Genomic DNA, 56,162 nt, shown 5'->3' with positions numbered 1-56,162 from the left:
CAGTAGTCGAGCGTGAGGGGTAGCCCCATGTTCAAGAAGCTTCTGATCCTGGCCGGCATCGTCGGTGTGGCCGCCGTCGTGGCCCGGAAGGTGAAGGCCTCGAACGACGAGCGTGCCCTGTGGCATGAGGCGACCACCGCGCCCGACCTGCGGTAAGTTCCTCCGGCTGCCAGCACCGGGCGGGTCCGCCCGACTCGGGGCCCTAGCTCAACTGGCAGAGCACTGCCTTTGCAAGGCAGGGGTTAGGGGTTCGAGTCCCCTGGGCTCCACCATTACCGCCTCTGACCAGGCGTTTTGCTGCGACAAGATCAAGCGGCCCGGATCGGGCACAACCCAGCATTGATCTTGCGCCATCTCAGCCTCACGGCTTCATCGCAGCGGCTTGCAGGATCGACCCCACCAAGCCGCGTTGACGCTCCCGCTTCGGCCACCAGTGCACGTACGCTCCAGCGTGATCCGCAGCGTCTTGTGCCGGAGCATCCGTTGGACCTCCTGCGGCTCGGCGTGATTGGTGATCAGCGTCGTAGGAAAGAAGTGCCGCAGCGCGTGGAACGTGCCGTGCTTCTTGGGCCAGCCGGCCGAATCTCGCCAGTCCGCCCACTCTCGGGACCAGGTCCGGTCGGTGAACGGGTTACCGCGGCGAGTTGTGAATAGCAGCGGCACCGATCGCCGGACGGGATCACCGGAGGTCAGGTCGACCAGCTCCACCGGCACAGGCGGGAACTCCCGGACATGCTCGGCGAGGACCTGGCCGACGACCGGGTCCATGTCGACCGTGCCGGACGATCCCGCCTTGGGCTCGCTGGTGCCTTCCTCCAAGCGTCGCGTCAGCCACTCCAGCACAGAGGTCAGGTGGATAGCCCGCAGTGGACGATCACCGAAGGCCGGATAGAGATGGCACCGGAGATTCGACTCCACCCGCTTGCGTGTCTCCAAGGCCCACCCGACCTCTCGGGAGAGCCGCCACCGCTCGCCGTACTCCCGCAGCGTCAGGTTGCGTTCCGACTGCTGAACCTTCATCTCTTCAGCTACGCCAGCGCGGGCACGAGCGTCGAAGGCTTCCGCGTCCGACTTCCGCTCGACGAACCGCGTACGAGGATCGCCGGCAGTGAAGGGCTGAAGCCTCGCGCGCCAAACCCAGACCAATCCGTCAAGTCAAAGCGAAGCTCACCCTTGCTCTGCTGATTCAGTAGAGCAAGAAGCATGCCACCTCCGCACCACACCACAGGTGCGTCGGCACGCTCCCCTGCGCCATGCAACCCCGCTCGCTCGCGAATCGTCAGGGGGCTGTGGGAGTGAAGGAGGGCTTATATGAAATCCGAGCGTGACGAGCGGTTCCACAGCTTCGTGCTCAGCCGGCGCGCCGGGCTCGTACGCACGGCGACACTGTTGACCGCGGGCGACGCGCATCTGGCCGAGGATCTGGTCCAGTCCACCCTGACCAAGCTGTACGTCGCCTGGCCGGCGTTTCAGCGGGCGGACAACATCGAGGGCTACCTGCGCCGGACCCTGGTCAACGCGCTCACCGACGAACGCCGTCGGTGGTGGCGCCGCCACGAACTCTCGGTAGCAGAACTTCCAGACCGGCCCCGCGTCGAACCGGACAGCAGCGGCGACCTCGACGACGGCCTGCGCGGGGCCCTGCGCGACCTGCCACCGAAGATGCGCGCTGCAGTGGTGTTCCGCTACTTCTACGACCTTCCCGTAGCCGACACCGCCGACGCCCTCGGTTGCTCCGAGGGAACGGTGAAGAGCCAGACCGCCCGCGCCCTGGACCGGATGCGGGCTGCCCTTGCCGAGTTTCCCCTGACAGGAGCCACCCGATGATGGATCTGCACGACCGGCTCGCTCGCATCGCCGGCCCGGCCGCCGAGCCGTCGGCCGCCGAGGCCGACGCCGACCTGGCCCGGGGCCGCCGAGCGCTGCGCCGCCGCCGGTCCGTCCGCGCGCTCGGTACCTCGGCCTTTGCGGTCGCCGCGCTGGCCGTCGCCGTCACCTACAACAACCAGGCCGGCCCAGCCACCACCCCTCCCGACAAGGCGCTGGCCCAGGTCGTCGCTACCCGTCTCGTGGCCTACGAGGGCAAGCAGCCACAAGGCTTCACGATCGACAAGGTTCCAGCGGGTTGGGAGATCCAGGGCGGCGATGTCGCCAGCCTGACGATTGCTCCCCAGAACGCGGCGGACAAGAACCCGGACGTCTTCGTCGACAAGATCGCCATCACACTGCAGTCGAAGGACGACCACTCCACCCCGACCGGTATGCAGCTTGAGGTCGGCGGCAAGCCCAGCGTGCTCAATGGGATCATGGACGGATGCCCACCCGGGGGTCCCGCAGCGACTCCGCCTGTGACGACGTCCGCGCCGAACACGACGGGGCCGCCTTGTGTTGCCCAGGGCAAGGACCTGTGGGTAAAGCAGTCTGATGGCATCTGGATGCTGGTGCAGATCTGGGACGCCCGCGGCTGGACCCAGCAGGACATTGTCGAGTTCGCCGATGGCATCCACGTCCAGCCGGGCGCCGAACGCATCGTCGGCTGACGGTCCGTACCCCGCCGCGCGCCTCCACACGGGAGCGCGCGGCGGGCTACGCGCGGGGTCCGTCCGCCGGGCTGCTTCGGCGTGCAGCGAGCACGCCGCCCAACCCGAATCGGTGGATGCCTAGAAAGAGGCTTCCTCGATGGTTGCTGCATCGACGGCCGCTGCTGCCGAGCCGAGATCCGACCACCGCAGACCCAGCAGCTCAGCCCGCCGGAGCCCGGTCGCCAGCGCCAGGACGAACAGCGACTCGATCCGGTCGCCAGTCAGCGCCGACAGCAGCCGCCTGGCTTCCTCGGGTGTCAGGGCGCGCCGCTCGCTACGCCCGAGGGCCGGCGGCTTGGCGGCCTTGTGCAACGCTGCACCGCCGCGCCCGACGATCCGTCGGGCGCGACGGTGCCCATCACCTCGATAGCTCCCGCTGACCACCTTGGCCGCAAAGCTGGCAGGCGCTGCGACGGCGTAGGTAGTAGGCGTAAGTCGCGCCGCCGAGGCCGGCGCTCCAAAGCAACCAGAAGATGCTGGGTACCTGCAGCGCCCAACCGTGCCGGACATCCACGGCCCAGAGCATCATCAGCCCAGCCGGGACGAGGACGATGGAGACGATCGAAGCCGGGACGACCGCGAGGGCGAGCGGTACCGGCTGGCCGGCCTTGAACCAGATCCACCGCGGGTAGATTTCGCCCCACCGGCCCACCAGGCCGTGGGTGAAAATGCCACCGACCGTGGATGCGACCGCGCAGCCCAAGCCGACTTCCAGCATGCCCGGCGTGTCCTGCATCATCTTCAGGAAGGCCGGGCTGATCCCGAGGGGGTACCCGAGGTACCAAGCCACCCTGGTGATCTCGTACGGCAGCGGCGCCAGGCAGGCGACCGCCACCGCCCAGCGGCCCCACCGCAGCAGCGTCTGCCGCGACGGGCCTCTCCCCGTCGCACCGAGACGGCCGCAATGCTGACATCTGGCGCGCACCCGGCGCTGGTAAGCCAGTGTGGCCGCCGCCCACAGCAGGCCCCCGACGAACAATATGATCAAGTTGGTGCGGTGCCAGTAGAGGATGTCGCCGATCCCGTCCTGCCCGCCCGGCACGCCGGTGAACGCGAAGACCAGCAGCAGCGGGCCGAACGCTACCAGCGCGATCATCGTGTAGTCCGGGACGAAGAGGGTCAGGCTGGCCGCCGCGATCCAGCCGACGGCGATCATCGCCACCGCACTGCGCCGGGACCCGATGCCGCGAGCCATTGCCAGCGCGATGACCGCTCCCAGCAGTCCGAGCACGGCCATGATCGGAGCGACCACCTCAGCACGGCTGCCCTCTAGCACCGAACCCGACCGGTGAGCCTGGTCGATCGGGGCGAACGGGAATCCACCGCCACCGGCCGTCCAGTACACGCCCAGCGAGCCGTACATCAGCGACCAGCCTGCGGCCGCATACCCCGACCAGCCCGGCCAACGCCGCCACCATCTCGTCCGGCCGGCCATCCGGCGGGCGATGGACGCGGGCCGAACCCGTTCAGCCAGCATGGACGGTGTAGCCGCCGATGAGCACCGGGTAGCGGGGCCGGGTCGGGTACGGCACCTCGAATTCAAAGCAGTCCGTCGGTGGCCGCTCCGGCCCGTTTAGTGCCTGGACGAAGGAAACCTGGTCCGGCTTCGCGCCCCGGTCGGTGATCTTCATGTAGAAGGCGTGGTTCTTCACCATTCCCACGCCCTCCGGCACCACCGCGGTGAACAGCGCGACCTTGCCCGTCACCTGCAGACACGTCACATCGGCCCACCCCTCGCCGCGCAGCGTGCCCTGCGGGCTCAGGTGACGGAACCAGAACCGCCCATTCGACGACCCGTCGGCCGCAGTCGCCGCCACGATCGCGAACCATACGCGGTCACCCAACGCGTCGGACTCGTCGAGCGTCACCTGACCGACACCGGCCACCGCCGAGCCGGACACCGGATGGGCCTGCGCATTGCCCGGCACGGCGAACGCACCCGCGGCCGCGATGGCCAGCAGCGCCGCCACCCGCGTCTTCAGTCGAGACATGTCACCCCTCCTGGAATTCGGCGGCTCACGTCGGCCGCCGCTCCACCAGCCTCGGCCGTCGCGGTGCGCGGAACCATCTGCCGATCTGCCGAGCTACGGCCGACTTCGCCGGCCGTCCTGTGCCGATCGGCACAGGATGTTGAGGGCGGCACCTGCTAAGGCAGAGGCGTGGAGAGGGGTCCCGCCCTGCCAGCTCCGCCAAAGCGTTGCTGGCTTCCAATCGAACGGACGCCTCTGGGTGGTTGAGGTACGGCGTGATGATCGGCCGGGCGGCCGGACCGTGATCGCCAACTTCATCGGCGCCGTCGTTGAACTGTCGCCGCCCTGCCAGGTCAGTGGGCAGCGTCGGCGAGAACCTGGGCCAGGGCGTGTGAGGTCTGGCGGACGATGCCGGGGTTGGTGTCCCAGTAGTACGGCAGGGCGGCCACCGCCTGGAGCAGCGCCCAGCCACGCCCCCGGAGCCAGGCGTCGTCGTCCACGTCCAGTTCGGCGCGGAACCGCTCGCGGCTGCGGCCGGCGAAGACGTTCCACGCCGGTTGCAGGTCGCAGGCCGGGTCTCCGACGTTCAGGCAGCCGAAGTCGATGACGGCGGAGAGGCGGCCGTCGACGACCAGCAGGTTGCCGGGCAGCAGGTCCCCGTGCACCCACACGCCCGGCCGATCCCACACCGCCGCGTCCAGCGACCCCTGCCAGGCGCGCAGCGTCGCGGCGCCGTCGATCCGATCGCCGAGTTCACGAACCGACCGGTGTACGCCGGCGTCGAACTCGGCCAGGTCGCTGCCCCGGCTGCCCGGTGCCCGGGGGTACGCGCCGGTGGTGTCGATCGACCGTAGCGTCGTGATGAACGCGGCCAGGTCGACCGCGGCCCGGTCCAGGTCTTCGAGGGTGCCGTTGGCGTTGTCGCCGGGCAGCCACTCGTACACGGACCAGCGGAAGGGGTAGCCCTCGGCGGGACGGCCCATCGCCAGCGGGATGGGCAGGGCGAGCGGCAGGTGCGGGGCGAGTCGGGGCAACCACTCGGCCTCCCGCGCCGCCTGCCCGGTGGCCCAGCCGATCCGGGGCATCCGGACCGCCAGGTGCTCGCCGAGCCGGTAGATGTCGTGGTCGGTCCCGTACGAGGGGACCAGCCGGACCGGCAGGTCGGCCCAGTGCGGGAACTGCCCGGCGAGCAGTCGCCGGACCAGGTCGATGTCGGTCTCCACCTCGTCGGCGTGCATCTTCACCCGGCCCATGGCGACATCCTCGGCCGAGCCGCCCGCGCGGACAATCGAGTTTCGCTTCGGTCCCGGTGCCACAGCAGCGGCCACCCACCGACCCGCCGACCCGTCGTACCGGCCGGACGGCGGCAGGCTAGCGTCGGGGCGTGAGTTCCGGATCCCCGCGCGTCCTGCCGGCCGGCAGCGGTATCGCCGAGGCGGCTGCCGTGCTGCGTAGCGGCGGGCTGGTCGCCTTCCCCACCGAGACGGTCTACGGGCTGGGCGCGAACGCGCTCGACGCCCGGGCGGCGGCGCGGATCTTCGAGGCGAAGGCGAGGCCCAGCTTCGACCCACTGATCACGCACCTGGCCGACGCAGCCGACCTGCCCGGACTGGTCGGCGCGGTGCCGCCGGCGGTCGCCGCGCTGGTCGAACGGTTCTGGCCCGGGCCGCTCACGTTGATCGTGGACCGGCCGGCGGCGATCCCGCCGATCGTCACCTCCGGCCTGGCGACCATGGCGGTCCGGGTGCCGGACGAGCCGTCCGCCCGGGCACTGATCGCCGCCGCCGGGGTGCCGGTGGCCGCCCCGAGCGCCAACCGGTTCGGCCAGCTCAGCCCGACCCGGGCCGAGCACGTGGTGGCCGGGCTGGGCGACGCGGTGGACGTGGTGCTCGACGGCGGACCGACCCGGTGCGGCATCGAGTCGACCATCGTGGACGCCCGGGGCGAGCGGCCGGTGGTGCTGCGGCTGGGCGCGCTGCCGGTGGAGGCGTTGGTCGAGGCGGTCGGTCCGGTGGACGTACGACCGGGCAGTTCCGGCCAGCCGGTGGCGCCCGGGACGCTGGCCGCGCACTACGCCCCGCGTACCCCATTGCGGTTGGCGGCGGCGGAGCCGGTGCCGGGCGACGGTGACCGCCGCGGGTTTCTGGCGTTCCGGGAACCTCCGGCGGCCGGTGCCTGGGCGGCGGTGGAGGTGCTGTCCCCCGAAGGTGATCTGACCGCGGCGGCGGCGCGGCTGTTCGACGCGTTGCACCGGCTGGACGCGGTCGGGGTGACCGAGATCGTCGTCGAGCCGGTCCCGGAGGTCGGTGTGGGGCGGGCGATCAACGACCGGTTGCGGCGGGCGGCCGCCACCTGGCACTGACCGTCACAGGTCCAGCGCGCCGACCGCTTCGTCGCCAACCCGGTGGGCGGGTCACTCGCCGGGTCCGGCCCCGTCGGGCCCGGCCTCGCCGCGTTTGACGTCCGCGGACCCGGCCTCGCCGCGTCCGGCTTCCTCGGACCGGTGTGGACGTTCGGCCGGTGGATGGTCGGCGGGCGTGCGGACGCCGGGCTGCGGCAGGCGGTCGACGAGCCGAGTGAGCGCGCCGTTGGCGAAGGTGGCGCCGAGCGCGGAGCTGGCGGCGATCGTCCAGCCCACCGGGCCGAGTGGCGTGCACCCGAAGAACTGGCTGAGCCCCGGCGTCTGCACCACCCCGACCAGTACGCCGATCGAGGCGGCGGTGGAGGCGAGCACGGTGGGGCTGGTGCCGCCAGCCAGCACGGTCTGGCCGAGCTGGGTGCCGACCAGTGAGGCGAGCGCCACGGTCCCGGCCCACTGGTGCCGCCCGGTCCACCGGGCCACCGTCCAGCCGGCGGTCGCGCCCAGCGTGGTGGCGCCCGCGCGCAGCGCGATCTCCCGGTCCATCGTCCCGCCGAGCGAGGTGTCGGGGCCCTCCCGCAGCAGGTGGTCGGTCCGGTCGGAGGCGGGCGGACGGACCGCGATGGCCAGCGCCGGGGCCAGGTCGGTGAGCAGGTTGACCAGGAGCAGCTGCCGCCCGGTCAGCGCGGACCGGCCGGTGGCGGCGGCGGTCAGCACGCTGAACGCGATCTCGCCGAGGTTGCCGCCGACCAGGATGCTCAGCGCGTGGCGGACCGACGACCACATCGCCCGTCCCTCGACCAACGTGGCGATGATCGTCTCCAGCCGGTCGTCGGTGACCACCAGGTCGGCGGCGGCGCGGGCCGCCGGGGTGCCGCGCTGGCCGAGCGCGATGCCCACGTCGGCCAGCCGGATCGCCGGGGCGTCGTTGGCGCCGTCACCGGTCATCGCCACGGTGCGGCCCCGATGTTGCAGCGCCTGGATGATGCGGACCTTGTGGGCCGGGGTGCAGCGGGCCACCACGTCGGTCGCCATGAGCCGCTCGGCCAGCGCGTCGTCGTCCAGCCGGTCCAGGTCGGTCGCGGTGACCACCCGCTGATCGCCGTGGTCGGGGCTGATGGTCGCCGCGATGGCCTCGGCGGTGGCCGGGTGATCCCCGGTGATCATGATGGTGTGCACGCCGGCCTGCCGGATCCGGCGTACGGCGGGCGCGGCGCTCTCGCGTACCCCGTCGGCGAGGGCCAGGAAACCGACGAAGACCAGGTCGCTGACCTGTTCGTCGGTCACCGTCTCGTTGTCCACCCGGCGCTCGGCGACGGCGAGGATCCGGTGCCCGGCCCGGGCCCGCTCGGCCAGCATCGCGTGCACCGCCTTCCGGCCCGCCTCGTCGAGCGGTTGGTCGCCGGCGCTGCGCCGGGCCGTGCAGCGGGGCAGCACCGACTCGGGTGCGCCCTTCACGCTGAGCAGCAGCCCGTCGGCGGTCCGCCCGACGGTGGCGTGATAGCCGCGGGAGGGCTCGAAGGGCAGCCCGCCCACCGCCGCCCAGTCCGCCGCGCCGAGCTGCTCCGACACCTCGGCGGTGCCCGCGCCCCGGCGTACCGCCCGGTCGGTCTGCTGGGGCAGCTCGTCCGGGTTGGCCGCCGCCGGGGTCGCGCGCACCGCCGCGGCCAGGGTCAGCCGCAGCGGCTCCTCCAGCCGATCCGGCGGGCCGTACCGGTCGTCGCCGTCGCCGACCCCGGCCAGCAGCAGCTTGCCCTCGGTGAGGGTGCCGGTCTTGTCGAAGCAGAGCACGTCCACCCGGCCCAGCGCCTCGATGGTGCGCGGGTTGCGGACCAGCGCGCCGTGCTCGGCCAGCCGCCGCGCCGCGGCCAACTGCGCGGCGCTGACCAGGAACGGCAGCCCCTCCGGCACCGAGGCGACGGCCAGGTTCGCGGCGGTCGCCGCCGTCTCCACCAGGGGTACGCCCCGGAGCAGGCCCGCCCCGGCCACGGCGATCGCCGAGCTGGCCGCCAGTGGTACGGCGGTGCTGGTCAGCTTCCCGAGCCGCGCCTCCACGCCGCTGGCCGGCGGGGCCTGCCGGGCCATCGCGAGACTCCGTCCCGCCTCGGTTTCCTCGCCGGTCGCCACCACGACGCCGGTGCCGTGGCCGGCGGCGACGGTGGTGCCCTCGTACAGCATGGAGTGCCGTTCGGCGAGGTCCGCCGCCACCACCGGATCGGGGCTCTTGCCGACCGGCAGGGACTCGCCGGTCAGCGACGACTCGTCGGCCTCCAGCCCGTCGGAGGTGAGCAGCCGGCAGTCGGCCGGGATCGCGTCGCCGGGGCCCACCGCGATCACGTCGCCGCGGACCAGTTCCTCGGCGGGCACCACCTGTTCGGCGCCGTCCCGGAGCACCCGGGCGGTCACCGCCGAACGGGACAGCAGCTCGGCCAGGGACCGTTCGGTGTTGCGCTGGTGCACCGCGCCGACCAGTGCCGAACCGCCGACCACCCCGCCGACCAGGGCCGCGTCGACCAGTGAGCCGAACGCGGCGGAGAGCACCGCCCCGGCGGCGAGCACCGGGGTGAGCGGGTTCGCCAGCTCGTCCACGAAGGTCCGCAGCAGACTGGCCGGGCCGGCCCCGTCGCCGGTCGCCGACCGCCGGCGGCGTCCCGCCTCCTCGCCGGTCAGCCCGGCGGGGTCGGAGCCGAGCTGGTCCAGCACGGTCGCCGCCGGCATCAGGTGCCAGGCGGTCACCGCGGGCACCGGCGAGCGGGTGCGGTCCGGCAGCCGGCGGGCCCGCCACACGCCGTGCGCGAAGGCGATCGCGGCGGCGCCGTTCACCGCGGCGAGGGTCCGGCCGGGTAGCTGAACGGGTGGGGAGGTGAACGCGTTCAGTGCCCCCAGGCCACTGCCGGCCATCGCGATCCGGATGTTCTGCCTGGTCATCCGGCGGGCCACCCCGGTGGCGTCGATCAGCAGGGCGGGGATCCGCAGGTCGTCGCCGACCAGCAGGTGTGCGCCCCAGGGCGGGAGGTCGTCCGGGGCGGCGACGCCGATCCCGCAGTCGGCGGCGCCGAGCGCCTCGCGTTCGCCGGAGACGACCATGACGACCGCGCCGTCGCGTTGCAGGGCGCGTACCGAGTCGGCGAGCTGGGGGCCGCCGGGCATGACGAGGTCCGCGAAGCCGTACCGCTCGTCGTCGTCGCCGGCCACCACGAGCCGTAGGCCGGCCTGGCGGGCGGCGGTGGGCAGGAGGTCCACGCCGGGTGCCGGCTCTGGCTCGACCCGGAGCACGGCGGCCAGGGTGCCATTGGACGCGAGGCCGAGCAGCGGGCCACCATTCTCCCGGAGACGGCGGCTGTCCGGGGTGTCCCCGGGGTCTTCGGCGTCGATCCGGTCCAGCGGCCCGAGCCGCCAGCCGTCGGCCGTCCGCACGACGTCGGGAGCAGCCGGGTCGAAGAGGGCGAACGCCTGGGTGGCGACCTGCCCGGTGTCCGCACCGGGCAGGGGCGCCAGGTCGGCCAGCACGCCCCGGTCCGAGCCGAGCACCTTGCTGTCCAGCAGCACCGTGTCGATCCGATCCAGCTGCCGCAGCACGCTGCGGTCCATCGCGATGACGCCGCGCCGGGCCAGCATCCGACCGAGTTGGGCGGCGTAGCCCTCCCGTCCGGCGCCGGGCGCCTTCGGCAGCGAGGAGATCGCCACCGCCGCGGCCCGTTTGCCGCCGGCCACCGGCAACGTCGCCGCCCCGGCCGCCGCCCCGGCGGCGAGCGACCGGGTCACGTACCGCTCGGCCGGGCCGGCGGGCGCCGGGCATGGTCGTTGCCCCTTCGGCACCCGGGCCACCGCGCGGTCCGGTTCCCCGGTCAGCCGCGGCTCCGCCTTGGTCCAGGTGGCGAGCTGGGCCCGCGCCTCGCCCCACTGCACCATCCGCTGCGCGCCGTCCAGGACAATTCCGGCCCAGCCGCCGGCGAGGCCCTGCACGACCGCCTCGGCAAGCGGGAAGAACAGGTCGGCGCGGGGGTCCGCGCGCAGCCCCCGGTCGGCCAGCGCGTGCAGCTTCGGGTGCAGGTCGATCGCGGTGAGGAAGCCGGACACCTCGGCGGGGAGCGGGGCGAACGGCAGGATCCGGGTGGCCGCCGAGATGGTCAGGCCGAGCGCGTCCGAGGCCAGCGCGCCCAAGGTGCGCGGCGTACGGGGGCCCTCCTCGGGCGGGTGCGGCGGCGGGATCTCCGCGTCCGGCTCGTACGGGCACACCCGCTCGACCTGGGCGATCGTGGCGATCAGCTCGCGTACTTTGGGCCTCGGCTCCTGGACCGCCACCACCACCCGGCCGGAGGGCGCGTTGACCCGGGCCCAGGCGACGCCGGGCATCCGTTCCAGCGCCTCCTCGACCTGCCGGGCCAGCCGGTCCCCGCGGTCCTGGCAGACGCCGTGCACCTCGATGTGGTGCCGGCCGTCGAGGGTCCAGACCCGCCGTCGGGTCAGCCCGACGAGCCGGGCCAGCTTGGTCGCCGCCGTACCCACGCTCTCCGCGGCATCGGTGACGGTGCGCGGCACGGCGGCCTGGGCGACGTTCCCCACGACGGTGCCGCCCGCCTTGGCCGCGCCGGGCGCGACGGCGACGACGGTACGCGCGACCCGCGCGACGGTGTTCGGCACGGCCACCGGCGACAGCAGGAGGCTGGCGTACCGGCCCAGCGAGGTCATCGAGGGGTACTGCCGAGCCGCCGGCCCCGCTCCTCGGCGCGCCGGTTGCCGCACCCGCCGTACGTCATCTCGACCTCCCGCGCTCGTCCAAGGGGGGCCGACTTCCCGGCGTCGCGTCCGTTATGCCCCCCAGGTGGGGGAACTTTCCCCGCTGGCCGGGGCATGGACGGGTTCAGCGGTGGAATGCCGACTCGGACATCGATGTGTCGTCGGAACCGGGGAGGCGGAATGAGCACGCTGACGCGAAACCTCAGCGGGGCACACGAGATGGTCAGGGCGTACTGCCGGCGGGTGGAGATCCCGGGGCTGGGCGAGGTGGGGGTGCCCCCGCCGGACAAGCTGGCCTACTACGCGGGGTTGGGTGTGCTGGCCGCGTTCCAGGTGATCGAGTGGCCGCTGGCCCTGGTGATCACCGCCGGGCACCTGCTGGCCGACCAGCACCTTTCCGGGCTGGTCAGGGGCCTGGGTGAGGCGCTGCAGTCGGCCTGAGGAGACAGGGCTCACTCACGGTTGACCTCAATCCGGGTTGAGGTCCCAAGCTTGAGCCCATGTCGACCGCACGTACGCCGGGCCGCCGGTGACCGCCACCGCCGCGCCGGCGGCCCCACCCGCGCGCCTGTACTCGCCGCGCCTGCGGGCGATGACCGTGGGCAGTGTCGCCCTGGTCTCGCTGCTCGCGTTCGAGGCCCTCGCCGTGGGCACCGCGATGCCCACTGTCGCCCGCAGCCTGGACGGGCTGGCCCTGTACGCGCTTGCCTTCGGCGGCTCGTTCGCCGCCGGGGTGGTGGCCATGGTCGTCTCCGGCATCTGGTGCGACGCGCGGGGACCACGCGCGCCGATGTGGCACGGCGTCGCCTGGTTCGTGGCGGGGTTGGCCGTTGCGGGAGCCGCCCCGACGATGGGCGTGCTGGTCGCCGGCCGGGTGGTGCAGGGCTTCGGTTCGGGCCTGCTCTCCGTGGCGCTGTACGTGATCGTCGGGCAGGCGTACCCCGAGGAGTTGCGGCGGCGCGTCTTCGCCGCGTTCGCGGCGGCCTGGGTCGTACCGTCGCTGGCCGGTCCGGCGCTGGCCGGCCTGATCGTCGAGCATCTGGGCTGGCGCTGGGTCTTCCTGGCGGTGCCGGTGGTGGCGGTGCCTGCGGTGCTGTTGATCCTGCCGGGGCTGCGCGCGTTGGGCACGGCGGTCCCGACCCGGCCGCCGGCCGGTGCGCTGGCCCGGATCGGTTGGGCCTGCGGGGCGGGAGCGAGCGCCGCGCTGCTGCACCACGGGGGGCAGCAGCGCGGCGGGCTCGCCGCCGTGCTGGTGGCGGTGGCGGTGGGCGGACTGTTGGTCTGCGCGCCGCGCCTGCTGCCGGCCGGCTTCCTGCGGTCCGCGCGCGGGCTGCCCACGGTGATCGGCCTGCGTGGCCTCGCCTCGGCGGCGTTCGTCGGGGCGGAGGTGGTGCTTCCGCTGATGCTCTCGCGGGAGCGTGGGTTCTCGCCGACGGCGGCCGGTCTGGTGCTGACCGTCGGCGCGCTCTCCTGGTCGGTGGGTTCGTGGATCCAGGGCCGGGTGGCCACGCCGCGTTCCACCGCGACGCTGCCCCGGGCCGGGCTGGGTTGCATCACCCTCGGTACGGCCGGCGTGGCGGTGGCCGTGCTGCCGGGCGTACCGGTGGCGCTGCTGGTGGTCGCCTGGGCCGTGGCAGGCCTCGGCATGGGGTTGCTCTATCCGTCCCTGTCGGTGCTCACCCTGGCCCTCTCCGCACCGGACGAGCAGGGCCGCAACAGCTCGGCACTGCAACTGGGCGACTCGCTGGCCGCCGCCACCGTGCTGGCGCTGACCGGTGCCGTGCTGGCGGCGGGAGGGGCGCCCGGCCCGGCCAGCTACGCCGTCACCCTGGCCGTGGCGGCCGGCTGCGGGCTGCTCGGCCTCCTGCTCGCCGGCCGGGTGGTGGTACGCGCGGCGACCGCCTGAGACGAGATCGTGCTCGATCGTGGATCCAGTGGCATCCCGGTCGCTCCGAGGCCACTACTTCCTGGATCGGGCTCGGCCCGCCGTCACGACCGGCGACGCCGTCTCGTCCTCCTGGCAGGCGTGGGAAGGGACGGTCGATGAGGGTTCTGGTCACCGGGGCGAGTGGGCGGCTCGGGCGGAAGGTGGTGCCGCGTCTTCGGGACGGCGGGTGCACGGTGCGGGCGCTGAGCCGACGCCCCCGGGAGGATTCCACCGTGGAGTGGACGGTGGCCGACCTGGCCACCGGCGAGGGGCTGGCCGCGGCGGTCGACGGGGTGGCGGCGGTGCTCCACCTGGCCTCCTCGTCGGCCCGCCGGACCCACGCGGTCGATGTGCTGGGCACCGGCCGGCTGGTGGCCGCCGCCGACCGCGCCGGGGTGGGACACCTGGTGTACGTCTCGATCGTCGGGGTCGACCGGGTGCCGCTCGGTTACTACCGGCACAAGCTCGCGGCCGAGCAGGTGGTGGCGGCCGGCCCGGTGCCGTGGAGCGTGCTGCGGGCGACCCAGTTCCTGGAGTTCCTGGAGGAGTTGCTGCGTGGCGCCGGCCGGCTCGGACCGGTGATCGGTGACCGGGCCGTGCTGGCCCAGCCGGTCGACTCCGGTGAGGTGGCGGACCGGCTCGTCGCGATGCTGGCCGCCGGCCCGTCGTACGCGGTCGCGGAGTTCGGCGGCCCGCAGGTGCTCCGCTTCGACGAGGCGGTACGGGCGTGGCAGGCCGCCCGTCGGTCCCATCGCCCGCTGCTGCCGGTACCGATCCCGGGGCGGCTCGGTCGGGCGCTGCGGTCCGGTGGACTCACCACCACGGTCACCCCGACCGGCAGCCGGATCTGGGCGGATCACCTCGCGGACACGTATGGGGGATCCGGTCGAAGATGAAAGCTTCGGCGGTTCATGTTCGCCTTACCGTGACCGCATGCTGGTTTTCATCACCACGGTGATCCTTTACGTGTTCGGCTTCGTCTTCCTCTATGGCGTGGTCCGGCTGGGCATCCGGCACGGCATCGAGGACGTCGAGGCGCACCGCGCCCAGATGGCCCGGGCCGAGCAGCTCGCGGTCCACCAGGACCGGACGTTCGCCCGCGAGAACGCCTTCCTCACCGGTAGCTGACGTCTGGCCGCGACGTCGCCGGCGCCCTGACCGGCGCGGTCGGCAGGCTAAGGCCGGGACGCCGGGAGGCCGGTGGGCGGATCCGGGTTCTGGCGGGGACGCCGGGACGCCGGTGGGCGGATTCGGCTGTCGGGTGCGAGGATCGCATCCGTGATGGGGACGTTGAAGACCGAGCCTGCCCGTACCCGCCTGGACCTGCTGGCCCCGCCGGTCGCCGCCGCGATCGAAGGGTGGCCGGTTGGCGCGCCGGTGGACGTCGATGACATGCTGGTCGCCCCGATCGACGCCGAGCTGGCCGACACGGCCGCGTTCTGCGCGGCGTACGAGGTGGGGCTGGAGGAGTCGGCGAACTGTGTGGTGGTGGCCGGCAAGCGGGGTGGGGAGACCCGGTACGCCGCCTGCGTCGTACTCGCCACCACCCGGGCCGACGTGAACGGTGTGGTCCGCCGGATGCTGGACGTGCGCAAGGCGAGCTTCGCGCCGATGGTCGACGCCGTCGAGCTGACCGGGATGGAGTACGGCGGGATCACTCCGGTCGGGCTGCCGGAGGAGTGGTCGATCCTGGTCGACTCGCGGGTGGTGGCCACCCCGCACCTGATCATCGGGTCCGGCGTACGGCACAGCAAGATCGCGCTGCCCGGGCCGGCGCTCGGCGCGCTGCCCGGGGCAACGGTGGTGGAGGACCTGGCCAGGCCGGCCTAGGTAGCCACATTCATCGATCTTGTTTCACGTGAAACAAGATCGACTACGGTCAGTCGACCGACTCGCGTTGCGCGACCTCGCGCAGGGCGGCGAGCAGGGTCTCCGGCTCCTGGGCGCCGGTGACGGCGTACTTCCCGGCCAGCACGAAGGTCGGCACGCTGGAGACGCCGATCTCGCGCGCGGTGGCCAGGGCGGCGGCCACCTCGCGCCGGCCCAGGTTCGACTCCAGGTACTCCCGGGTCTCGGCCTCGTCCAGGCCGACCTCGGTGGCCAGCTTGACCAGCGCCTCCGTCGACCCGACGTTCACGCCGTCGTGGAAGTGCGCCCGGTAGAGGGCCTCGACCAGCTCGGCGGCCCTGCCCCGCTCGGTGGCGTACCGGATCAGCCGGTGCGCCTCGAAGGTGTTGGCCTGCACCGCCCGCTCGAAGTGCAGGTCGAGACCCGCACCCGCGGCGACCTGGGTGACGTGGGCGAACATCCCCTCGGCCCGCTCCCGGCCACCGAACTTCGCGGCCAGCGCCTCGACCAGCGGCTTCGGCTCGGTCACCGGCGTCGGGTCGAGCTGGAACGGCCGGAACCGGATGGTCACCTCGCCGTCGTACGACTCCAGCGCCTGCTCCAACCGGCGCTTGCCGATCCAGCACCAGGGGCAGACGACGTCGGCGTAGATCTCGATCTCCATGACCGGAGACAACCCGTCGATCAAGAAATCTGTTCCCGGACCTGGCGCTTGAGCCGGGCCAGGATGGCGTTGCCGCCGCGTACCCGCAGCGGGCTGATCGCCTGGGCCAGCCCCATCCGCTGATAGAGGTCGTCCGGGACGGCCAACACCTCCTCGGCGCTCGCCCCGGCCAGCCCCTCGGCGAGGATGCCGGCGAAGGCGCGCGTGGTCGGCGCCTCCGGCGGGCAGTCGAAGATCGTGGAAACCGTCCGGTCCGGATTGACCTCGGCGCGCAGGAAGAAGGCGGTCTGGCACTCGGGGACCTGTTCCAGCTCCGCCCGATCCACCCCGGCCGGCAGGGGCGGTACGACGTCGGCGTACTCGAGAAGCATCTCCAGCACCACGTCGCGGGGTGTGCCCGCGAACTCGTCGACGATCTCGGCCAGCTTGCTCGGCATCTCGGGCATTCCCTGAGGCTATCCGTGCCCGCTTCTCACATGTTCGGGGCGGCTTCGCTGATGTCGCTGAGGGCGGAGGCGGGGTCGAGCTGCCGGGCCAGGTCGCCGAGGGAGACGATGCCGACCAGCTTGCGTGCGCTGTCGCAGACCAGCACCCGCCGGATGTTGCGCTCCCGCATCAGGACGGCCGCCTCGCTCGCGGTCGCCTGCTGCTCGATCATCACCACCTCGCGGGTGATGATCGAGCCGATAGTGGTGGTCACCGGATCGGCCCGCTCGGCCACCGCCCGTACGACGATGTCGCGGTCGGTCAGCATGCCGGCGAGCGTCGCCCCGTCGGTGACCACCACGTCGCCGATGTCGGACTCCTTCATCACCCTGGCCGCCTCCTCCAGGGCGGTCTCCGCCGGCAGGTAGACCACCTGCCTCGTCATCACGTCACTGACCCGGAACATGAGAACCCTCCGAAACCCCTCGGCCGATCCGACAGCGGTACCCCGTGGCGTGTCCGCTACACCCGGTCCTGGCGCGTCCCGCGTACCTCGTCGAGCAGGCGTTCGACCAGGCCGTTCACCGGCAGCTCGACGCGCTCGCCGGAGGCCCGGTCGCGCAGCTCGACGTACCCGTCGGCGAGACGGCGGCCGACCACGACGGCGCGCGGGATGCCGACCAGCTCGGCGTCGGTGAACTTCACCCCCGCCGAGACGTGCGTGCGGTCGTCGACCAGCACCCGCAGGCCGGCGGCGGAGAGGCGCCCGCCGAGCTCCAGCGCCGCGTCGAGCTGCGGCCCCTTTCCGGCGGCCACCAGGTGTACGTCGCAGGGCGCGACCGCCGCCGGCCAGATCAGCCCCCGGTCGTCGTGGTGCTGCTCGGCGACCGCCGCGACCGCCCGGGAGACGCCGATGCCGTAGCAGCCCATGGTGGGCCGGACCGGCTTGCCCTCCGGGCCGAGTACGTCGACGGTGAAAGCGTCCGTGTAGCGGCGGCCGAGCTGGAAGATGTGCCCCACCTCGATGCCCCGCAGCATGGTCAGCTCGCCGGTCACGCAGGCCGGGCAGGGGTCGCCGGGACGCACCTCGGCGGCCTCGATCGTGCCGTCCGGGGTGAAGTCCCGCCCGCAGACCACGTCGACCGCGTGCCGGCCCGGCTCGTTCGCCCCGGTCAGCCACGCCGTGCCGGCGACCACCCGCGGGTCGACCAGGTAGCGGACGCCGTGCTTGGCGAGGATCTGCGGCCCGAGATAGCCGCGGACCAGCTCGGGGTGGTCGGACCAGTCCTCGAAGACGGCCACCGTGGCCGGGGCGAGCACCGCCTCGACCCGCTTGAGGTCAACGTCGCGGTCACCCGGCAGGCCGATCACCAGCAGCTCGCCGGTCTCCGCGCCCGGCCGGCGTACGGTCAGCACGACGTTTTTCAACGTGTCGGCGGCGGTCCAGCCCGTCCGGCCGCCGAGGGTGCGGGCGTTCGCCAGCTCGACCAGCGAGGCGATGGTCGGCGTCTCCGGGGTGTCGTACACCTCCGTCGCCGGGTGTACGTCCAGGTCACCGGCGGCCGGGGCGCGGGTCACCACCGCCTCCGTGTTGGCCGCGTAGTCGCATCCGGTGCAGCCGACGAAGGTGTCCTCGCCGACCGGGGTCGCGGCCAGGAACTCCTCCGACGCCGAGCCGCCCATGGCCCCGGACATCGCGTGCACCACCGTGAAGTCCAGCCCGAGCCTCTCGAAGATCTTCTGGTACGCCGCGCGGTGCCGATCGTAGGCATGTTGCAGCCCCGCCCCGTCCAGGTCGAACGAGTACGCGTCCTTCATCAGGAACTCGCGCCCGCGCAGCACGCCGGCCCGGGGCCGGGCCTCGTCCCGGAACTTCGTCTGGATCTGGAACAGCGTCACCGGGAAGTCCCGGTACGAGGTGAAGATGTCCTTCACCAGCAGCGCGGCCATCTCCTCGTGGGTCGGGGCGAGCAGATGCTCGGCGCCCTTCCGGTCGGCCAGGGTGAAGATGTCGTCGCCGTACTCCGTCCACCGCCCGCTGGTCCGGTAGGGCTCGGCCGGCAGCAGCGCCGGGAAGTGGACCTCCTGGTCGCCGATCGCCGCCATCTCCGACCGGACGATCTCCGTCACCCGGTCCAGCACGAGCTTGCCCAGCGGCAGCCAGGTGTACCCGCCCGGGGCGGCGCGGCGGATGTAGCCGGCGCGGAGCAGGAGCCGGTGGCTCGGCACCTCGGCGTCGGCCGGATCCTCGCGCAGGGTCCGGAGCAGCAGGGTCGACATGCGCAGCAGCATTGCCGCAGCGTACGACGGGCGATGCCGACCGGCGACGCAATTCAGGCGTGCGGTTTACGGGAATCAGGGAAGTTCCAGGGTCAGGCCAGGAGCCGCGACGCTGATATCGCCCGGGTACCCGTCGCAGGCGGCGGCTCGCGCAGCCGCGGGATCCGTGCCGGGCCACAGGTGGGTCAGGATCAGGTGCCCGACGCCGGCCTCCGTGGCCTGCCGGCCCACCTGGCGCGCGCTCGACAGGCAGCCCCGCGAGTCCTCCGGTACCTGGTCGACGTGCGTGGCCTCGGCCAGCAGCAGGTCGGCGTCGCGCGCCAACTCGACCACGTCGGGGCTCGGGCCGGTGTCACCGGTGTACGCGAGCACCCGGTCGCCGGCGGTCAGGCGTACGCCTGCGTTGGGCACCCAGTGCGGCAGCAAGCGGGTCTCAGCACGGAACGGACCGAGGTCGAAAGAGTTGCCGGCGGTGAACTCGTGCAGGACGTAGGCGGCGTCCAGCATCCCGGGGCGGTCCAGCGCCAGCACCGCGTCGAGCGCGCCCGGGAGCGCGTACACGGGCAACGGTGCGGGTCGATCATCGCGCAGGGTGCGCGCCCGGAGCAGCGGGTTGAGGTCGGCACAGTGATCGGGGTGCCCGTGGCTGATGAACACCGCATCGACCTGGTTCGCGTCGACGTGTTGCAGCAGTCGGGGGAAGGCCGCATAACCGAGATCGACGAGCAGCCGGAAACCGTCGTGTTCCACGAGGTAGCCGCTGCACGCCTGGCCCGCCTCCGGCCACGCACCGCACCCACCCAGCACCGTCAGCCGCACCCACGGACCATATCGGCCCGTCCGCCACCGTGTCGCGCACGTTGCGCTATCCGACCGACCAGGACACCGCCACGTTGCGTACCCGGAGTGGATCAAGCCGCTGCCGATCCGGCCGCTGTGGGTGTGCCGGGCCTGCGGGCAGCCGTGGCCGTGTGCCGAGGCCCGGCTACTGCTCCGCGTCGAGTACGACAGCAACCCCGTCGACCTGGCCATCTACCTGTCCGGGCTCTATCACGAGGCGACCCACGACCTGTTCCGCCTCAACCCGCAGGATGGCCCGACCCCGCGCGACCTGTTCGAACGCTTCGTCGCCTGGGGCCCGTACCGCCGGGGCATCGTCGAGCCACCCGTCGAGAATTGACGATCCCGACGGCAACCGTCGCGGGGCGGGGCAACGTCTGGGGAGGCGTCACGATGATGCACCTCCACCTCAACCCAAAGGACCGGCTCGTGTGGACACTGCCCTGAGTGAGTTCGACTCGTTCGTGCGAACCCGCACCCCCGCACTGCTGCGCTCGGCCTATCTGCTGACCGGTGACCAGCACCTGGCCGAGGATCTCGTCCAGTCCGCGTTGGCCCGGACCCACCGGTCGTGGGGCCGGCTGCACCACAGCGGAAACGCCGAGGCGTACACCCGCAAGACCATGTACCACCTGCAGGTGTCCTGGTGGCGGCGCCGCCGGGTGGCCGAGTCGATGCCGGGTGACCTGCCCGAGCCACGCGGAGGCGACTCGACCCCCGACCACGCCCAGCAGACCACCGTGCGGCTCACCCTGCGGGCCGCGCTGGCGAAGCTCTCCGCCAAACAGCGGGCCGTGCTGATTTTGCGGTTCTTCGAGGATCGCACCGAGGCCGAGGCCGCCGACCTGCTCGGCGTCACCGTAGGCACCGTCAAGAGCCAGACCTCGAAGGCCCTGGCGAAGTTACGCAGCGTCGCCCCGGAACTCGCCGAGCTGTACGTCACGGAAGGGACCGCCCGATGAACCAGGACCGTCTTCGACTCGACCTGGCCGACCTGGCCGACGAGGTCAACCCGGTCGACCTGCGGGACCGGGCCCTGCGTACCTCACGCCGGCTCGGCATCCAGCGGGCCATCGCCACCTCGGCCGCCGCGGTCGTGATGCTCGGCGCGGCCACCGGCACCGCCTTCGCGCTGATGCCCCGCGACGACGGCCAGGCTCCGCTGCCCGGCGACTCGCCATCGATCACCGTCACCCCGTCCCCGACCGAGCCCTCCCCGATCGAGTCCTCCCCGACTCCGGAGCACAGCCGCAGTGCCGAGGCACCCCCCAGTAACCCTGGCGTTTCGGACGCCGTTCTCAGCGGCATCCGTTTCTACCTGGGTTTCACTGACAAGGACGCGGTGATCCACGCCGTCCGGGGAACTGCCGATCAGGTGGCCACGCGGGTTTCCCTCGACACGGAGGTGTGTGTCCGCAACACGATCACCGTTTCGCCGGACGGGAAGCGGGTTGCCTGGGTGCAGGACAGCGCCGACAGCGGTATGACGGGTGTGCTCATGGCCGGCACCGTCGGGAAGCAGGGGGCGACGCGCCTGCTGGACGGTGTCGACTGCCTGGGCAGCAATCCGCTGGTGTGGCGGGGCAGTGACCTGCTGATGGTCAGCAGGGGTGCGGTGTCGGTGCTCTATGACGTGGCGGCGAAGAAGCGGGTCGACGGTGACCCGGGCCAGGAGACGCTGCGGTGCTGGTCCGCCGACGGTAGGTGGCTGGCGGCGGTGTCGGACGGCAAGCCGTACGTGGCGGATGGGACGCAGCTGCACCAGTACGCGTACACGCCGCCGAAGGGTGAGGCGATCAAGTGGGACGGGTGGCGGGCGCGGGGCGTGTCGATGGATGGCCGGTACGTTTCCGTCGGGTGGATCGGCACCGATCCGTCCCGGCAGGACGGCAGTTTCACGGTGGTCGACGTCACCACCAGCAAGGTCATCGAGCTTCCCGTCTCGGGTGAGGTGCGGAGCGTGCAGTTCGCCGCGGACGGCAGGGTGCTGGTGCGGCAGGCGACCCGGGTCGTGGTGCTGGACGCCGGTTTCCAGAAGATCGGCGAGGTGGCGGAGCCCCGGGACGTGCAGCAGCTGACCCTGCTGACCTACGCGCCCTGACCCCGTACACCAGGAAGGGGCGGACCACGACGGTGGTCCGCCCCTTCTCGGTGGCTGGTCCGGTCAGCGCAGCACGGTGATTGCCGCGCTGGCCGCCACGTGCTTCCAGGGCACGATCACCACGACCCCGTCCCGCTCGATGATCCGGGCGTCCTCGCCCTCGAAGCCGGCCGAGAGCGGCCCTTCCGCCACCACGCTGGCCCTGCCGGTGGCCGGGTCGATGCGGACCAGGCGCGGACGGAGGTCGCGCCGGTCGCCCGACTCCCAGGCGAGTACGCCCTGCTCGTCGCGGCGGATGAGCTGGACCTGGCTGTCGGTGTGGCCCGAGGAGACCCAGCGGCGCTTCCCGGTTGCCAGGTCGATCGCGACGATCTGGTTGGCCGACCGCATCTTGTTCGGCACGTTCTTCGGAAAGGACAGCAGATAGAGGGTGTCGTCGTCACCGAGGTACCGGTAGACGGCCGGGCCCTCGATCGAGTTGGACCGGTTGGCCGGAATGTCCCACAGCTCGGTGCCCTCGATCGGGTCGGTGAAGGTGGCCACCTCCTTGCCGGTCCCCGGGTCCCGGACGGTGTACGCGTCGTGCCCGAGCCCCGGCAGGCTGACCAGCGGCCGCACGCTCAGCACGCCGTCGGTGTTCTGCCTTTCGGGCAGCCGCTGCCGCCAGCGCACCTTTCCGGTGGCCGGGTCCAGGGCAGCCACCTCGTTGCCCTGGGAGCAGCGGAAGGTGACCACCACCTGATCGCCGGCGGCCTGCGCGTTCTTGATCCTGCACTCCCGCCCCGGCGCCAGCTTCGTGGCCGTGGTGCGCCAGCGTTGCCTGCCGTCGGCGAGCGAGAGCCCGATCAGGGTGTCCTCGGACCGGACGATCACCTGCTGGCCGGCGACCGACAAGTCCGGGGCGTGCAGCGGGCCGCGCCCCTCGCGTACCGGTGCGGGGAACTTGGCCTTCCAGGTCAGCTTGCCGCTGTTCAGGTCGAAGCCGGCGACGGTGTTGCAGGAGTTGTCGGAGCCGGCCGCGACCGCTCCTCGGCCCTCGGTCACCTCCTGGGCGGCGACGCAGAGCGAGGTGCCGTCCGGCGCCGGGGCACCCCACGCCTGGGCACCGTCGGAGAGCTGATAGGCGAGCAGACCGTCCGCCTGGGCCCGGACCACCGTGTCGCCGGCCAGCCAGGCACCGAACATGTCCTGCTTGTCGTAGGTACTGAGCCCGGCCTTCTCGCGTTCGGGGAAGTCGAGCGTCCAGGCGGTCTTCAGCGTGTCGCCGTCACCGCCGCCGGACCTTCCGCCGACCAACCGGGCGACCCCCCAGGCGGTGCCGCCGCCCACCACCAGCACCGCGACCAGTCCGCCCGCGATCAGCAGCGCGACGCGTCCGGGCCGCCTGGGCGCCGCCGGCGGGGTGCCGGCCGCCCCGAGCCAGCCGTTCGGCGGGTACGCGGGCTGACCGGGCACCGGGTACGGCGCCTGACCCGGCACGGGGTACGCGGGCTGGCCCGGGGCGGGGTACGCCGACTGCGCTGCCCCCGGCTGCGGCGGCACCCCGGCCGGCTGCTGCGACCAGGGTTGCTGCGGTGCGGGCGGCCAGCCGACCGGCGGCCCAGGCTGCTGCGGCTGGGGGAACTGAGGATTCGTCATCGTCTTCTCTCTGCTCAGCTCGCCTGGTCCCGCACGTACGCCGACCAGCCCTTCTCGAATTCCGTCAGCGAAACGCCGAGCACCTGCTGGCACGCCTGCTCGGCCTTGGCGCCCTGGTAGCGGGCGGCCACGAACTGGAAGACCTTCGGTTCGCCGTACTTCTTTGCGAGGTAGGTCATCGCGACGTGCCCGAGCCAGTAGTGGAAGCTGACGTGGTTCTCCGGGATGTTCCAGTCGAGGTTGCCCGGCAGTCGGCCGTTCCAGCCGCCGGAACGGACGATCGTGCGGGCCTGCGCGGTCCGGGCGCTGGCGCTGAGCGGCTCACCCCGGTGGGCCATGTACTCGGCGAAGCCCTCGACGATCCAGTTCTCGATGCCGTCGAAGGCGTCCAGATTGTTGGCGTCCTCCAGGGTGGCGACCAGGGAGTGGGCCAGCTCGTGCCGGAAGATCTCGCGGGGGCCGCGCTTGTCGCCCGGCGAGAAGAACGACCGGTCCGCCACATCGATCACGACCCGGCTGCCGCCGATGTCGATGTTCTTCTGGTTGGCCTCGGTCGAGACCATGCCGATCGAGACGCCCGACTCGGTGGTCTTCTCCTTGTTGATCCGATAGAGCGAGCCGAGGTCGTTCTTGCCCTTGACCAGGCTGATGACGAAGCCCTTCGGGGTGTTGCCGGTGACCCCACCGACCTGCCAGGCGGCGAAGTCGTCACGGACGGCCGACTCGGCGACCGGGGCGTACCGCTTCGCCTCCGCGGCCAGTTTGGCGTCGGTGATGACCAGGGTGTGCGCGGTCCGTTCCACATGGATGTCGCGCCACTTGTCCCACGGGCCGGGGTAGTAGACGGTCTTCGAGCTGCCGCCCACCGCCGGTGCCCCGGTGACGGCGGTGACCTTGATCGGCGCGTCCTTGCTCTCCCGGACGACCGTCCAGCGGTACCACTCGGCGACCGGGGTGAGGTCGTATCCGTCGAACTGGTGCACGAAGGAGACGTCGAGCTGGAAGGTGACCCCGCGGCCGAAGCTGTCGCTGGTCCGCCCCTGCTGCGCGACGGTCCGGTAGTCGCTCACCGCCAGCGGCAGCTTGCCCAGGTTCTTGAAGAGGCTGGTCTGGCTGGCGACGAGGTCCTTGCGGGCCGGGTCGAAGAGGGCCAGGTAACCGGTGAGGTCCTTGTCGGCCAGCGCCCTGCTGTGCTTCTTCAGCAGGTCGTCCAGCTCCTGCTGGGTGACGGTGACCCCGTTCACGCCGACTGCGGCGGCCTTCGGGGCGGTGTCGTCCCGGGTCCGGTTGTGCAGCCCGACGACCACGCCGATCGCCGTGCCGGCGCAGAGGGTCAGCGCCAGCACGCCCGCGCCGAGCCCGATCCACAGGCCGCGCCGCGGCTTCGGCCCCGCGGGTGGCGGCGGCTGTTGCGGGTACGGCCCGAACCCCGGCGCACCCGGGTACGGCCCGGGGTGGCCGGGCGGGCCGGCCGGCTGGCCGTAGCCCGGGTAGGCGGAGGAGTGTCCCTGGGTCATGTCTTCCTCGATCGGCTGTCGTGGCTGGCCGGCAGCAGCAGATGTCGCCCGCCCGGACCGGATGACGGGCAACATCATCCATCGTCGGCCTGCGGGAATCTGCCCCGAACCGGCCGAGATTGTCTTTTGTTCACTTTGCCGCGTGTCAGATCTGTCACGGTCGTCATCGATGACCTCCGCCACGTCTCGGCCGAGGGGTCCGGCGGCCGGACCCGGGCGGTGACAGACTGACCGACACAGTTCTGCCGGGACGTCAGAGGGAGGCGCGGTGCGCTGGCGCAACTTCGTGGCGGTGGGCGACAGCTTCACCGAGGGCATGAACGACGCCTATCCGGACGGCTCGTTCCGCGGCTGGGCGGACCTGGTCGCCACCCGACTCGCCGCCGAGGCCGGCCCCGACTTCGGGTACGCCAACCTGGCCATCCGGGGCCGGCTCTTCTCGAACATCGTCGCCCAGCAGGTGCCGGCCGCCCTGGCCATGAAGCCCGACCTGATCAGCTTCGCGGCAGGCGGCAACGACGTGCTGCGGCGCAGCTTCGACGCCGACACGTTCGTCCCCCGCTTCGACTCGGTGATCGGCGAGCTGCGGAGCAGCGGCGCCGACGTGATCCTCTTCCGGTTCGCCGACGTGATGGCCCGGCTTCCCGGGCAGCGGCTCGTCGCCCCGCGGGTGAACCTGCTGAACCAGGCGGTGGGAGACGTCGCCGAGCGCCACGGCGCCATCCTGGTCGACCTGTACGCCGACGACACCTACCTCAACCCGATGCTATGGAGCACCGACCGGCTGCACATGTCGGCGGCCGGGCACCGGCGGGTCGCCGGGCAGGTGCTCACCGCGCTCGGGGTCGGCTGTGACGAGGAGTGGCTGCTGGTGCCGCCGCACCCCGCGCCAACCCCGTGGCTGGCCGCCCGTGCCGCCGACCTGCGCTGGGCCGGGCAGCATCTGGCCCCGTGGATCAAGCGGCGGCTGACCGGCCGCTCCTCCGGCGACCTCGTCACCGCCAAGCGGCCGGTGCTCAAGCCGATCACCGATTGACCGGTGCGGACGATCCACGCCGCCGCGCTGCTGCGGCGCACCCTCGATGCCGAGCCGGCCGCCGGGCAGGCCGTCCTGATCTCCGGCGACCGGGTCGAGGCCGTCGCGCCGTTGGACGAGCTGGCGGAGGCGTACCCCGGGGTGCGGGTGCGGCGGTGGGCCGGGACCCTCGGGCCGGCGCTGGTGCACGACGGGCCGCTGCCCGCCGCGCCGACCCCGCGCGAGCGGGTGCACGCCCTGTTCCGGCAGGGTGCCGCCGCGGTGCTCGCCGCGCACGTGACCGAGCCGGGCCTGCGGGCCGCCGCCGCCCGCAACGACGTCGCGGTGCTCGGCGCCGTCCGGCCGCCGGCGCTGGTCGAGACCGGCCGCGCGGACCTGGCCGTCTTCGCGGACGACGGCACCTGCCTCGCCACCGTGGTCGCGGGTCGGTTGGTGCACCGCCGCGCCTGACCGCCCGCCGACATCCGCCGCCCCCGGTTTCGGTTGACCAGCCGGTCGCCCCGGAATCGGGCGTAACTTGGGGCTCATGGCTGTGCCGAGCGATCCGAATCCCCACCTCCAGTCGTACGCCGACCCGCAGCGCCTGGTCACCACCGAGTGGCTGGCCGAACACCTGGGCGATGAGGGCCTCGTGGTGGTCGAGTCCGACGAGGACGTGCTCCTCTACGACACCGGCCACCTTCCCGGCGCCGTCAAGGTCGACTGGCACACCGAACTGAACGACCAGGTGACCCGCGACTACCTGGACGCGAAGAGCTTCGCCGAGCTGTGCGCCGCCAAGGGCATCGGGCGGGACGACACGGTGGTCTTCTACGGCGACAACTTCAACTGGTGGGCCGCGTACGCGCTCTGGGCCTTCTCCCTCTTCGGCCACCCGGACGTCCGGCTGCTCGACGGCGGCCGGCAGAAGTGGATCGCCGAGGGGCGCGAGCTGACCCGGGAGAAGGTCACCCGACCGCGTGCCGAGTATCCGGTGCCGGTGCGGAACGACGCGCCGATCCGGGCCTACCGCGAGCAGGTGATGGCGCACATCGCCGCCGGCCGGCCGCTGGTCGACGTCCGCTCACCCGGCGAGTACACCGGCGAGATGCTGCACATGCCGGACTACCCGCAGGAGGGTGCGCTGCGCGGCGGGCACATTCCCGGCGCGGTGAACAAGCCGTGGAAGTCCGCCGCCAACGACGACGGCACCTTCAAGTCGGCCGGCGAACTGCGTGCCATCTACGCCGACCAGCTCGGCCTGAGCCCGTCCGACGACGTGGTGGCGTACTGCCGGATCGGCGAGCGGTCCAGCCACACCTGGTTCGTGCTGCACCACCTGCTCGGATATCCGCAGGTCCGTAACTACGACGGCTCGTGGACGGAGTGGGGCAACCTGGTCCGCGCCCCCGTCGTACGGGGCGACCAGCCGGGCGGTCTCGGCGGCTGAACCCCGGGCCGCCCGACCGGGGGGTGATCCGGCGTTGAGCCCTGCGCCCGGGGTCCGACAAGGCAGGCTGGGCAGAGCGGTCGTCGGATCAGCCGAGGGAGGGGGCGTGGGCTTTCTACGCAACCGGTTCGTGGCGCTGCTCCTGCTGGCCGCTTTCCCGCCGGCTCTCGAGGGCGCCATCCTGGCCGGCTACGGATTCCGGGCCGCCGAAGGGGTGGCTCCCCAGTTCTCCGCCGTGTGGCCGTACGACAGCTATCACGACCTGCGTTGGCTGATGGTCTACCACGACTCGTGGCGGACCTTCTTCCTCGGTCTGGTGGCGTTGATCCTGCTCCGGGCGGTCTACACGACCGGGCTCGTCCTGCTGGCCTGGCCCCGGCACCTTCCCCGCCCCGGTTTCCGCCGGCTGGCCCTGCGTAACCTGGCACTGACCGTGGTGGTCACCGCGGTGGTGTCCCCGTGGGCCGCGCTCTCCATGGCCGCCTCGGTGGTCGCGCTCTCCTGGCTGCTCGTCGCCTCGTTGCTGCCGCTGTTCCTGTTGGCGCCGTTCCTGCAACGCGCCGCCGTGACGAATTCCTGGTGGCGTGGGTGGCCGTCGATGGAGTTGGTCGGCTGGTCCCTGCTCAACTTCGTGGTGCTCACCATCAGCGGCGCGCTGGTCTGGACCGTGCCGGCCTGGTGGACCGCCCCGGTGGCGGCGGTCGCCGGGGCGATCAACGGGGTGCTCTGGCAGCGCACGGTGGGCTCGGCCCTGGAGCCGCGCCGACGGGTCCACTGGGCGCGGGTGCCCGTCGCGCCACTGGCGATCCTGCTCGCCTTCATCGTGCCGGTCGTCCTGCAGCCGGTGCTGGCGGCCCTGCCCGGCAAGACGAGCAAGCCGCCGCCGATCGCGCTGCTGGACCGGCCGCTGCCGCCCACCGTCGGGCACGCGGTGATCTTCGTGGCCGGCCACGCCAGCGCGTACGACGGGCAGCCGCCCGTCGACCCGAACGTGCAGTGGTTCTCCTATCGGGGACTGGATTCGCAGAACCGGCCGCAGCCGTTCGTTCCCCGGGACACCTACCGGTCGATCGAGTCCAGCGTGGCGATGCTCGACAAGCAGGTGGAGCTGCTGCACCGGCGTACCGGCCGGCCGGTGGCGTTGGTCGGGCAGAGCGAGGGGGCGCTGGTCGCCCGCACCTACCTGGCCGACCGGCCGCACTCGCCGGTGAACGCCCTGGCCATGGAGAGCCCGCTGATCAACGCGGGCCGCTCCTACTACCCGCCGCCCGGCGTCTCGCAGGGCTGGGGCGTCGTCGCCGGCTGGCAACTGCGGGTCCTCTTCCACATCGCCGACAGCATCGCGAAGAGCGGCAGCGGGCCGGACGAGCCGTTCGTCCGGTCGATCCTCGACAACGCGCCCTTCTACCGCAACGACCTGATGTGTCCGGTCCCCGGCGTGCGGATCGTGGCGTTCCTGCCGACCACCACCGCCACCGAGGCCCCGCCGGGCAAGTACGCCGGCGTTCCGGTCTTCGAGATGCCGGCCGTGCACGGTGGCCTGCTGGCCCGGCCGATCGTCGAGGAGCGTCTGTTGAGCTTCCTCGGCGGGCAGCCGATCAGCCAGCCCGAGCGCGGGTACACCCTGCTGCAGGAGGTCTCCGCCGCCTGGCAGGCACCGCCGCTGGCGTTGGGCCTCAATCCGGTCTGGCGGGGTCAGCGGATGTCCGACCCGGCCTTCACCGGGAAGGTCTGTCAGCCGATCTGACGTCGGCCTGAGTGGGCGACCGCCGGGACAACCAGAGCAGCCGAAGCGCGGCCGCCACCACCGCGATCACGATCGCGGACCAGACCGGCTCGAACGGGAGCATGATCGCGTGGATGACGATGCTGCCCACCCCGACGATCGTGGCGAGCCGGACCGACCAGCGGTGACGGGTGAGGAGCAGGAGCCCGGTGATCACCGTCAGCGATCCGACCGACACGTGCGCCCAACTCCAGCCGGTCACGTCGACGCGGAAGTACCCTTCGGCGTGCTCCACCACGTACGGGTCGTCGTCCACGCTGCTCAGGCCTTCGAGGGTGTCGAAGAGGCCGATCCCGGCGAGCAGGACGGCCGCCAGGATCCGCTGCCGGTGCCTGGTGTGTGCGTCGTCGTGCCGTGTCACCCCGTCCTCCCTACGCCGTTTCTCCCAGCCTAGGGATGGGCGACGGGCTCCGTCCGGCGCTCGGCGAGCGAACCCGTCCCGCGCAGCGTCCGCCAGGCAACCGTGGTGACCAGGGCGAAGACCCCGGCCGCCGCCCAGCCCACCGGCGCCACCCCGTACGCCTCCCCGGCGATCCCGGCCAGCGCCGCCCCGACCGGAGCGCTGGCCAGCCCGACCACCCGCTGCGCCGCGCCGACACGGCCCAGCAGGTCCGGTGGCACGTGCCGCTGCCCGTACGCGGACCAGAGGCTGTTCCAGACCGTCGTGCCGGCGGCGAAGCAGGCCAACGCGACGCCCCCGGCCAGCGGGTGCCGGGCCGCCGCGAACCCGGCCAGCGCCACGGTCTGCGCGAGCAGCACCCCGCGCAGCGCGGGCAGGGTGCCGAACCGGGCCGCCAGCCGTCCCGCGCCGAGCGCCCCGGCCAGGCCGCCGACCACCGCCCCCGCCGCGAACAGCCCGTACGCCGCCGGCGGCACCCGCAGCACCGCCAGCGCGTACAGCACCAGCACGGCCATGAGTCCGCTGATGGCCAGGTTCGATCCCGTGGTCGCCACGGTCACCCGCCACAGCACCGGGTCCCGCCGGAGCCAGCGCACCCCGGCCCAGGCCTCCCGCCACACGCTCCCCCGCTCCGGCGTGCCGCGGCGCCCGGCGGCTCGTGGGCCGGGGCGGAGCGCGAGGGCGAGGAGCGCGGCCGCGGCGAAGGTGAGGGCGTCGAGGGTGAACGGGAGAGCCGCCGAGATCGCGAAGAGGAGGCCGGCCAGCGGGGCACCGAGGAAGCCGCCGGCGACCGCCGTACCGGCCTGGAGGCGACCGTTGGCGGTGGGCAGCGCGGCCGACGGGACCACCGACGGGAGCACCGCGAAGGAGGCCGCGTCGAAGACCGTACCCAGGGCGGCGAGCAGGAACGCGGCGACCGCGAGCGTGGCCACCCCGGCCCGTCCGGTGACGACCAGCGCGGCCAGGGCGGCCACCACGCCGGCCCGCAGCCCGTCCACCGCCGCCATGGTCCGGCGGCGGTCCCAGCGATCGGCGTACGCACCGCCGAGCAGGCCGAGCAGCAGCGGCGGGAGCTGACCGGCGACGGTCACCGCGGCGACGGCCCGCGGATCACGGGTGAGCGTGGCGGCCAGCAGGGCCAGGGCCGGCGTACGCAGGGCGTCGCCGAACCGGGAGGAGACGGCGGCGGCCCAGAGCAGCCGGTAGTCGCGGCCGAGGAGGGGAGCGGTCATGGGGCCGGAGCCTGGGGCCTGAACCGGCTTGAGGGTCAACTGACCGAAAACGGGACGGACACTGTCGGGCATCGCCGGTACGGTGAGCGCCGAAATCCGACCGGGGAGCGCGATTGGACCGCACCTTCCAGGTCGACCTCCGAGGCGTGGTCGACCTGCTCAGTCATCACCTCTACGGCAGTCCACGGGTCTACGTCCGGGAGCTGCTCCAGAACGCCGTCGACGCGATCACCGCCCGCCGGGCGACCGAGCCGGACGCGCCGGCCCGGGTCCGGATCGAGCCGCCGGCGCTGACCGGCGACGGCACGCTGCGGGTGCACGACACCGGCATCGGCCTGACCGAGGCCCAGGTGCACGAGCTGCTGGCCACCATCGGGCGCAGTTCCAAGCGGGACGAGCTGGGCTTCTCCCGGCACGAGTTCCTCGGCCAGTTCGGCATCGGCCTGCTCTCCTGTTTCCTGGTCGCCGACGAGATCCGGGTGGTCACCCGGCACGCCGACCAGCCCACCGTCTTCTGGACCGGCTGGTCCGACGGCCGCTACGCGGTCGAGCTCGCCGGGCCGGGGCAGGCGCGGCCCGAGCCCGGCACCACCGTGACGCTGGTGCCGCGGCGCGACGCCGACCAGTGGTTCGACGTGCCGACCGTGACCGAACTGGCCCGCCTCTACGGCGCGCTGCTGCCGGTGGACGTCCGGGTCGGGGACACTGCGACCACCGCCGGCCCGCCGCCGTGGCCGACCACGCCGGGCGCGCCGGTCGACCGGGCCGCCCTGCACTCCTACGCGCAGCAGGTCCTCGGCTTCGTTCCGTTCGACGTGGTGCCGCTGGCGGTGCCCGAGGCGGGGCTGACCGGGGTCGCCTTCATCCTGCCCAGCCCGGTGAACCCGGCCGCCCGCGCCGGGCACCGGGTCTACCTCAAGCGGATGCTGCTCACCGAGCACGCCGACGGGCTGCTGCCCGACTGGGCGTTCTTCGCCCTCTGCGTGGTGGACGCCAGCGAGCTGCGCCCGACCGCCAGCCGGGAGGCGCTCTACGAGGACACCCTGCTCACCGCCACCCGGGACGCCCTCGGCGACCAGGTGCGCGGCTGGCTGGTCCGGCTGGCCAAGCACGATCCCCGGCGGCTCGCCGAGTTCCTCCAGGTGCACCACCTCGGGGTCAAGGCGCTCGCCCTGCACGACGACGAGATGCTCCGCCTGGTCGAGCAGTGGTGGCCGATGGACACCAACGTCGGCACCCTCACCCTCGCCGAGTTCCGTCAGCGGCACGGCCTGATCCGCTACGCCGCCAGCCTCGACGAGTTCCGCCAGCTCGCCGCCGTCGCGGCGGCCCAGGACCTGGCCGTGGTGAACGGCGGCTACACGTACGACACCGAGCTGATCGAGCGGCTGCCCACGGTGGACCGGTCGGTGCTCATCGAGCGGCTGGAGCCGAGCGACCTCACCACCCGCTTCGACGGCCTCGATCCGCAGACCGAGCTGGCCCTGCGGCCGTTCCTCACCGGGGCGCAACGGGCCCTGGAGCGGCTCGGCTGCGAGGTGGTGGTCCGGGCGTACGACCCGGTCTCGCTGCCGGCGCTCTACCTGGTCAGCCGCTCGGCCGCGTTCCACGACCAGCTCGCCGCCAGCCGGGACAAGGCCGACGAGCTGTGGGGCGGGGTGCTCGACGCGCTGGCCACCTCCACCCCGCCGGACCGGCCGCAGCTGGTGCTCAACCACCGCAACCCGCTGGTCCGCCGGGTCACCACGCTCGCCGACCCGGAGCTGGCCGGGCTCGCCGTCGAGGCGCTCTACGGGCAGGCCCTGCTGCTCGGGCACCATCCGATCCGGGCGGCGGACGCCGCCCTGTTGAACAGTTCCTTCCTCGGCCTGCTCGGCCGGGCCGTACCGGGACAGGAGTCGGGCCGTGAGTGACGACGACCTCTGGCGGATGCTGTACGAGACCGACAACATGCCGTTCGGTGCGGGGCAGATCGCCGCGCTGGAACAGCTGATCCGGCGAGCCGACGCCGGTGACGACCGGCACCTGTCCTTCGCCGTCCGGATCAGCGCCACCACCGCCTACACCTTCGGTGGCGAGCCGGCCAAGTCCTTCGTCACCTTCTCCTGGTGCCTCGGCGAGTACGACCGCGACCCGCAGCCCTACCATCAGCGCTACACCCATCAGCTGCTCTGGTTCTTCAAGCACATGGTCACCGCGATGCTGGCCTTCCCCGAGCTGCCGCTGGACCGCGCGTACGCGGTGCTCGACGACATGGAACGGCGCTACCGGGAGTCCGGGCACAGCCTCCAGGCCGTGTACAAGCACCGCCACCTGGTCGCCGTCCACCTGGGCGCGGAGGCGGAGGCGGCCCAGTGGTACCGGCGCTGGATGACCACGCCCCGGGACGCCCTCTCCGACTGTGCCGGCTGCGACCCGACCGCCCAGGTCAAGCACCTGGTTCAGCAGGGACTGCACCAGGAGGCGGTGGCACTGGCCGAACCGGTGCTCGCCGGCCGGTTGAGCTGCGCCGAGCAGCCGCAGGCCATCCTCACCGCGCTGCTCACGCCGTACCGGGAGACGGGCCGGACGGACGCCGCGCGCGACGCGCACCGGGAGGCGTACCGGCAGTTGCGTGGGCGGCTCTCGGATCTTTGGGAGATCGCCGACCACATCGAGTTCTGCACCGTGACCGGCAATGAGGCCCGAGCCCTGGAGCTGGTCGAACGCCACCTTGACTGGCTGGACCGGGCGCCCAGCCCCGGTGCCGCCATGAACTTCGCGGCGGCGGGCTCGGCCGCGCTGCGCCAGGTTTCCGGCGAGCTGACCGTGCACCGGCGGGCGTTCGGCGACCGGCCGGCCGCCGACGTGCCGGTGGGCGCGCTCGCCGAGGAACTGGCCGGCACGGCCACCGCGCTGGCCGCCCGCTTCGACGCGCGCAACGGCACCGCATACCAGTCGGAGCTGATCACCCGGCGGCTCGCGGGCGGGCCGGTCGGCGAGCATCTGCCGCTCTCCGCGAGCCTGCGCCGCCGGGCGGTGCCCGCCCCGCGTACCGGTGCGGAGACCCCGGCCGCCCCCGCGCCGGTCGCCCGGCCGGCGGTGACGGTTCCGGCTCAGGCCACCGCCGAGGAGCTGCTCGCGCTCGCCGACGAATGCTGGCGTACCCATCGGCGGGACGGGCTGGTCGACGCGCTGCGGGCGTACGACGAGCGGTACGGCGACGCCGAGCTGCCCGACACCGCCCGCGCCTGGCGGCTGGAACTGCGCGCCGCGGAGTTCACCGAGGCGGCCGGCGACGACGCGAGCCTCGCGATCGAGGCGAACCGGGCCGCCCTGGCGGCCTGGCGGGAGGTGTCCGATCCGGTCCGGGCGCAGGTGGTGGCCGGTCGGCTCGGTTCCCTGCTCTGCCTGACCGAGGAGGGCGAGTCCGAGGGGCTGGCCCTGGCGCGGGAGTCGGTGGAGCAGCTCGCCGTCCATGGTGACCAGCGGGAACGTGCCGCCGCATGGGACCGGCTCGGCCTGGCGTACGTGTACCGGGAGCGGTGGGCGGATGCGTTCGAGGCGTTTGGCCGGGCGGCCGCCGAGGCCGACGTCGACCCGTGGCTGGCGGGCCGGGTGGCGCTGCACCGCATGAACGTGCTGGAGGAGCTGGCGCGGGCCGAGGAGTTTCGGGAGGCGGCGGCACATGCCCGCCGGCTCAGCCGCGAGCTGGGCGACGCCGAGATGTTGACCGTCGCCTGCCTGGCGTACGCCCGGTCGGTCGACGATCCGGCCGAGGCGGTCGACGCCTGCGACGAGGTGCTGGCGTCCGCCCCGCCCGGCGCGCGGCTGCCGATGCGGGTCACCCGGGGACGGGCGCTGCTCGCGGCCGACCGGGCCGGCGAGGCGGTGGACGACTTCGTCGAGGCGGTCACCCTCTGCGTGGAGCAGGGGTTGCCGGGGGACGCGCTGCTCCGCATGGAGCTGGCCGGGGCGTACCGGCTGGCCGGCCGGCTCGGTGAGGCCGCCGAGGTGGCGGAGGAGGCGGTGCTCGGACTGGACCGGGCCGGCGCGCAGGCCGAGGCCGACCGGTGCCGGCACCTGCTGGCCGGCATCTACCACGGGCTGGGTGAGATCGAGTTGGCCCTCGGGCTGCTCGACCAGCTCGCCGACAACCTTGACGGCCCGGACAATCTCCCGCACCGGGGGCAGGCGCTGGAGGAGGCCGGGGGGATTCTCTACGACGCGGACCGGGACGCCCAGGCCGCGCAGCGGTTCGCGGTGGCCGCCTCGGCGTACCGGCTGGCCGGGCATCCGCTGGACGAGCTGCGGGCCCGGCGGCGGGAGTTGCTGGCCCTGCACTGGGCCGGTGACCTGCCGGCGGCGGTTGCCGCGATCGAGGTGGTGGACGCCGCTGCCGAGGCGCTCGCCGACCTTCCCGAGGAGCCGCCCGTGGTGACGTACGAGCGGGCGATGGCCGCCGACGCGGTGGCTCGGGTGCTGACCGCCGAGGAACGGCCGACCGCCGCGCTGGAGCGGGTGGCCGGCGTACCGGAGCGGCTGCGGGCGATCGAGGCGTTCGGCGAGGCTGCCCAGGTCGAGGTCTTCACCGGCGAGCTGCTGCTGCGGGACGAACGGCCGGCCGAGGCGGAGCCGCTGCTGCGCCGGGTGCTCGGCGGTCTGCCCACCGGCTCCCGGCCGGCGGCCCAGGCCGCCTGGCTGCTGGCCCGCGCCCTCGACGATCTTGGCCGCTCCGCAGAGGCGGCGAAGGTCCGCGCCGAACACGGCATCGAGGAGGATGACTGACTCGCCTGGTTGACCGACACGTTTCGGGCGGGTGTGCGGCAACCGACGGGTAATCGAATCTCCACTGCCTCGCGTCCGAGGTCTAGGCTGGCCCGGTGACGGTCGGACAGCGGTCGCGGGGTGCGGCGAACGGAGTAATGGGTCCGGGTCGGCGGTCCCGGCGGGACGAGATCCTGGAGATCGCGGTGGGCCTCTTCGCCGCTCGCGGCTACCACGGCGTGTCCATGGACGACATCGGCGCCGCCGCCGGCGTGACCGGCCCGGCCCTTTACCACCACTTCGCCGGCAAGGAGGCGATGCTGGTCGCCGCCCTGATCCCGGTCAGCGAGGGCCTGCTCGCCGGTGGGCAGGAGCGGTCGGCCAACCATCCGGACGACCCGCGCGGCACGCTGGAGTCGCTGATCGACTTCCACGTCGAGTTCGCGCTGGCCAATCCGGCGGTGATCGCCCTGCACCTGCACGAGCTGGACCGCCTCCCCGACGAGCCGCGCCGCCGGATCCGCCGGCTCCAGCGGATGTACGTCGAGGAGTGGGTGACGGTGCTGACCGCGCTGCACCCCGGGCTGCCGGACGGCGAGGCGCGGGTGCTCGCCCACGCCGCCTTCGGCCTGATGAACTCCACCCCGTTCCTCGGCGGTGAGGTGGACCGCCGTCGCCGGGCCGCCCTGCTGCGCGGTGCCACCCTCGCCGCCCTGCTGGCCCCCACCGATCCGGCCTGACACGCCGCGTCGGGCTTAACGCATGTTAAGAAGGGGCCCGGCTATACACCAGGCGTTAAGAAGGGGCCCTTCCTTGCAGAGCATGATCGAGTCGCTGCTGGTCGCCAACCGGGGCGAGATTGCCCGCCGGATCATCCGTACCGCGCGGCGGCTCGGGATCCGCGCGATCGCGGTGCACTCCGAGGCCGATGCCGGCCTGCCGTTCGTGACCGAGGCGGACGAGGCGGTCTGCGTGGGCCCGGCCAACCCGGCGCAGAGCTACCGGAACGTCGAGGCCATCCTCGCCGCCGCCAAGTCGACCGGCGCCCAGGCGATCCACCCCGGCTACGGCTTCCTCTCCGAGAACGCCGACTTCGCGCGTACCGTCGAGGCCGGCGGCCTGATCTGGGTCGGACCCGGCGCGGACGCGATCACCGCGATGGGCGACAAGATCAACGCCCGGAACCTGATGGCGGCGGCCGGCGTGCCGGTCGCGCCCGGCACCACCGACCCGGCGGCCGACCTGGACGCGGCAGTGGCCGCCGCCGCGGAGATTGGTTACCCGGTGATGGTCAAGGCGGCGGCCGGTGGTGGCGGCATGGGCATGGGCGTGGCGGCCGACGAGGCCGCGCTGCGCACCGAGTACGACAAGGTCCGCTCGTTCGCCGAGCGGATGTTCGGCGACGGCTCGGTGCTGATCGAGCGCTACTTCCCCCGGGTACGCCACGTCGAGGTGCAGATCCTCGGCCTGGCGGACGGCCGGGTGGTCGCCCTCGGCGAACGGGAGTGCTCGGTGCAGCGGCGCAACCAGAAGCTGGTCGAGGAGTCGCCGTCGCCGGCGGTCTCGCCGGAGCTGCGTGAGCGGTTCCTGGCGGCGGCGGTCCGGGCCGGCGAGGCGGTCGACTACCGCAACGCCGGCACGGTGGAGTGCCTGTTGGATCCCGCCACGCAGGAGTTCTTCTTCCTGGAGATGAACACCCGGCTCCAGGTCGAGCACCCGGTCACCGAGTACGTCTACGGCGTCGACCTGGTGGAGGAGCAGTTGCGGGTGGCCGCCGGCCTGGCCCCGACCTTCGACCCGGACGCGCTCGCGCCACGCGGGCACGCGATCGAGCTGCGGATCAACGCGGAGGACCCGAAGCGCTTCCTGCCCGGCCCAGGCGTGATCGCCATTTGGAACGAGCCGGCCGGCGAGGGCGTACGGGTCGACTCCGGCTACCTGGCCGGCAACACGGTGACGCCGTTCTACGACAGCCTGATGGCGAAGCTGATCGTGAGCGGCAGGGATCGCACCGAGGCCGTCGAGCGGGCGCGGGCGGCGGTGGCCCAGTTCGAGATCGCCGGCCCGAAGAACAACCTGCCCTTCTTCGCGGAGCTGCTGGAGAACGCGGAGTTCCTCTCCGGCGACTACGACACCGGCATCGTCTCCCGCATGCGCTGACCTTCGGGGGTGACATGCTGGGGGGACCCCATCACGTAACACCGTCACAGTGAGGTGACCCCTTATGGCGGAACTGCCGGACTTCGTGTCGATCCGAGAGGTCGGGCCACGGGACGGACTCCAGAACGAGGAGCCCATCCCCACCGACGCTAAGGTGCGGCTGCTCGACGCGCTGTCGCGTACCGGTGTGCGGCGGATCGAGGCGGTCTCCTTCGTGCATCCGAGGGCGATCCCGCAGATGGCCGACGCCGACGAGGTGTGGCAGCGGGCCACCAGGGTCGAGGGCGTGCGCTACTCGGCCCTGGTGCCCAATACCCGGGGTGCCCAGCGCGCCCTGGCCGCCGGGTTCACCGAGATCGAGGTGGTCGTCTCGGCAAGCGACACGCACAACCGCCGCAACGTCAACCGCTCGACGGAGGAGTCGCTGGACGACATCGCCGAGCTGATCGACCTGCTGCACGGTGCCGGCGCGCGGGCCGAGGTGATCATCGCGACCAGCTTCGGCTGCCCGTACGAGGGGAACGTCGACCCGCAGCGGGTGGCCGGCATCGTCGACCGGGTGGTCCGCGACGGCGCCGACCGGGTGGCCTTCGGCGACACCACCGGCATGGGTACGCCGCGACGGGTCCGCGAGCTGGTCACCGCGGTACGCGACCGGAACGCCCACGTCCCGGTGCTGCTGCACTTCCACAACACTCGGGGCACCGCCCTGGCGAACCTGTTGACCGCCATGGAGTTGGGCGTCACCGAGTTCGACGCCAGCGTCGGTGGCCTCGGCGGCTGCCCGTACGCGCCGGGAGCCAGCGGCAACCTGGCCACCGAGGAGGCCGTGCACATGCTGCACGACATGGGCGTCGACACCGGGATCGACCTGGACGCCCTGATCGCGGCCGCCGAGCTGGCCGAGGAACTGGTCGGCAAGAAGCTCCCCTCCGGCGTCCTCCGGGCCGGCCCCCGCACCCGCCTGACCCCCGCACCCGCCTGACCACCTCCCCGCCCGAGCCCCTCCCCGCCCGGCACGCGCTGATCAAGGAGTTTTGGTCGGGATCGAGCCCGGGTCCGACGCAAACCTCTTGGTCATCGCGTGCTGTCCGGGTGGGTGGGAGCGGTGGGGTCGCCGGAGGGGGCAGGGGTGCGCTAGCCTAACGATCGTTCAGGTCGGTGGGTGCGCTCAGGGGGCGCGGGGTGGCTAGGGAGTCGGCGTGACGCTCGACGGTGAGGCTCTGGAGCAGCTGCGCAAGCGCGCCAAGGCCGGTGGTGCGGACAAGTACCACGCGGCGAACGCCGCCAAGGGCAAGCTCTTCGCCCGCGAGCGGGTCGCGCTCCTCGTCGACGAGGGCTCCTTCGTCGAGGATGGCCTCTACGCGAACGCGCTGGCCGAGGGGCTGCCCGCCGACGGCGTGGTCACCGGCACCGCCACCATCGACGGCCGGCAGGTTTGCCTGATGGCGAACGACTCCACGGTCAAGGCCGGCAGCTGGGGCGCGCGTACCGTCGAGAAGATCATTCGGATCATCGAGCGCGCCTACTCCACCGCCGTGCCCATGGTCTACCTGGTCGACTCGGCCGGCGCCCGGATCACCGACCAGGTCGAGCTCTTCCCCGGCCGGCGCGGTGCCGGGAAGATCTTCTGGAACCAGGTACGCGCCTCCGGCGCCATCCCGCAGGTCTGCGCGCTGTTCGGGCCGAGCGCGGCCGGCGGGGCGTACATCCCGGCGTTCTGCGACGTGGTGGCCATGGTGGACGGCAACGCCAGCATGTACCTCGGCTCCGACCGGATGGTCGAGATGGTCACGGGCGAGAAGACCACGCTGGAGGCGATGGGCGGGGCCAAGGTGCACTGCGCCGAGTCGGGCGTCGGGCACTTCCTCTGCAAGACCGAGGCCGAGGCGCTCGACGTGGTCCGGCGCTACCTGTCGTACCTGCCGGCGAACTGGACGCAGGCGCCGCCGGCCGCCGAGGCCGTGCCCGCGCCGGAGAAGGTCGACCTGGCCGCCCTAGTGCCGGCCAGCGAGCGGCAGGCGTTCGACATGCGCCGGTACGTCAAGGGCCTGCTCGACGAGGGCAGCTTCTTCGAGATCCAGGCGCTCTGGGCCAAGGAGCTGACCATCGGCTTCGGCCGGCTGAACGGCGAGGTCGTCGGCGTGGTCGGCAACAACTCGATGTTCAAGGGCGGCGTCCTCTTCGTCGACTCGGCCGACAAGGCGAGCCGCTTCGTGCAGCTCTGCGACGCGTTCAACGTGCCGCTGCTGTTCCTCTCCGACGTGCCCGGGTTCATGGTCGGCAGCGCGGTGGAGAAGCAGGGCATCATCCGGCACGGCGCCAAGATGATCACCGCGATCTCCGAGGCGACCGTACCCAAGATCTGTGTGGTGGTCCGGAAGGCGTACGGCGCCGGTCTCTACGCGATGGCCGGCCCGGGCTTCGAGCCGGACGCGACGATCGCGCTGCCCACCGCCAAGATCGCGGTGATGGGCGCGGAGGCCGCGGTCAACGCGGTGTACGCCAACAAGATCGCCGCGATCGAGGACGAGTCCGAGCGGGCCGCCTTCGTCGCCGCGAAGCGTGAGGAGTACGAGCGGGACATCGACATCGTCCGGCTCGCCAGCGAGCTGGTGGTGGACGCCATCGTCGAGCCGCACGAGCTGCGTGCGGAGCTGGTGCGCCGGTTCGCCGCGGCGCGAAGCAAGGACCGCCAGTTCTCCCGGCGCCGGCACGGCGTCACCCCGGTCTGACCCGGCCGCGACCCGGCCCGAGCCAGCGTTTCCGTCCCGGCGTCACGAGCGCCCGGCGGCGCATCCACACAGGAGGATCAGATGGACTTCCGGCTCAGCGAGGAACAAGAGGCGCTGCGGGAGAGCGTGCGGGACTTCGCCCGTGAGGTGGTGGCGCCGGTCATCGCCGAGCACTACGAGCAGCACACCTTCCCGTACGAGATCATCCGCCAGATGGGCAAGATGGGCCTGTTCGGCCTGCCCTTCGCCGAGGAGCACGGCGGCATGGGCGGCGACTACTTCGCGCTCTGCCTGGCCCTGGAGGAACTGGCCCGGGTCGACTCCAGCGTGGCGATCACCCTGGAGGCGGCGGTCTCCCTCGGCGCGATGCCGATCTACCGGTTCGGCACGGAGGAGCAGAAGGCGAAGTGGCTGCCGAAGCTGCTCAGCGGCGAGGCCCTGGCCGGCTTCGGGCTGACCGAGCCGGGCACCGGCTCGGACGCCGCCGGCACCCAGACGCGGGCGGTGCTGGACGGCGACGAATGGGTGATCAACGGCTCGAAGGCGTTCATCACCAACTCGGGCACGGACATCACCTCGCTGGTCACGGTCACCGCGGTCACCGGGACGAGGCCGGACGGTTCGAAGGAGCTGTCCACCATCATCGTCCCGTCGGGTACGCCCGGTTTCACCGTCGCACCCGGCTACTCCAAGGTCGGCTGGAACGCCTCGGACACCCACGAGCTGACCTTCGACGACTGCCGGGTCCCCGCGGCGAACCTGCTCGGCGAGCGGGGCCGGGGCTTCGCCCAGTTCCTGCGCATCCTCGACGAGGGGCGGATCGCCATCGCCGCCCTGGCCGTCGGCCTCGCCCAGGGCTGCGTCGACGAGTCGATCAGGTACGCGAAGGAGCGCCAGGCCTTCGGCCAGCCGATCGGCAACTACCAGGCGATCCAGTTCAAGATCGCCGACATGGAGGCGAAGGCGCACACCGGCCGGCTGGCGTACTACGACGCCGCCGCCCGGATGCTGGCCGGTGAGCCGTTCAAGCGGCAGGCCGCGATCGCCAAGCTGCACGCCAGCACCGTCGCGGTGGACAACGCCCGGGAGGCCACCCAGATCCACGGCGGCTACGGCTTCATGAACGAGTACCCGGTGGCCCGCTTCTGGCGGGACTCGAAGATCCTGGAGATCGGCGAGGGCACCAGCGAGGTGCAGCGAATGATCATCGCCCGCGATCTCGGCATGTGACGCGGGAGGGGCTCTCTGTCAACGCCCGAGAGGCGTAGCGAGGGCCCCTTCCCCGGGTTCGGCGGTCTGTCGGATATCCGCGCGGGACCGTCAGGTGGGCGACGGATGAGCTGTGGACGGTCACACCCCGTCCGTACTCTTCGTGACCATGACTCCGGATCATGATCCTTCGCGGAGCCCGGATGGTCGTACCCCTCTGCCCGATCTGCTGCGCGGGCACCGGCTCGCCGCCGGCCTCACTCAGGCCGAGCTGGCCGGCCGGGCCGGCGTCGGGGTGCGGACCCTCCGTGATCTGGAGCGGGGCCGGTCGGCACGGCCCCAGCGCACCACCGTTGACCTGCTCGCCGAGGCTCTCGGCCTGGCCGACGACGCCCGGCTGGCGTTCCGCGCCGCGGCCCGGCCGGCCCCAGCCGGACCGCCGCTGGCCGGGCGGCACCTCACCGCCGACGGGCCGCCTCCGGCCGGGCGGAAGCTCATCGCCGCCGCGCCGCGCCAGGCCGCACGGCACCTCCCCGTCACCCGTTCCGCCACCACCGGATCCGGTACGTCGATCGCGCTGCCGCAGCCGGTCCCGCTGATCGGCCGGGACCGGGACGTCGCCGAGGTGGCCGCCCTGCTGGCTGCCGAGCATCCGGTGGTGAGCCTGGTCGGCCTGGCCGGTGTCGGCAAGACCGCGCTCGCCCTCGCCGTCGCGTACGCGGTGGCCGCCGAGCATCCGGCCGGCGTCGCCGGGGTGCTGGTCTGCGAGGGCTCAGACGCGGCGGATTTCCTGGCCGCGTCGGAGCTGGTGCTGGGCGTGAACCGACTCGCCGACCTCGCCGGCCGGCTCGGTGGTCGGCCGGCGTTGCTGCTGGTGGACGCGGTGGAACGGGCACCCGGGCCGGTGGCGGAGGCGCTGCGTTCGCTGGTCGCCGCGGCACCCACGCTGCGCGTGCTGGCGACCGGCCGGCGACCGGTCGGCCTTCCCGGCGAGCTGGTGCGGCCGGTCGCGCCGCTCGACGTGCCGCCGGTCGAGGTGGTGCCGGCGGACCCGGCCGAGCTGGCCCGCTGGCCGGCGGCGGCGCTGTTCACCGCCCGGCTCGCCCAGGTCCGCCGGGAACCGCCGGCCCCGGCCGAGCTGCCGGCGCTCGCCGCGCTGGTCCGCCGCCTCGGCGGCCTGCCGCTGGCCATCGAACTGATGGCTGCGCGCGGCCGGATCCTCGACGTCACGGAGCTGCTCGACCGGTACGGCGACCGGGTTCTCGATCTCGCCACCGCCGCCCGTCCGGGCTGGACGCCCGACGACCGTACGGCAGCCACGGTGACCCTGCGCGAGGCGGTGGCGACCAGCTACCACCTGCTCGCACCGGAGGACCGGGCGGCGCTGCGCCTGCTCTCGACGTTCCGTAACCGCTGGTCGGTGGAGCTGGCCGAGGACCTGCTCGCCGACGACGGCGCGCGCCGGGACGCCGTGCCGCTGCTGGACCGGCTGCTCGAACTCGGCCTGCTCAGCGTCCGGGGCAACGGGCCGTTCCGGTTCCGCCTCCTGGACGCGGTACGCGACTTCGCCGCCGAGCGGGCCGTCGGGGAGGGCGAGCTGGCCCGGATCCGCCGCCGGCACGCGCTCGTGGTCACCGCGATGGTGGTCCGCGTCGCCCCGAACCTGGCCGGCGCGGACCTGACCGCCGCGGCACACCTGCTGGACGAGGCGACCGGCGACACCGCCGCCGCCCTGACGCAGGCTGCCGAGGACGATCCGGTGACCGGGCTGCGGCTGGCGGCGGCGCTGCCCCGGTGGTGGCGGCTGCGGGGCCGGGACGTCTCCGGCCGGCGATGGCTGCGCCGGTTGTTGGCCGACCCGCGTACCGCCGACGTCGATCCGGTGCTGCGGGCCTGGGCCCAGGTCGGGGCGGCTCAGCTCGCCGTGGAGCACGATGCCGGCGCTGAGGAGGTGCCAGCGGCCCGCGCCGCGTTGGCCACCTTCCGTTCGGCCGGTGAGGTGGGCGGGGAGTTGTCGGCCCGTACGGTGCTCGGTGTGGTGCTGCCGGCCGTGGGCGGCCACGACGAGGCCCGACAGCAGGCCGAGGCGGTGCTGGAACTGGCCACCCGGCATGGCCGGACCCGCGACATGGCCGTCGCTCAGGCGTACCTGACCTGGCACGACGTACGGGTCGGTGACCTGGCCGGGGCCCGGCGCCGGGTGGCCACCATGGAACGGCTGGCCGGCCAGTCCGGGGAGCAGCGGCTGCGAGTGCTGGCCCGGGCCAACCTGGCCGAGTTGAACCGCCTGGAGGGCCGGTTCGTCGACGCCGTGGAACAGGGGCGGCGGGTGGTGGCGGCCCTCGCCGAACTGGGTGATCCGGGGCAGCGCCGCCGGGTGCTCGGCACGGTGGGGCTGGCGCTCGCCCAGGAGGGGCGGGCCGCCGAGGCCCTGGAGGTGGCGGCCGAGCTGCTGCCGGCGTCCGGGCAGTGCCCACCATCCGCCGGGGGCCGGGTGGATCGGCCCGGTGCCGCGTCCACCGGGGAGGAGCCCAGCCGCCGTCCGGAGGATGCGGTGTGCGCGCTGATCGAGGGACATCTGGCGCTGTACCGGGGCGACCGCGAACTGGCGGCCGAGTGGTACGCCGCGGCGGCCGACGCGGCGACCGGCGGCCGGAACCGGCGGGACGTGATCGAGGCGCTGGTGGGGCTCGCCGCGAGCACGGTCGACCTGGCCGTGCTGGACCGGCTCGACCGGGCGCGACGCTCCAGCGGGATCGGACTGCTGCCCCGGGAGGAGGCCCTGCTCTACGCGCTGGTGGCCCGTCGTGGGCTGCGCAGCCGGCAGGAAGCTGGCTGAGCCGGCAGGCCCGGGCCCCGCAGGCCGATGCCGTGAGAGCCGGCCGCCGGGCGGGGCACGGAGATGGTGAGTGGGGCGGGGGTGGCGCGAGCGAAGAAGCCCCCTGTTGCCCCTCGCTCATCGCTCGCGCCGGCACCCCCCGGTGCGCCCCCGCTTGCCGGGAAGCCTATCCGGGGAGCTTGGGGTGTTTGCGCGGTTATGTCGGAGTTCGCCCTTGCCGTCGGCCGGTTCTGCCGGTCTTTCTGCCGGTACCCGGTAAGGAGGCCTTCCGGGGCTGCCGGGATGCGGCAAGAGGCGGTGTCCCGGCCCCAATCTGCCGCCCCTGGAGTGGATCGGGTCGCGCCTCAGCAGCCGGTCGCGGTGGTGTCGTCGGCCGGCGCGGGACAGGTGCTGCCGGCGGTCGCCCCAGGGTGGACGGCGTCGCGGATCCGGCGCAGGCTGTCGAGGAGCGCGTCCAGCGCGGCCGGTTCGAGCTGGCCGGTGAACCACTGGGCGATGATCTGCAGGTGCCCCGGCAGGGTCTCGTCCAGCCGGGCCAGGCCGGCGTCGGTCACCACCGCGTACGAGCTGCGCCGATCGGAGGGGCAGGCCCGCCGCCGGAGCAGGCCGTCACGCTCCATCCGATCGACGACCCGGGTCACCCCGCTCGTGGAGAGGGACGTCTGGGCGGAGAGATCGGTCATCCGTAGTTGATTGCCGGGAGAGCGGGCGAGCCGCATGAGCACCTCGAACTCCACGGGAGAGAGGCCGTGCTCCTCGACCTGGGCGGCGAACCGGGCCGACAGCCCGGCGTGCGTCTCGACGAGGAGGCCGATGGCGGTTATCCGGGGATCGTCGAACATGTTCTGGTTCACGCTGTTCATCGTAGCAATACTTGACACGGGAAATATTGTCGTGCCTATAGTTGCTGAGTCAGTCGTTGGGTCACTAAACAATCTCCCCTGGAGGACAGCACCATGACCAGCAGCACCGAAGCGGTTACCCGCGATTGGGACGGTCTCACCATCCCCGCTGCCGGCACGTACCAGCTGGACGCGGCTCACAAGCGGGTCGGGTTCGTCGCGCGGCACATGATGGTCAGCAAGGTACGCGGTGAGTTCGCCGAGGCGACCGCCACGATCACCATCGCGGAGGACCCGATGCAGTCCTCGGTGAGCGCCACCATCCAGGCGGCGAGCATCAACACCAGCCAGGCCGACCGCGACGCGCACCTGCGCAGCGGCGACTTCCTCGACACCGAGAAGTTCCCGACGCTGGAGTTCCGTAGCACCGGCGTGAAGTCCCACGACGGCAACGAGTTCGTGCTCAGCGGCGAGCTGACCATCAAGGATGTCACCCGCAGCGTGGAGCTCGAGGTCGAGTTCGAGGGCGTCGGCCGCAGCCCGTACGGCCAGGACATCTTCGGCTTCTCGGCGAGCACCGAGATCGACCGTGAGGAGTTCGGCCTGACCTGGAACGTCGCTCTGGAGACCGGTGGCGTCGTGGTCGGCAAGAAGGTCAAGATCGAGATCGAGGGCGAGGCCATCCGCCAGGCCTGACCGCCCGCACGACCCCACGGGCCCGCGTCGATGACGACGACGCGGGCCCGTTCGTCGTACGCGGATCAAGGTGCGAGATCCGTCACGTTCCGCGCACCCGGTGACCCGGGTCCGCCGATATCCGGCTGGGTAGGAGAACTGACCTGTGCCCGGCCCTGGTACCGATGCCCCGGGCGCACATAACGTGAAGGTTCACTATGCGTTCCGGAACCGAGTTCCGGCTCGCCCCGCGCCGGGAGGACACATGGGCAGAGATGTCGAGCAGTGCGCCTACTCCCGGGAGGACCGGGTCCGCTACCGGCAGAAGGTGCGGCGCTGCCTGGATGTCTTCGCGCTGATGCTGGACGACTTCGGCTTCGACGCCGACCGCCCGATGACCGGGCTGGAGATCGAGCTGAACCTGGTCGACTCCGCCGCCGAGCCGGCCATGCGCAACGAGAAGATCCTCGCCGACATCGCGGACCCGCTCTTCCAGACCGAACTGGGCCAGTTCAACCTGGAGCTGAACACACCACCCCGGCTCATCGAGGGCGCCGGCTTCGGCGACTACGAGCGGGACCTGCGTAACAGCCTCGCCCGCGCCGACGAGCGGGCGTCCCGATCGGACGCCAAGCTGGTGCTGGTCGGCATCCTGCCCACCCTCACCGAGCGCCACCTGATCGCCGACAACCTCTCCACCGACGAGCGCTACCGGGTGCTCAACGACCAGATCGTCGGCGCCCGGGGCGAGGACTTCGAGCTGGACATCCGCGGTGTCGAGCGGTTGCAGACGCACAACGACTCGATCGCTCCCGAGGCCGCCTGCACGAGCCTCCAGTTCCACCTCCAGGTCGCTCCGGACAGCTTCGCCGACTACTGGAACGCGTCCCAGGCGATCGCCGGCCCCCAGGTGGCGGTGGGCGCGAACTCGCCGTTCCTCTACGGCCGGCAGCTCTGGGCGGAGACCCGGATCGCCCTCTTCCAGCAGGCCACCGACACCCGGCCCGACGAGCTCAAGGCCCAGGGCGTACGCCCCCGGGTGTGGTTCGGTGAACGCTGGATCACCTCGATCTTCGACCTGTTCGAGGAGAACGTCCGCTACTTCCCGCCGCTGCTGCCGATCGTCGAGGACGAGGACCCGGTCGAGGTGCTGCACGCTGGCGGGGTGCCCGCGCTGGCCGAGCTGCGGCTGCACAATGGCACGGTCTACCGCTGGAACCGGCCCGTCTACGACATCATGGACGGCCGCCCGCACCTCCGAGTGGAGAACCGGGTGCTGCCGGCCGGGCCGACCGTGGTCGACATGCTGGCCAACGGCGCCTTCTACTTCGGGCTCGCCCGGGCCCTCGCCGAGGCGGACCGTCCCATCTGGAGCCAACTCACCTTCAGCTCGGCGGAGGAGAACTTCCAAGCCGCCGCAAGGCGAGGCCTGGACGCCGTCATGTACTGGCCCCGGCTCGGCGAGGTACCGGTGGCCAAGCTCGTGCTCGACGTCCTCCTGCCCAAGGCGGCGCAGGGGCTGGACGGGTTCGGTGTCGCCCCGGCCGACCGGGACCGCCTCCTCGGTGTCATCGAGCAGCGCTGCCGTGCCGGCCGCAACGGTGCCACCTGGCAGACCGAAATGGTGTGGGCGGCCGAGCGGCACCGGGGCCTGGACCGGCGCGCCGCCCTGCACTACATGCTTCAGCGCTACGCGCAGCTCCAGCGCAGCAACGAGCCGGTGCACACCTGGCCGGTCGACTGACCGCCGGCGCAGGTCGCTCCCGGGTCACCGACCGCGTCGGCGACCCTTCGGCGTGGGCCCACCGTCGCCCGGGTCGCCCGTCGCGGTGCTCCCGGCCGGCGCGTCCGGCGCCGGGCCGCCGGATGCCCGGCTGGTCGACGCCGAGCCGCCGGCTGCCGAGCGGCTCGCCGTCCGGGCGTCCGTCGCCGGGCCGCTGGAGGGCACCGCCGGTGTCCCGGCGTCGTCGCCGGACGCTGCCGGGGTGCTCGCCCCACCGGACGAGCCCGAGGCACGCCGGGGTGACGCGGCCCGGCCCCGGCGGGTCGTGGCGGAACCCGACGAAGAGGCGCCCTCCGACCCGCCGGCCGGCTTCCCGTCCGACGCGGCCGGCGTGCTGGATCCACCGCCCACCCCGGTGGCCGGACCGCCGATCGCGGCCACCTCGACGGTGGGCCGGTCGGCTCCGTCGCCGGCGAGGTCGTGTTCGCCGGTGCGCTGGCGGGGCAGGGACACCTCGGTGCGGGCGGTGACCCGGTGCTCGGCCCGTTGGGCCAGCGCCGCCACCAACACCGAGCCCCCGAGCCCGGCGATCACCGCGTACGGGGCGATCAGGTGGGCCGAGAGTTGCTCGGCCTCGATCGCCGCGAGCCTCGGCACGGCCAGCAGGTAGGCCAGCGCGACGAGGAGCGGCCCGGCCGCGCCGGAGGCCGCCGTACCGACGCGTTGCTCCGGCAGCCGGGCGGTACGCCGGGCCGCCAGCACGCCGATCAGCAGGGCGGAGCCCAGCGCGAGCAGTGCCCCCGGCCAGTAGAAGTAGTCCCGGATCCAGAAGCTTTCACTGTCCGCGCTGATCTGCCAGATGCCGAGCTGGGCGGTGGTCAGACCGCGGCCGGAGAGCACCCCGTCGACCACCGACACCACCGCGAGGAGCCAGAGCCAGCCGGTGGTGGCGATGAGGTTGGTGGCGACCGCCCGGGTATGCATTGCCCACATCGCCAGGAGCAGCCCGATCAGCAGCCCCATGGCGGCGTACCCGGCGGCGACGGACTGCGGCCCGGACGTGTCCGGCACCCGCGCCGCGCGGGCCGGCACCGCGACCAGCAGGACGGTGATCAGCGCGCCGACGGTGGCGCCGACCGCCAGGCCGAGTTTCCGCAGCGAGCCGCCGGGCTCCTGGCCGTCCCCACCCCGCAGCCGGTGGGCACAGATCGCACCGGCGACCACCGAGGTGGCGGAGATCCAGGTGGCCCAGGCAAGGCTCGCCACCCAGGCCGCTTCGACCCGGGCGGCGCCCGCCGGCATCCAGTTGATGATGCCGAGTCCGTAGCCGAAGCCCAGCTGTGCGGCCCCCGTACCGGCGGCGACGCCGAGCGCGGCGGTGATCGATACTCCCCAGCCCCGTCTGGCCATGCCGGGCAGCGTAGCGTCCCAGGGTCGGTGCGGCGAGTCGGACGAGAACGATCGGCCGTGCGACGGGCTGGGCGGCGCCGGATACGGTCGCCGGTGGATGAGGCGGTGGACACGATGACGGACGACGGGTACCCGGACCCCGGGACGGGCGACGAACCAGGGCCGGACCGGACGAAGCTGCTCCTCGGTGGCGGCCTCGCGGTGGTTCTGCTGGCGGTGATCGGGGCGAGCGGAGGCTGGATCCTCGCCGGAGACGTGGAGCGGATCACGCCGCCGGATGCCGGCGCGACCAGCCCGGTGCCGCCGAGCGATGCCACGCCGAGCGGGTCGGCCGGCACGTCGCGGCAGAGCCCACCCGCCGTACGGACCACCGCAGCCGGCGAACTGACCGTGCCCGAGGTGGTGGGCACCGATTTCGTGCGTGCCCGGCGGGAGTTGCGGGACCGCAAACTCGGCTGGCGGCTCGTGTTCGGCACCGGCTCGGGCCGGAGCGTCCAGCGCACCTCTCCCGAGCCCGGTACGCCGGTCCGCCGCGGCGTCACGGTCACCATCTGGGTCGCCGGCCCGGCGCCGGCCCTCCGCGTACCGGACCTGGTCGCCCAGGACTGCGGCGACGCTGCCGACGACCTGGTCGAGGCGGGCCTCTACCCGCGCTACCGGGCCCTGAAGCGCGGCCCGGTCACCGCCCTGGACCCGGAGCCCGGTGCGACCGCCCACTGGAACGATTACGTCACCCTGACCTGCGGCGACGAGCCGCCGGCTGCTCCGGACACCACCCCGTCCATGGCGCCGTGACCGGCGGCTCGCCGAGCTGATGCCTGCCGATGGCCTTCCCGGACCGCTACCGTGGACGGTCGAGGGCCAGGGCGCCCGTCCCGGTGGGAAAGGACGTGCTGCCATGAGCGACGACCACCCGGAGCCACCCGCCGGAGACGCCGACGCCACCCGTCCGCTGCACCGGGACGGCGAAGATGCCACCCGTCCGCTGCACCGGGACGGCGAAGACGCCACCGCCCGGCAGGCCGTCCCGGCGGCCTGGTCGGGTCGGGCTGGGGTGCCCCCGCCGCGCCCGGCCGGTTATGCCGAGTCCGGCACCGAGTGGTACGCCGAGGAGCAGGCCGATCGTCGCTGGTGGATGCCGATCCTGCTGGGCATCGTCGCCCTGGCGCTGATCGCGCTGATTGGGTTTGGGGTGTGGCTGTCGCTGCGGGCGACGGAGCGGGACCCTGGGCCGGCTCCCGCCTCCTCGGCCGTACCGAGCACCGCCCCGGAGACCAGCGCCGCGCCGACCACTACCGCGCCGAGCCCCTCACCGTCGACCGCGCCGCCGAGCACCCCACCGCCGACGACGGCCACCCAGGTGCCGATGCCACCGCTGGTGGGACTGCCGGAAGCCACCGCCCGGGCGCTCCTTGACCGGCTGGGCCTGGCCTACCAGGTGGAACGGCGGACGTCCGACCGGCCGGCCGGCACGGTGATCGAGACCGACCCGGCCGCCGGCGAGCCGGTCGCCGAAGGTGAGGACGTCACGATCGTGGTGGCCGAGACCGGTACGCCGACGACCGGCGCAAGCAGGGTGACGTCCGCCCCGACGGTCACGCCGACCCCCTGACCGTCACCACTGGCGGCGTCTGGTGCCGACCAGCCCCAGCCCGGCCAGCGAGATGGCGAGGCCCAGCAGCCCGGAGTAGAACAGCGACCGGCTGACCTCCATGCTGTCCCGTACGCCGCCGGCACCGGCCAGCGCTTCCTCCCCGGCGCCCCCACCCGACTGGTCGGGGGTGGGTGACGCGTTCACCTCGTTGCCGAGGGCGGCGGCGCCCGGGGTGTCGGCCCAGCCGGGTTCCTCCTCCGGGTCGGTGCCGGGCCCGGGGTCCTTGCCGGCCACGGTGATCTCGGGAGCCGGTACCGGCTCGGTCAACTGCTCGGTGGCGGAGAGGGCTGGGTGACGGACCACGAGCGCGAGTGCGGTCGCGGCGCCGAGGAGTGCGAGGAGCCCGAAGGCGTAGCCGATAGGGGACCGGTGGTGCCGCCGCGCGGCGGGCAGATTGACCATGACCATCCCAGGTTCAGGGTCCGGGACGCGCGGGTGGTGACTTTGCCGGGGTGGGCGTACCGATTCTATGGCGGCGGCCCGTACCCCGGCTGGTCAATCGTGGGGTCAGCCCACCCGGATCGGGGTCCGGACGACTGGACGTCCGGGCCGGACGGTGCGCTGACGGGGTACCGGGGCGGCCTGCAGCTGCTGCAGCCCCGCCTGCTGTACGAAGATCGACCGCCGGCTGACCGCGTCCCCCGCCGCGTTCAACTCGTAGCCGTCGAGCCAGAGCCAACCTTCGTAGGTCGGCCAGTCGATCACCCGGATCACCCGGAACGTGATCGGTCGAAGGAACTGGACACTCGCCGCGCGAGTCACGTGCAGTACGTCACCGGAGCGGGGATGCACATGGGCTCCTGGAAAGGATCGGCCGGCGGGCGGGCCGGCGGAGGCTGATCGGGGAGACAGGCCGGCCCGGTGACGGGGGTTGCGCCCTTGGACCGGCTGATCAGTTTTTTCGGTGGTGGTCGGGCCGTACCCGCGGTCGCGGGTCGCCACCCGACCAACACCCGGCTGCTCCCGGTTACCGCTCCCGCCGCCGCAGCCAAGCTGGCATGCAGCGGCGAGGTCATCACCCCGGGGCAGGTCGCGGGGCGTGGGACGGCTCCCCTCCCGCCGTCCCACGGCCCGTGGGGTCACCACGTCGAGAGATCATGCGGAGACGGTGAGTAACCCATGCCATACCGACAGAGTGCACCAGGAGTGTGCGAGATGCAAGTTGCACGTCGACTTTTGCCGATACGCGAATGGGACACCTGAACGGGACGCTTGAAGCCTTCGGTGTCGGGACGGCACACTGGTCCCGGTTTCGCCCGTCGCGGCCGGTCGACCACCGGCACCACTCCTGCCGCGAACGATCACCCGCCGTAAGCCGGTTGCGCCCCCGGCGGGTGTGGAACCGGGCGCGGTCGACCGGAGGTAGTCGGGTGAGCGCGAGGAGACGTCATCCCCGTCCAGCAACCCGCGGAGCGGTGTCATGAGTGAGCGGCGCAGCCCCACCATCCGGCGTCGGCGCCTGGGGGCGGAACTCCGCCGCCAGCGGGAGGCCGCAGGCATCACCATCGAGGTCGTGGCAGAGCAGCTTGAATGCTCGGCCTCGAAGGTCTCCCGCATCGAGACCGGTCACACCACCGCCACCCCGCGGGACGTGCGGGACATGCTCCGCATCTACGGGGTGGTGGGCGCCGAGAGCGACGAGCTGGTGCAGATTGCCCGTGAGGCCCGGCAGAAGGGCTGGTGGCATCCGTACAGCACGGTGCTGGTCGGGGCGTACGTGGGACTGGAGGCGGCGGCCAGCTCGATCCGGGCGTATGAGCAGCAGGTCGTGCCGGGCCTGCTGGAGACCGAGGAGTACGCGAGCGCAATGATCCGGGCCGCTCGGCCGGACTTCAGTGCGGAACAGGTCGCACAACGGGTCCGTGTCCGACTGGGCCGTCAGTCGTTGCTGACTCAGGACGATCCGGTTGATCTGTGGGTGGTGCTCGATGAGGCGGTGCTGAGCCGGCCGGTTGGTGGCGACGTGGTGATGCGTGGCCAGCTCAGGCGGTTGGTGGAGGTGGCCGAACTGCCGAACGTGACGTTGCAGGTCCTGCCCTTCGAGGTGGGCGCGCACGCCGGCATGGACGGGACCTTCACGATCCTCAGCTTCCCCGAACCGAGTGATCCCGATGTCGTGTATGCGGAGAATGCCACGGGTGGGCTCTTCCTCGAGAAGAGCGACGAACTGCAAAAGTACAGCTTCATCTTCGATCACATTCGAGCTGCGGCCATCCGCCCGGATGAATCCATCGCTCACATCGCGAAACTGGTAGAGGAGCCGTTGTGGAAATGGCGACCAAGAAGTTCCCCGTGGACCTGACGCAGGCGACCTGGTTCAAGAGCTCGAAGAGCGGGCCGAACTGTGACAACTGCGTGGAGGTCGCGTACGTGACCGAGGCGGTCGGCGTCCGGGATTCAAAGGACAAGGCTGGCCCGGCCCTGGTCTTCGCCCCGGGTGACTGGCACGCTTTCGTCGCCGGTGCCAGGGACGGAGCCTTCGCCCGGGCCTGATCCGGCGACCCGGGCCGTGAACGTGGTCCCGTCCGGCGATGTGGCCGGGCGGGACCATTTCGTGTGGCCCCGGCCGGGTCGGTCGGGGCCACCCGTCGCCACTTCCGTTCCGTCTCGTTGAACCGCACAGATCGGCAACCGAACGAGGCAGGCGAGACGGATGACGACGATCGGTTCAGAGAATCTCACCAACGGCCCGGGCAAGCCTGAGCGGTTCGGCGGCAAGTATCGCGGGGCACGCCGGGACACGGTCCTCACCGAGGTGGGCTCCACCGACGCCGAGGCCGGCGGCCGGGACACCGCTGCCCCGGAGCAGGCATCCCCGCCGCTCACCCTGCCGTCCCTGGATCCCAATCCGCTCACCGAGCCGTCGTTCCCGCCGAGTGCCTGGCCACTGGAGCCGACCGATTCCCTGGTGGACCACCCGCTGCTGCGTGGCCTGCTGATGGAGTTGCCGCCGAGGGGGAGTGTGCCGCCGCCCGGCTGGTTGGACCGCTGGTTCGAGGCGACCCGGGCGATCCTCGAACTGCTATACGTGCAGGGAGCCGGCCGGTCGCGTTGAGCCGGTGCCCGCCGGCGACAGGACGCGCTCGGCGAGGCGGTTGTGCCGCAGCGCGTGGCGTACGCCGATCGCGGTGACGCCGAGTACGCCGGCGGTGATGGCCGGGCCGATCACTGCCGGCGCCGCGAGCAGGTCGACGCCCACCGCCGACGCCACCGCCGGCAGGACGGCGAGCGCGGTCCCCTGGATCGGCAGCCCGATCAGCGGGTGCGCCGCGGCGGCCCGTAGCCCGTGCGGTGCCGGGGTGTCCGGCGCGCTGGCGAAGGCGCCCGCGCCGGCCCGCAGGCGCCGGATCCGCCGGACCGCGCAGGCCGCGACGACCAGCGCCGGGCCGGCCGCGAGGGCGAGCCCGGGGGCGGCCCGGTCGGCCGCCGTCGTGCCGGCGCTCGAGAGGCCCAGGACCAGGACGGCCGCCGTCAGGGCGAGGCCGGCCAGGGTCAGCGCGGACAACCATCCGGTACGCCGACGCAGCGCGCGGGCGCGATCCAGCCGGGGCAGTCCGTCCGCCACGACGCCGGCGGCGATCCACACGGCGGCGACGGGGAGCAGTACGGCGAACTGGTCGGCCATGCCTCTCAGCCTCGCCCAGGTCGAGGTGCCCCGAATCCGGGGCCGCACCCCGGTTCGTCCCGCATGCCTCCCCGTAGGGGCCATCCCGCCAACGCTATTGAGAAACCGGCATCTTCACATTGGCGGATCTTCGATCTAGCCTCGTCTTGATCGGTGAACATCGATCTGCTGGTGCCTCACCGGTGGACGCGCACCGGTCGGAGGGAGGCAGGGAGATGAATCTCCCACACAGGTCCGTACTCGTTGGCATGACCACATTGGCGCTGGTCACGGCGGCCACCCCCGCCCTGGCCGCGGAACCGAGCGGAGTGATCCGGAACGCTGGCGGCACCACTGCGGTAGCCGACAGCTACCTGGTCGTACTGAACGACAACGTCGTCGCCCCGGCGGGCGTCGGGGACACCGCGCAGCGGCTGCGCGCCCGGCACGGCGGCGCCATCGCCAACACCTGGTCCGCCGCGCTGCGCGGCTTCGAGGTTCGGGTCGGCGCGGCGGCCGCCGCCAGGATCGCCGCCGATCCCGCCGTGGCGTACGTGGAGCAGAACCACACCGTGTCGATCTCCGCCACCCAGACGAGCCCGCCGTCCTGGGGTCTGGACCGGATCGACCAGCGGAACCTGCCGCTGGACAGCTCGTACACCTATCCGAACACGGCCTCGAACGTCCGGGCGTACATCATCGACACCGGAATCCGGACCACGCACAGCAACTTCGGTGGCCGGGCCACCTGGGGTACGAACACCGTCGACACCAACAACACCGACTGCAACGGCCATGGCACCCACGTCGCCGGCACCGTCGGCGGCTCGTCCTACGGGGTGGCCAAGGGCGTGCAGCTGGTCGCGGTCAAGGTGCTCAACTGCTCCGGCAGCGGCACCACCGCCGGGGTCGTCTCCGGGGTCGACTGGGTGACCCGGAACGCGGTCAAGCCCGCGGTGGCCAACATGAGCCTCGGCGGCGGCGCGGACACCACCCTCGACACGGCCGTCCGCAACTCGATCGCCGCCGGCATCACGTACGGCCTGGCCGCCGGCAACGACAACGGTGCGAACGCCTGCAACAGCTCGCCGGCCCGGGTCGCCGAGGCGATCACGGTCGGCTCGACCACCAACACCGACGCGCGGTCGTCGTTCTCCAACATCGGCACCTGCCTGGACATCTTCGCGCCGGGCTCGTCGATCACCTCCGCCTGGAACACCAGCGACTCCGCGAGCAACACGATCAGTGGCACGTCGATGGCGACCCCGCACGTGGTCGGCGCGGCGGCGCTGGTGGCCAGCGCCAACCCGTCCTGGACCCCGCAGCAGGTCCGCGACTACCTGGTGAACAACGCCACCAGTGGTGTGGTGACCAGCCCGGGGACCGGCTCGCCCAACAAGCTGCTCTACGTGGTCAACGGCACGTCGACCAACGACTTCTCCGTCTCGGTGTCGCCGACCGCCGGCACGGTGACCGCTGGTGGCGCGGTCTCCACCACCGTGTCGACCTCGACCACCAGCGGGACCTCGCAGACCGTCACGCTCTCCGCGTCCGGTCTGCCGACCGGTGCCAGCGCGTCGTTCAGCCCGTCGTCGGTGACCTCGGGCGGTTCGTCGACGCTGACGATCAGCACCTCGTCGAGCACCCCGTCGGGCAGCTACCCGGTGACGATCACCGGCACCGCGGCGTCGGGTACGAAGACGACGACGTACACCCTCACCGTGAACGGTAGTGGTGGTGGTTGCACGGGTGCGGGTCAGAAGCTGGCCAACCCCGGCTTCGAGTCGGGT

General features: G+C 72.7%; 52 protein-coding genes and 1 tRNA gene. 33 read left to right on the top strand and 20 right to left on the bottom strand.

Annotated features, from left to right (window positions below; all coding sequences use genetic code 11):
• Positions 1-27 precede the first annotated feature (27 nt).
• A complete protein-coding gene (locus ACIRG9_RS23475; RefSeq protein ID WP_231920970.1) occupies positions 28-156 on the top strand; it encodes a DLW-39 family protein in 129 nt (42 codons plus the stop codon).
• Positions 157-196: 40 nt separating this feature from the next.
• Positions 197-272 (top strand) — tRNA-Ala (locus ACIRG9_RS23470).
• Positions 273-369: 97 nt separating this feature from the next.
• On the opposite strand, the gene ACIRG9_RS23465 is transcribed toward ACIRG9_RS23470, so the two are convergent.
• Positions 370-1,020, bottom strand: a complete 651-nt coding sequence (locus ACIRG9_RS23465) for a tyrosine-type recombinase/integrase (RefSeq protein WP_402859647.1) — start codon at positions 1,018-1,020, stop codon at positions 370-372.
• 291 nt (positions 1,021-1,311) lie between these two features.
• Here ACIRG9_RS23465 and ACIRG9_RS23460 point away from each other — a divergent pair, with 291 nt between their 5' ends.
• Together ACIRG9_RS23460 and ACIRG9_RS23455 are read left to right on the top strand one after the other, a co-directional pair.
• On the top strand, positions 1,312-1,827 hold the full coding sequence (locus ACIRG9_RS23460) for a SigE family RNA polymerase sigma factor (protein WP_402859644.1): 516 nt from the start codon (positions 1,312-1,314) through the stop codon (positions 1,825-1,827).
• Positions 1,824-2,540 (top strand): hypothetical protein, encoded by a 717-nt coding sequence (locus tag ACIRG9_RS23455; protein ID WP_402859641.1) that lies wholly within the window; start codon positions 1,824-1,826, stop codon positions 2,538-2,540. The genes ACIRG9_RS23460 and ACIRG9_RS23455 overlap by 4 nt, the downstream gene beginning before the upstream one ends.
• Before the next feature lie 120 nt (positions 2,541-2,660).
• Here ACIRG9_RS23455 and ACIRG9_RS23450 read toward each other — a convergent pair whose 3' ends face one another.
• The 4 genes from ACIRG9_RS23450 to ACIRG9_RS23435 form a co-directional block, all read right to left on the bottom strand.
• Positions 2,661-2,894, bottom strand: coding sequence for a hypothetical protein (locus ACIRG9_RS23450; protein WP_402859638.1), 234 nt, complete (start codon positions 2,892-2,894; stop codon positions 2,661-2,663).
• Between the two features lie 46 nt (positions 2,895-2,940).
• Complete coding sequence (locus ACIRG9_RS23445; protein ID WP_402859635.1) at positions 2,941-3,945, bottom strand: NYN domain-containing protein; 1,005 nt, start codon at positions 3,943-3,945, stop codon at positions 2,941-2,943.
• A gap of 103 nt (positions 3,946-4,048) precedes the next feature.
• Positions 4,049-4,552 carry a hypothetical protein gene (locus ACIRG9_RS23440; protein WP_402859632.1) on the bottom strand — a complete coding sequence of 168 codons (504 nt, stop codon included), beginning with the start codon at positions 4,550-4,552 and terminating at the stop codon, positions 4,049-4,051.
• A 353-nt stretch (positions 4,553-4,905) separates the two neighbouring features.
• Positions 4,906-5,805, bottom strand: coding sequence for an aminoglycoside phosphotransferase family protein (locus tag ACIRG9_RS23435; RefSeq protein WP_402859629.1), 900 nt, complete (start codon positions 5,803-5,805; stop codon positions 4,906-4,908).
• A gap of 155 nt (positions 5,806-5,960) precedes the next feature.
• Here ACIRG9_RS23435 and ACIRG9_RS23430 point away from each other — a divergent pair, with 155 nt between their 5' ends.
• Entirely contained in the window at positions 5,961-6,914 is a 954-nt protein-coding gene (locus ACIRG9_RS23430) for an L-threonylcarbamoyladenylate synthase (protein WP_402860081.1), read from the top strand.
• A 51-nt stretch (positions 6,915-6,965) separates the two neighbouring features.
• On the opposite strand, the gene ACIRG9_RS23425 is transcribed toward ACIRG9_RS23430, so the two are convergent.
• Positions 6,966-11,603, bottom strand: a complete 4,638-nt coding sequence (locus ACIRG9_RS23425) for an HAD-IC family P-type ATPase (RefSeq protein WP_402859626.1) — start codon at positions 11,601-11,603, stop codon at positions 6,966-6,968.
• Between the two features lie 228 nt (positions 11,604-11,831).
• Between ACIRG9_RS23425 and ACIRG9_RS23420 the strand changes: the two genes are divergently transcribed.
• From ACIRG9_RS23420 to ACIRG9_RS23400, 5 genes are all read left to right on the top strand, one after another.
• Positions 11,832-12,092: a hypothetical protein gene (locus ACIRG9_RS23420; RefSeq protein ID WP_402859623.1), complete on the top strand. Its 261-nt coding sequence runs from the start codon at positions 11,832-11,834 to the stop codon at positions 12,090-12,092.
• Between the two features lie 151 nt (positions 12,093-12,243).
• Entirely contained in the window at positions 12,244-13,557 is a 1,314-nt protein-coding gene (locus tag ACIRG9_RS23415) for an MFS transporter (protein ID WP_402859620.1), read from the top strand.
• 137 nt (positions 13,558-13,694) lie between these two features.
• On the top strand, positions 13,695-14,474 hold the full coding sequence (locus tag ACIRG9_RS23410; protein ID WP_402859617.1) for an SDR family oxidoreductase: 780 nt from the start codon (positions 13,695-13,697) through the stop codon (positions 14,472-14,474).
• Between the two features lie 37 nt (positions 14,475-14,511).
• Positions 14,512-14,706 (top strand): hypothetical protein, encoded by a 195-nt coding sequence (locus ACIRG9_RS23405; protein ID WP_402859614.1) that lies wholly within the window; start codon positions 14,512-14,514, stop codon positions 14,704-14,706.
• Positions 14,707-14,859: 153 nt separating this feature from the next.
• Positions 14,860-15,408, top strand: coding sequence for a YbaK/EbsC family protein (locus ACIRG9_RS23400; protein WP_402860078.1), 549 nt, complete (start codon positions 14,860-14,862; stop codon positions 15,406-15,408).
• 49 nt (positions 15,409-15,457) lie between these two features.
• Here ACIRG9_RS23400 and ACIRG9_RS23395 read toward each other — a convergent pair whose 3' ends face one another.
• The 5 genes from ACIRG9_RS23395 to ACIRG9_RS23375 all read right to left on the bottom strand — a co-directional run bounded on the left by ACIRG9_RS23395 (position 15,458) and on the right by ACIRG9_RS23375 (position 19,615).
• Entirely contained in the window at positions 15,458-16,090 is a 633-nt protein-coding gene (locus ACIRG9_RS23395) for a DsbA family protein (RefSeq protein WP_402859611.1), read from the bottom strand.
• Positions 16,091-16,110: 20 nt separating this feature from the next.
• A complete protein-coding gene (locus ACIRG9_RS23390) occupies positions 16,111-16,536 on the bottom strand; it encodes a SufE family protein (protein ID WP_402859608.1) in 426 nt (141 codons plus the stop codon).
• Between the two features lie 26 nt (positions 16,537-16,562).
• On the bottom strand, positions 16,563-16,982 hold the full coding sequence (locus tag ACIRG9_RS23385) for a CBS domain-containing protein (protein WP_402859605.1): 420 nt from the start codon (positions 16,980-16,982) through the stop codon (positions 16,563-16,565).
• Positions 16,983-17,038: 56 nt separating this feature from the next.
• Positions 17,039-18,808, bottom strand: a complete 1,770-nt coding sequence (locus ACIRG9_RS23380; RefSeq protein WP_402859602.1) for a proline--tRNA ligase — start codon at positions 18,806-18,808, stop codon at positions 17,039-17,041.
• Positions 18,809-18,871: 63 nt separating this feature from the next.
• Positions 18,872-19,615: an MBL fold metallo-hydrolase gene (locus tag ACIRG9_RS23375; protein ID WP_402859599.1), complete on the bottom strand. Its 744-nt coding sequence runs from the start codon at positions 19,613-19,615 to the stop codon at positions 18,872-18,874.
• Here ACIRG9_RS23375 and ACIRG9_RS23370 point away from each other — a divergent pair.
• The 3 genes from ACIRG9_RS23370 to ACIRG9_RS23360 all read left to right on the top strand — a co-directional run bounded on the left by ACIRG9_RS23370 (position 19,557) and on the right by ACIRG9_RS23360 (position 21,737).
• Positions 19,557-19,976: a hypothetical protein gene (locus tag ACIRG9_RS23370; protein WP_402860075.1), complete on the top strand. Its 420-nt coding sequence runs from the start codon at positions 19,557-19,559 to the stop codon at positions 19,974-19,976. The genes ACIRG9_RS23375 and ACIRG9_RS23370 overlap by 59 nt on opposite strands.
• Before the next feature lie 91 nt (positions 19,977-20,067).
• Positions 20,068-20,598, top strand: a complete 531-nt coding sequence (locus ACIRG9_RS23365) for a SigE family RNA polymerase sigma factor (protein ID WP_402859596.1) — start codon at positions 20,068-20,070, stop codon at positions 20,596-20,598.
• Positions 20,595-21,737: a hypothetical protein gene (locus ACIRG9_RS23360; RefSeq protein ID WP_402859593.1), complete on the top strand. Its 1,143-nt coding sequence runs from the start codon at positions 20,595-20,597 to the stop codon at positions 21,735-21,737. The genes ACIRG9_RS23365 and ACIRG9_RS23360 overlap by 4 nt, the downstream gene beginning before the upstream one ends.
• A 63-nt stretch (positions 21,738-21,800) precedes the next feature.
• Here ACIRG9_RS23360 and ACIRG9_RS23355 read toward each other — a convergent pair whose 3' ends face one another.
• Positions 21,801-23,375: a PQQ-binding-like beta-propeller repeat protein gene (locus ACIRG9_RS23355; protein ID WP_402859590.1), complete on the bottom strand. Its 1,575-nt coding sequence runs from the start codon at positions 23,373-23,375 to the stop codon at positions 21,801-21,803.
• A gap of 14 nt (positions 23,376-23,389) precedes the next feature.
• Positions 23,390-24,892, bottom strand: a complete 1,503-nt coding sequence (locus ACIRG9_RS23350) for a hypothetical protein (protein ID WP_402859587.1) — start codon at positions 24,890-24,892, stop codon at positions 23,390-23,392.
• Between the two features lie 268 nt (positions 24,893-25,160).
• Between ACIRG9_RS23350 and ACIRG9_RS23345 the strand changes: the two genes are divergently transcribed.
• The 4 genes from ACIRG9_RS23345 (at position 25,161) to ACIRG9_RS23330 (ending at position 29,104) form a co-directional block, all read left to right on the top strand.
• Complete coding sequence (locus tag ACIRG9_RS23345; protein WP_402859584.1) at positions 25,161-25,928, top strand: SGNH/GDSL hydrolase family protein; 768 nt, start codon at positions 25,161-25,163, stop codon at positions 25,926-25,928.
• A gap of 3 nt (positions 25,929-25,931) precedes the next feature.
• Positions 25,932-26,378: an imidazolonepropionase-like domain-containing protein gene (locus ACIRG9_RS23340; RefSeq protein WP_402859581.1), complete on the top strand. Its 447-nt coding sequence runs from the start codon at positions 25,932-25,934 to the stop codon at positions 26,376-26,378.
• A 76-nt stretch (positions 26,379-26,454) separates the two neighbouring features.
• Entirely contained in the window at positions 26,455-27,357 is a 903-nt protein-coding gene (locus tag ACIRG9_RS23335; protein WP_402859578.1) for a sulfurtransferase, read from the top strand.
• A gap of 67 nt (positions 27,358-27,424) precedes the next feature.
• Positions 27,425-29,104: a hypothetical protein gene (locus ACIRG9_RS23330; RefSeq protein ID WP_402860072.1), complete on the top strand. Its 1,680-nt coding sequence runs from the start codon at positions 27,425-27,427 to the stop codon at positions 29,102-29,104.
• Here the strand turns inward: ACIRG9_RS23330 and ACIRG9_RS23325 are convergent.
• Positions 29,076-29,504 carry a hypothetical protein gene (locus ACIRG9_RS23325; protein WP_402859575.1) on the bottom strand — a complete coding sequence of 143 codons (429 nt, stop codon included), beginning with the start codon at positions 29,502-29,504 and terminating at the stop codon, positions 29,076-29,078. The two genes, ACIRG9_RS23330 and ACIRG9_RS23325, sit on opposite strands and share 29 nt — an antisense overlap.
• Before the next feature lie 29 nt (positions 29,505-29,533).
• Complete coding sequence (locus tag ACIRG9_RS23320; RefSeq protein ID WP_402859572.1) at positions 29,534-30,775, bottom strand: MFS transporter; 1,242 nt, start codon at positions 30,773-30,775, stop codon at positions 29,534-29,536.
• 113 nt (positions 30,776-30,888) lie between these two features.
• Between ACIRG9_RS23320 and ACIRG9_RS23315 the strand changes: the two genes are divergently transcribed.
• From ACIRG9_RS23315 to ACIRG9_RS23280, 8 genes are all read left to right on the top strand, one after another.
• Complete coding sequence (locus ACIRG9_RS23315; protein ID WP_402859569.1) at positions 30,889-32,688, top strand: HSP90 family protein; 1,800 nt, start codon at positions 30,889-30,891, stop codon at positions 32,686-32,688.
• On the top strand, positions 32,681-35,542 hold the full coding sequence (locus ACIRG9_RS23310) for a hypothetical protein (RefSeq protein ID WP_402859566.1): 2,862 nt from the start codon (positions 32,681-32,683) through the stop codon (positions 35,540-35,542). The genes ACIRG9_RS23315 and ACIRG9_RS23310 overlap by 8 nt, the downstream gene beginning before the upstream one ends.
• A gap of 137 nt (positions 35,543-35,679) precedes the next feature.
• Complete coding sequence (locus ACIRG9_RS23305) at positions 35,680-36,261, top strand: TetR/AcrR family transcriptional regulator (protein WP_402860069.1); 582 nt, start codon at positions 35,680-35,682, stop codon at positions 36,259-36,261.
• Positions 36,262-36,343: 82 nt separating this feature from the next.
• Positions 36,344-37,681, top strand: coding sequence for an acetyl/propionyl/methylcrotonyl-CoA carboxylase subunit alpha (locus tag ACIRG9_RS23300; RefSeq protein ID WP_402860066.1), 1,338 nt, complete (start codon positions 36,344-36,346; stop codon positions 37,679-37,681).
• A gap of 64 nt (positions 37,682-37,745) precedes the next feature.
• The gene (locus ACIRG9_RS23295) at positions 37,746-38,666 is read left to right on the top strand and encodes a hydroxymethylglutaryl-CoA lyase (RefSeq protein WP_402859563.1); all 921 of its coding nucleotides are present in this window, start codon (positions 37,746-37,748) and stop codon (positions 38,664-38,666) included.
• 217 nt (positions 38,667-38,883) lie between these two features.
• Positions 38,884-40,416, top strand: a complete 1,533-nt coding sequence (locus ACIRG9_RS23290) for an acyl-CoA carboxylase subunit beta (RefSeq protein WP_402859560.1) — start codon at positions 38,884-38,886, stop codon at positions 40,414-40,416.
• Between the two features lie 81 nt (positions 40,417-40,497).
• Complete coding sequence (locus tag ACIRG9_RS23285; protein WP_402859557.1) at positions 40,498-41,646, top strand: acyl-CoA dehydrogenase family protein; 1,149 nt, start codon at positions 40,498-40,500, stop codon at positions 41,644-41,646.
• A 148-nt stretch (positions 41,647-41,794) separates the two neighbouring features.
• The gene (locus ACIRG9_RS23280; protein WP_402859554.1) at positions 41,795-44,464 is read left to right on the top strand and encodes an ATP-binding protein; all 2,670 of its coding nucleotides are present in this window, start codon (positions 41,795-41,797) and stop codon (positions 44,462-44,464) included.
• 344 nt (positions 44,465-44,808) lie between these two features.
• Here ACIRG9_RS23280 and ACIRG9_RS23275 read toward each other — a convergent pair whose 3' ends face one another.
• Entirely contained in the window at positions 44,809-45,318 is a 510-nt protein-coding gene (locus tag ACIRG9_RS23275) for a MarR family winged helix-turn-helix transcriptional regulator (protein WP_402859551.1), read from the bottom strand.
• A 102-nt stretch (positions 45,319-45,420) separates the two neighbouring features.
• Between ACIRG9_RS23275 and ACIRG9_RS23270 the strand changes: the two genes are divergently transcribed.
• Positions 45,421-46,002, top strand: coding sequence for a YceI family protein (locus ACIRG9_RS23270; protein ID WP_402859548.1), 582 nt, complete (start codon positions 45,421-45,423; stop codon positions 46,000-46,002).
• 244 nt (positions 46,003-46,246) lie between these two features.
• Positions 46,247-47,725 carry a glutamate--cysteine ligase gene (locus ACIRG9_RS23265; protein ID WP_402859545.1) on the top strand — a complete coding sequence of 493 codons (1,479 nt, stop codon included), beginning with the start codon at positions 46,247-46,249 and terminating at the stop codon, positions 47,723-47,725.
• Between the two features lie 24 nt (positions 47,726-47,749).
• On the opposite strand, the gene ACIRG9_RS23260 is transcribed toward ACIRG9_RS23265, so the two are convergent.
• On the bottom strand, positions 47,750-49,114 hold the full coding sequence (locus tag ACIRG9_RS23260; RefSeq protein WP_402859542.1) for a hypothetical protein: 1,365 nt from the start codon (positions 49,112-49,114) through the stop codon (positions 47,750-47,752).
• 114 nt (positions 49,115-49,228) lie between these two features.
• On the opposite strand from ACIRG9_RS23260, the gene ACIRG9_RS23255 reads away from it, so the two are divergent.
• On the top strand, positions 49,229-49,909 hold the full coding sequence (locus ACIRG9_RS23255; protein ID WP_402860063.1) for a PASTA domain-containing protein: 681 nt from the start codon (positions 49,229-49,231) through the stop codon (positions 49,907-49,909).
• Positions 49,910-50,012: 103 nt separating this feature from the next.
• Positions 50,013-50,726, top strand: a complete 714-nt coding sequence (locus ACIRG9_RS23250; protein WP_402859539.1) for a PASTA domain-containing protein — start codon at positions 50,013-50,015, stop codon at positions 50,724-50,726.
• A gap of 3 nt (positions 50,727-50,729) precedes the next feature.
• Here ACIRG9_RS23250 and ACIRG9_RS23245 read toward each other — a convergent pair whose 3' ends face one another.
• The gene (locus ACIRG9_RS23245) at positions 50,730-51,176 is read right to left on the bottom strand and encodes a hypothetical protein (protein WP_402859536.1); all 447 of its coding nucleotides are present in this window, start codon (positions 51,174-51,176) and stop codon (positions 50,730-50,732) included.
• 99 nt (positions 51,177-51,275) lie between these two features.
• The gene (locus tag ACIRG9_RS23240; RefSeq protein WP_402859533.1) at positions 51,276-51,560 is read right to left on the bottom strand and encodes a hypothetical protein; all 285 of its coding nucleotides are present in this window, start codon (positions 51,558-51,560) and stop codon (positions 51,276-51,278) included.
• Between the two features lie 628 nt (positions 51,561-52,188).
• On the opposite strand from ACIRG9_RS23240, the gene ACIRG9_RS23235 reads away from it, so the two are divergent.
• From ACIRG9_RS23235 to ACIRG9_RS23225, 3 genes are all read left to right on the top strand, one after another.
• Complete coding sequence (locus tag ACIRG9_RS23235) at positions 52,189-53,070, top strand: helix-turn-helix domain-containing protein (RefSeq protein ID WP_402859530.1); 882 nt, start codon at positions 52,189-52,191, stop codon at positions 53,068-53,070.
• Positions 53,040-53,261: a DUF397 domain-containing protein gene (locus tag ACIRG9_RS23230; RefSeq protein ID WP_402859527.1), complete on the top strand. Its 222-nt coding sequence runs from the start codon at positions 53,040-53,042 to the stop codon at positions 53,259-53,261. The genes ACIRG9_RS23235 and ACIRG9_RS23230 overlap by 31 nt, the downstream gene beginning before the upstream one ends.
• Positions 53,262-53,421: 160 nt before the next feature.
• Positions 53,422-53,823 carry a hypothetical protein gene (locus tag ACIRG9_RS23225; protein WP_402859524.1) on the top strand — a complete coding sequence of 134 codons (402 nt, stop codon included), beginning with the start codon at positions 53,422-53,424 and terminating at the stop codon, positions 53,821-53,823.
• Here ACIRG9_RS23225 and ACIRG9_RS23220 read toward each other — a convergent pair.
• Positions 53,791-54,393: a hypothetical protein gene (locus ACIRG9_RS23220; RefSeq protein ID WP_402859521.1), complete on the bottom strand. Its 603-nt coding sequence runs from the start codon at positions 54,391-54,393 to the stop codon at positions 53,791-53,793. The genes ACIRG9_RS23225 and ACIRG9_RS23220 overlap by 33 nt on opposite strands.
• Positions 54,394-54,608: 215 nt before the next feature.
• Here ACIRG9_RS23220 and ACIRG9_RS23215 point away from each other — a divergent pair.
• A partial coding sequence (locus tag ACIRG9_RS23215; protein WP_402859518.1) for a S8 family peptidase occupies positions 54,609-56,162 on the top strand: 1,554 nt, incomplete at its 3' end.

This window comes from Micromonospora sp. NPDC093277, from assembly GCF_044765245.1.
GTDB lineage: Bacteria > Actinomycetota > Actinomycetes > Mycobacteriales > Micromonosporaceae > Micromonospora.
The sequence above is the reverse complement of the archived record's forward strand: the minus strand, read 5'-3'. Positions and strand labels throughout refer to the sequence as shown.

Bases quoted from the DNA above. Each gene is read 5' to 3' on its own strand.
- ACIRG9_RS23295 (WP_402859563.1), top strand. From the start codon at position 37,746: ATGGCGGAACTGCCGGACTTCGTGTCGATCCGAGAGGTCGGGCCACGG.
- ACIRG9_RS23220 (WP_402859521.1), bottom strand. From the start codon at position 54,393: ATGGCCGACCAGTTCGCCGTACTGCTCCCCGTCGCCGCCGTGTGGATC.
- ACIRG9_RS23305 (WP_402860069.1), top strand. From the start codon at position 35,680: ATGGGTCCGGGTCGGCGGTCCCGGCGGGACGAGATCCTGGAGATCGCG.
- ACIRG9_RS23390 (WP_402859608.1), bottom strand. From the start codon at position 16,536: ATGCCCGAGATGCCGAGCAAGCTGGCCGAGATCGTCGACGAGTTCGCG.
- ACIRG9_RS23335 (WP_402859578.1), top strand. From the start codon at position 26,455: ATGGCTGTGCCGAGCGATCCGAATCCCCACCTCCAGTCGTACGCCGAC.
- ACIRG9_RS23460 (WP_402859644.1), top strand. From the start codon at position 1,312: ATGAAATCCGAGCGTGACGAGCGGTTCCACAGCTTCGTGCTCAGCCGG.
- ACIRG9_RS23250 (WP_402859539.1), top strand. From the start codon at position 50,013: ATGAGCGACGACCACCCGGAGCCACCCGCCGGAGACGCCGACGCCACC.
- ACIRG9_RS23280 (WP_402859554.1), top strand. From the start codon at position 41,795: ATGACTCCGGATCATGATCCTTCGCGGAGCCCGGATGGTCGTACCCCT.
- ACIRG9_RS23435 (WP_402859629.1), bottom strand. From the start codon at position 5,805: ATGGGCCGGGTGAAGATGCACGCCGACGAGGTGGAGACCGACATCGAC.
- ACIRG9_RS23385 (WP_402859605.1), bottom strand. From the start codon at position 16,982: ATGTTCCGGGTCAGTGACGTGATGACGAGGCAGGTGGTCTACCTGCCG.
- ACIRG9_RS23225 (WP_402859524.1), top strand. From the start codon at position 53,422: ATGACGACGATCGGTTCAGAGAATCTCACCAACGGCCCGGGCAAGCCT.
- ACIRG9_RS23380 (WP_402859602.1), bottom strand. From the start codon at position 18,808: ATGCTGCTGCGCATGTCGACCCTGCTGCTCCGGACCCTGCGCGAGGAT.
- ACIRG9_RS23360 (WP_402859593.1), top strand. From the start codon at position 20,595: ATGAACCAGGACCGTCTTCGACTCGACCTGGCCGACCTGGCCGACGAG.
- ACIRG9_RS23400 (WP_402860078.1), top strand. From the start codon at position 14,860: ATGGGGACGTTGAAGACCGAGCCTGCCCGTACCCGCCTGGACCTGCTG.
- ACIRG9_RS23320 (WP_402859572.1), bottom strand. From the start codon at position 30,775: ATGACCGCTCCCCTCCTCGGCCGCGACTACCGGCTGCTCTGGGCCGCC.
- ACIRG9_RS23245 (WP_402859536.1), bottom strand. From the start codon at position 51,176: ATGGTCATGGTCAATCTGCCCGCCGCGCGGCGGCACCACCGGTCCCCT.
- ACIRG9_RS23350 (WP_402859587.1), bottom strand. From the start codon at position 24,892: ATGACCCAGGGACACTCCTCCGCCTACCCGGGCTACGGCCAGCCGGCC.
- ACIRG9_RS23285 (WP_402859557.1), top strand. From the start codon at position 40,498: ATGGACTTCCGGCTCAGCGAGGAACAAGAGGCGCTGCGGGAGAGCGTG.
- ACIRG9_RS23230 (WP_402859527.1), top strand. From the start codon at position 53,040: ATGGCGACCAAGAAGTTCCCCGTGGACCTGACGCAGGCGACCTGGTTC.
- ACIRG9_RS23395 (WP_402859611.1), bottom strand. From the start codon at position 16,090: ATGGAGATCGAGATCTACGCCGACGTCGTCTGCCCCTGGTGCTGGATC.
- ACIRG9_RS23425 (WP_402859626.1), bottom strand. From the start codon at position 11,603: ATGACCTCGCTGGGCCGGTACGCCAGCCTCCTGCTGTCGCCGGTGGCC.
- ACIRG9_RS23405 (WP_402859614.1), top strand. From the start codon at position 14,512: ATGCTGGTTTTCATCACCACGGTGATCCTTTACGTGTTCGGCTTCGTC.
- ACIRG9_RS23475 (WP_231920970.1), top strand. From the start codon at position 28: ATGTTCAAGAAGCTTCTGATCCTGGCCGGCATCGTCGGTGTGGCCGCC.
- ACIRG9_RS23455 (WP_402859641.1), top strand. From the start codon at position 1,824: ATGATGGATCTGCACGACCGGCTCGCTCGCATCGCCGGCCCGGCCGCC.
- ACIRG9_RS23420 (WP_402859623.1), top strand. From the start codon at position 11,832: ATGAGCACGCTGACGCGAAACCTCAGCGGGGCACACGAGATGGTCAGG.
- ACIRG9_RS23415 (WP_402859620.1), top strand. From the start codon at position 12,244: ATGACCGTGGGCAGTGTCGCCCTGGTCTCGCTGCTCGCGTTCGAGGCC.
- ACIRG9_RS23300 (WP_402860066.1), top strand. From the start codon at position 36,344: ATGATCGAGTCGCTGCTGGTCGCCAACCGGGGCGAGATTGCCCGCCGG.
- ACIRG9_RS23260 (WP_402859542.1), bottom strand. From the start codon at position 49,114: ATGGCCAGACGGGGCTGGGGAGTATCGATCACCGCCGCGCTCGGCGTC.
- ACIRG9_RS23235 (WP_402859530.1), top strand. From the start codon at position 52,189: ATGAGTGAGCGGCGCAGCCCCACCATCCGGCGTCGGCGCCTGGGGGCG.
- ACIRG9_RS23270 (WP_402859548.1), top strand. From the start codon at position 45,421: ATGACCAGCAGCACCGAAGCGGTTACCCGCGATTGGGACGGTCTCACC.
- ACIRG9_RS23355 (WP_402859590.1), bottom strand. From the start codon at position 23,375: ATGACGAATCCTCAGTTCCCCCAGCCGCAGCAGCCTGGGCCGCCGGTC.
- ACIRG9_RS23465 (WP_402859647.1), bottom strand. From the start codon at position 1,020: ATGAAGGTTCAGCAGTCGGAACGCAACCTGACGCTGCGGGAGTACGGC.
- ACIRG9_RS23255 (WP_402860063.1), top strand. From the start codon at position 49,229: ATGACGGACGACGGGTACCCGGACCCCGGGACGGGCGACGAACCAGGG.
- ACIRG9_RS23410 (WP_402859617.1), top strand. From the start codon at position 13,695: ATGAGGGTTCTGGTCACCGGGGCGAGTGGGCGGCTCGGGCGGAAGGTG.
- ACIRG9_RS23445 (WP_402859635.1), bottom strand. From the start codon at position 3,945: ATGTACGGCTCGCTGGGCGTGTACTGGACGGCCGGTGGCGGTGGATTC.
- ACIRG9_RS23265 (WP_402859545.1), top strand. From the start codon at position 46,247: ATGGGCAGAGATGTCGAGCAGTGCGCCTACTCCCGGGAGGACCGGGTC.